48 protein-coding genes and 1 tRNA gene (3 of these 49 running past the window's edge) are annotated in these 57,348 nt (G+C 71.7%); 28 read left to right on the forward strand and 21 right to left on the reverse strand.

Translation table 11 applies throughout. The features are described from left to right. Positions 1-474 carry the 3' portion of a c-type cytochrome biogenesis protein CcsB gene (ccsB, locus tag AC069X_RS10470; RefSeq protein WP_478727123.1) on the forward strand. Its footprint begins 618 nt before the window's first position, so the window shows 474 of its 1,092 coding nt (coding positions 619-1,092); the start codon falls outside the window, past its left edge; its stop codon occupies positions 472-474. A gap of 25 nt (positions 475-499) precedes the next feature. Then, positions 500-1,003 carry an SRPBCC domain-containing protein gene (locus tag AC069X_RS10475; RefSeq protein ID WP_478727125.1) on the forward strand — a complete coding sequence of 168 codons (504 nt, stop codon included), beginning with the start codon at positions 500-502 and terminating at the stop codon, positions 1,001-1,003. Here AC069X_RS10475 and AC069X_RS10480 read toward each other — a convergent pair. Then, complete coding sequence (locus AC069X_RS10480) at positions 979-1,512, reverse strand: hypothetical protein (protein WP_478727127.1); 534 nt, start codon at positions 1,510-1,512, stop codon at positions 979-981. The two genes, AC069X_RS10475 and AC069X_RS10480, sit on opposite strands and share 25 nt — an antisense overlap. A gap of 89 nt (positions 1,513-1,601) precedes the next feature. Beyond that, positions 1,602-1,976 carry a PLD nuclease N-terminal domain-containing protein gene (locus AC069X_RS10485; protein ID WP_478727129.1) on the reverse strand — a complete coding sequence of 125 codons (375 nt, stop codon included), beginning with the start codon at positions 1,974-1,976 and terminating at the stop codon, positions 1,602-1,604. 90 nt (positions 1,977-2,066) lie between these two features. Here AC069X_RS10485 and AC069X_RS10490 point away from each other — a divergent pair, with 90 nt between their 5' ends. The 3 genes from AC069X_RS10490 to mqnP are packed head-to-tail and all read left to right on the forward strand — an operon-like array spanning position 2,067 to position 4,917. Further along, on the forward strand, positions 2,067-3,524 hold the full coding sequence (locus AC069X_RS10490; RefSeq protein WP_478727131.1) for a menaquinone biosynthesis decarboxylase: 1,458 nt from the start codon (positions 2,067-2,069) through the stop codon (positions 3,522-3,524). Then, positions 3,521-3,997: a hypothetical protein gene (locus AC069X_RS10495; RefSeq protein ID WP_478727133.1), complete on the forward strand. Its 477-nt coding sequence runs from the start codon at positions 3,521-3,523 to the stop codon at positions 3,995-3,997. Before AC069X_RS10490 ends, AC069X_RS10495 begins: the two co-directional genes overlap by 4 nt. Continuing rightward, positions 3,997-4,917, forward strand: a complete 921-nt coding sequence (gene mqnP, locus AC069X_RS10500) for a menaquinone biosynthesis prenyltransferase MqnP (protein WP_478727135.1) — start codon at positions 3,997-3,999, stop codon at positions 4,915-4,917. Before AC069X_RS10495 ends, mqnP begins: the two co-directional genes overlap by 1 nt. Positions 4,918-5,224: 307 nt before the next feature. Here the strand turns inward: mqnP and AC069X_RS10505 are convergent, their stop codons facing one another. Beyond that, on the reverse strand, positions 5,225-5,830 hold the full coding sequence (locus AC069X_RS10505; RefSeq protein ID WP_478727576.1) for a rhomboid family intramembrane serine protease: 606 nt from the start codon (positions 5,828-5,830) through the stop codon (positions 5,225-5,227). A gap of 96 nt (positions 5,831-5,926) precedes the next feature. On the opposite strand from AC069X_RS10505, the gene AC069X_RS10510 reads away from it, so the two are divergent. Next, a complete protein-coding gene (locus AC069X_RS10510; protein ID WP_478727137.1) occupies positions 5,927-6,598 on the forward strand; it encodes a UbiX family flavin prenyltransferase in 672 nt (223 codons plus the stop codon). Here the strand turns inward: AC069X_RS10510 and AC069X_RS10515 are convergent. Continuing rightward, positions 6,595-6,729: a hypothetical protein gene (locus AC069X_RS10515; RefSeq protein ID WP_478727139.1), complete on the reverse strand. Its 135-nt coding sequence runs from the start codon at positions 6,727-6,729 to the stop codon at positions 6,595-6,597. The two genes, AC069X_RS10510 and AC069X_RS10515, sit on opposite strands and share 4 nt — an antisense overlap. A 121-nt stretch (positions 6,730-6,850) precedes the next feature. On the opposite strand from AC069X_RS10515, the gene AC069X_RS10520 reads away from it, so the two are divergent. The 5 genes from AC069X_RS10520 (at position 6,851) to AC069X_RS10540 (ending at position 11,310) form a co-directional block, all read left to right on the forward strand. After that, complete coding sequence (locus AC069X_RS10520) at positions 6,851-7,306, forward strand: Lrp/AsnC family transcriptional regulator (protein ID WP_125595371.1); 456 nt, start codon at positions 6,851-6,853, stop codon at positions 7,304-7,306. A gap of 61 nt (positions 7,307-7,367) precedes the next feature. After that, positions 7,368-8,531, forward strand: a complete 1,164-nt coding sequence (mqnE, locus tag AC069X_RS10525; protein WP_478727141.1) for an aminofutalosine synthase MqnE — start codon at positions 7,368-7,370, stop codon at positions 8,529-8,531. A gap of 97 nt (positions 8,532-8,628) precedes the next feature. Then, positions 8,629-9,153 carry an N-acetyltransferase family protein gene (locus tag AC069X_RS10530; RefSeq protein ID WP_478727142.1) on the forward strand — a complete coding sequence of 175 codons (525 nt, stop codon included), beginning with the start codon at positions 8,629-8,631 and terminating at the stop codon, positions 9,151-9,153. 28 nt (positions 9,154-9,181) lie between these two features. After that, on the forward strand, positions 9,182-9,538 hold the full coding sequence (locus AC069X_RS10535; protein WP_478727143.1) for a DUF4229 domain-containing protein: 357 nt from the start codon (positions 9,182-9,184) through the stop codon (positions 9,536-9,538). A 440-nt stretch (positions 9,539-9,978) separates the two neighbouring features. Beyond that, positions 9,979-11,310, forward strand: a complete 1,332-nt coding sequence (locus tag AC069X_RS10540) for a dicarboxylate/amino acid:cation symporter (protein ID WP_478727145.1) — start codon at positions 9,979-9,981, stop codon at positions 11,308-11,310. Between the two features lie 77 nt (positions 11,311-11,387). On the opposite strand, the gene AC069X_RS10545 is transcribed toward AC069X_RS10540, so the two are convergent. Then, positions 11,388-11,822: a VOC family protein gene (locus AC069X_RS10545; protein ID WP_478727147.1), complete on the reverse strand. Its 435-nt coding sequence runs from the start codon at positions 11,820-11,822 to the stop codon at positions 11,388-11,390. 532 nt (positions 11,823-12,354) lie between these two features. Here AC069X_RS10545 and AC069X_RS10550 point away from each other — a divergent pair. Further along, a complete protein-coding gene (locus tag AC069X_RS10550) occupies positions 12,355-13,284 on the forward strand; it encodes a WD40 repeat domain-containing protein (protein ID WP_478727149.1) in 930 nt (309 codons plus the stop codon). A gap of 29 nt (positions 13,285-13,313) precedes the next feature. Here AC069X_RS10550 and AC069X_RS10555 read toward each other — a convergent pair whose 3' ends face one another. The 3 genes from AC069X_RS10555 to AC069X_RS10565 all read right to left on the reverse strand — a co-directional run bounded on the left by AC069X_RS10555 (position 13,314) and on the right by AC069X_RS10565 (position 15,982). Beyond that, positions 13,314-13,616 (reverse strand): hypothetical protein, encoded by a 303-nt coding sequence (locus tag AC069X_RS10555; RefSeq protein ID WP_478727151.1) that lies wholly within the window; start codon positions 13,614-13,616, stop codon positions 13,314-13,316. Positions 13,617-13,635: 19 nt separating this feature from the next. Beyond that, positions 13,636-15,594 carry a WD40 repeat domain-containing serine/threonine protein kinase gene (locus AC069X_RS10560; protein ID WP_478727153.1) on the reverse strand — a complete coding sequence of 653 codons (1,959 nt, stop codon included), beginning with the start codon at positions 15,592-15,594 and terminating at the stop codon, positions 13,636-13,638. An 88-nt stretch (positions 15,595-15,682) separates the two neighbouring features. Further along, on the reverse strand, positions 15,683-15,982 hold the full coding sequence (locus AC069X_RS10565) for a hypothetical protein (protein ID WP_478727155.1): 300 nt from the start codon (positions 15,980-15,982) through the stop codon (positions 15,683-15,685). Between the two features lie 35 nt (positions 15,983-16,017). On the opposite strand from AC069X_RS10565, the gene AC069X_RS10570 reads away from it, so the two are divergent. From AC069X_RS10570 to AC069X_RS10580, 3 genes are read left to right on the forward strand one after another with little or no spacing between them, the layout of a single operon-like run. Then, a complete protein-coding gene (locus AC069X_RS10570; RefSeq protein ID WP_478727156.1) occupies positions 16,018-16,467 on the forward strand; it encodes a hypothetical protein in 450 nt (149 codons plus the stop codon). Between the two features lie 52 nt (positions 16,468-16,519). Next, positions 16,520-17,473 carry a helix-turn-helix domain-containing protein gene (locus AC069X_RS10575; protein ID WP_478727157.1) on the forward strand — a complete coding sequence of 318 codons (954 nt, stop codon included), beginning with the start codon at positions 16,520-16,522 and terminating at the stop codon, positions 17,471-17,473. After that, positions 17,470-17,802 (forward strand): hypothetical protein, encoded by a 333-nt coding sequence (locus AC069X_RS10580; protein WP_478727159.1) that lies wholly within the window; start codon positions 17,470-17,472, stop codon positions 17,800-17,802. The genes AC069X_RS10575 and AC069X_RS10580 overlap by 4 nt, the downstream gene beginning before the upstream one ends. Positions 17,803-18,005: 203 nt before the next feature. Here the strand turns inward: AC069X_RS10580 and AC069X_RS10585 are convergent, their stop codons facing one another. Then, a complete protein-coding gene (locus AC069X_RS10585) occupies positions 18,006-18,911 on the reverse strand; it encodes a DUF2199 domain-containing protein (protein WP_478727161.1) in 906 nt (301 codons plus the stop codon). Between the two features lie 454 nt (positions 18,912-19,365). Here AC069X_RS10585 and AC069X_RS10590 point away from each other — a divergent pair, with 454 nt between their 5' ends. After that, positions 19,366-20,910 carry a DUF4153 domain-containing protein gene (locus AC069X_RS10590; RefSeq protein WP_478727163.1) on the forward strand — a complete coding sequence of 515 codons (1,545 nt, stop codon included), beginning with the start codon at positions 19,366-19,368 and terminating at the stop codon, positions 20,908-20,910. Between the two features lie 398 nt (positions 20,911-21,308). On the opposite strand, the gene AC069X_RS10595 is transcribed toward AC069X_RS10590, so the two are convergent. Beyond that, on the reverse strand, positions 21,309-22,055 hold the full coding sequence (locus AC069X_RS10595) for an LppU/SCO3897 family protein (RefSeq protein ID WP_478727165.1): 747 nt from the start codon (positions 22,053-22,055) through the stop codon (positions 21,309-21,311). A 130-nt stretch (positions 22,056-22,185) separates the two neighbouring features. On the opposite strand from AC069X_RS10595, the gene AC069X_RS10600 reads away from it, so the two are divergent. Together AC069X_RS10600 and AC069X_RS10605 are read left to right on the forward strand one after the other, a co-directional pair. Further along, entirely contained in the window at positions 22,186-24,132 is a 1,947-nt protein-coding gene (locus AC069X_RS10600; RefSeq protein ID WP_478727166.1) for an AMP-dependent synthetase/ligase, read from the forward strand. 113 nt (positions 24,133-24,245) lie between these two features. Continuing rightward, a complete protein-coding gene (locus AC069X_RS10605; protein ID WP_478727168.1) occupies positions 24,246-25,814 on the forward strand; it encodes an alpha/beta hydrolase in 1,569 nt (522 codons plus the stop codon). Between the two features lie 32 nt (positions 25,815-25,846). Here AC069X_RS10605 and AC069X_RS10610 read toward each other — a convergent pair whose 3' ends face one another. Continuing rightward, a complete protein-coding gene (locus tag AC069X_RS10610; RefSeq protein WP_478727170.1) occupies positions 25,847-27,037 on the reverse strand; it encodes a lipase family protein in 1,191 nt (396 codons plus the stop codon). Positions 27,038-27,254: 217 nt separating this feature from the next. Continuing rightward, positions 27,255-28,265 carry an AraC family transcriptional regulator gene (locus AC069X_RS10615; protein ID WP_478727172.1) on the reverse strand — a complete coding sequence of 337 codons (1,011 nt, stop codon included), beginning with the start codon at positions 28,263-28,265 and terminating at the stop codon, positions 27,255-27,257. A gap of 117 nt (positions 28,266-28,382) precedes the next feature. On the opposite strand from AC069X_RS10615, the gene AC069X_RS10620 reads away from it, so the two are divergent. Further along, positions 28,383-30,203, forward strand: a complete 1,821-nt coding sequence (locus tag AC069X_RS10620; protein WP_478727174.1) for an AMP-dependent synthetase/ligase — start codon at positions 28,383-28,385, stop codon at positions 30,201-30,203. 7 nt (positions 30,204-30,210) lie between these two features. Here AC069X_RS10620 and AC069X_RS10625 read toward each other — a convergent pair whose 3' ends face one another. Continuing rightward, positions 30,211-31,410 carry an aminotransferase-like domain-containing protein gene (locus AC069X_RS10625; RefSeq protein ID WP_478727176.1) on the reverse strand — a complete coding sequence of 400 codons (1,200 nt, stop codon included), beginning with the start codon at positions 31,408-31,410 and terminating at the stop codon, positions 30,211-30,213. Between the two features lie 137 nt (positions 31,411-31,547). Here AC069X_RS10625 and AC069X_RS10630 point away from each other — a divergent pair, with 137 nt between their 5' ends. Beyond that, entirely contained in the window at positions 31,548-32,423 is an 876-nt protein-coding gene (locus AC069X_RS10630) for a hypothetical protein (protein ID WP_478727178.1), read from the forward strand. 120 nt (positions 32,424-32,543) lie between these two features. Here AC069X_RS10630 and AC069X_RS10635 read toward each other — a convergent pair whose 3' ends face one another. From AC069X_RS10635 to AC069X_RS10645, 3 genes are all read right to left on the reverse strand, one after another. Then, a complete protein-coding gene (locus tag AC069X_RS10635) occupies positions 32,544-32,756 on the reverse strand; it encodes a DUF397 domain-containing protein (RefSeq protein WP_478727180.1) in 213 nt (70 codons plus the stop codon). Between the two features lie 262 nt (positions 32,757-33,018). Next, complete coding sequence (locus AC069X_RS10640) at positions 33,019-33,903, reverse strand: helix-turn-helix domain-containing protein (RefSeq protein ID WP_478727182.1); 885 nt, start codon at positions 33,901-33,903, stop codon at positions 33,019-33,021. Positions 33,904-34,280: 377 nt separating this feature from the next. Next, the gene (locus AC069X_RS10645; RefSeq protein ID WP_478727184.1) at positions 34,281-35,024 is read right to left on the reverse strand and encodes a GOLPH3/VPS74 family protein; all 744 of its coding nucleotides are present in this window, start codon (positions 35,022-35,024) and stop codon (positions 34,281-34,283) included. Positions 35,025-35,209: 185 nt separating this feature from the next. Here AC069X_RS10645 and AC069X_RS10650 point away from each other — a divergent pair, with 185 nt between their 5' ends. The 3 genes from AC069X_RS10650 to AC069X_RS10660 all read left to right on the forward strand — a co-directional run bounded on the left by AC069X_RS10650 (position 35,210) and on the right by AC069X_RS10660 (position 40,411). Beyond that, positions 35,210-38,170, forward strand: a complete 2,961-nt coding sequence (locus AC069X_RS10650) for a D-alanyl-D-alanine carboxypeptidase family protein (RefSeq protein WP_478727186.1) — start codon at positions 35,210-35,212, stop codon at positions 38,168-38,170. Positions 38,171-38,256: 86 nt separating this feature from the next. Beyond that, a complete protein-coding gene (locus AC069X_RS10655) occupies positions 38,257-40,095 on the forward strand; it encodes an MFS transporter (protein WP_478727187.1) in 1,839 nt (612 codons plus the stop codon). A 112-nt stretch (positions 40,096-40,207) separates the two neighbouring features. Continuing rightward, positions 40,208-40,411, forward strand: coding sequence for a hypothetical protein (locus tag AC069X_RS10660; protein WP_478727189.1), 204 nt, complete (start codon positions 40,208-40,210; stop codon positions 40,409-40,411). A 118-nt stretch (positions 40,412-40,529) separates the two neighbouring features. On the opposite strand, the gene AC069X_RS10665 is transcribed toward AC069X_RS10660, so the two are convergent. The 4 genes from AC069X_RS10665 to AC069X_RS10680 all read right to left on the reverse strand — a co-directional run bounded on the left by AC069X_RS10665 (position 40,530) and on the right by AC069X_RS10680 (position 46,708). Beyond that, positions 40,530-40,946, reverse strand: a complete 417-nt coding sequence (locus AC069X_RS10665; protein WP_478727191.1) for a hypothetical protein — start codon at positions 40,944-40,946, stop codon at positions 40,530-40,532. Positions 40,947-41,090: 144 nt separating this feature from the next. Further along, a tRNA-Arg gene (locus AC069X_RS10670) sits at positions 41,091-41,163 on the reverse strand. Between the two features lie 123 nt (positions 41,164-41,286). Continuing rightward, on the reverse strand, positions 41,287-41,829 hold the full coding sequence (locus AC069X_RS10675; RefSeq protein ID WP_478727193.1) for a hypothetical protein: 543 nt from the start codon (positions 41,827-41,829) through the stop codon (positions 41,287-41,289). A gap of 1,012 nt (positions 41,830-42,841) precedes the next feature. Then, complete coding sequence (locus AC069X_RS10680) at positions 42,842-46,708, reverse strand: ricin-type beta-trefoil lectin domain protein (protein ID WP_478727195.1); 3,867 nt, start codon at positions 46,706-46,708, stop codon at positions 42,842-42,844. Between the two features lie 643 nt (positions 46,709-47,351). Here AC069X_RS10680 and AC069X_RS10685 point away from each other — a divergent pair. From AC069X_RS10685 to AC069X_RS10705, 5 genes are all read left to right on the forward strand, one after another. Then, positions 47,352-53,816, forward strand: a complete 6,465-nt coding sequence (locus tag AC069X_RS10685; RefSeq protein ID WP_478727196.1) for an RHS repeat domain-containing protein — start codon at positions 47,352-47,354, stop codon at positions 53,814-53,816. Between the two features lie 41 nt (positions 53,817-53,857). Further along, positions 53,858-54,307: a hypothetical protein gene (locus AC069X_RS10690; protein WP_478727198.1), complete on the forward strand. Its 450-nt coding sequence runs from the start codon at positions 53,858-53,860 to the stop codon at positions 54,305-54,307. A gap of 250 nt (positions 54,308-54,557) precedes the next feature. Further along, positions 54,558-54,947 carry a hypothetical protein gene (locus AC069X_RS10695; protein ID WP_478727200.1) on the forward strand — a complete coding sequence of 130 codons (390 nt, stop codon included), beginning with the start codon at positions 54,558-54,560 and terminating at the stop codon, positions 54,945-54,947. A 407-nt stretch (positions 54,948-55,354) separates the two neighbouring features. Then, a complete protein-coding gene (locus AC069X_RS10700; protein ID WP_478727202.1) occupies positions 55,355-55,552 on the forward strand; it encodes a hypothetical protein in 198 nt (65 codons plus the stop codon). Between the two features lie 597 nt (positions 55,553-56,149). Beyond that, positions 56,150-57,348, forward strand: partial view of a cytochrome P450 family protein gene (locus AC069X_RS10705; protein ID WP_478727204.1) — the 5' portion only. The gene runs 10 nt beyond the window's last position; the window shows 1,199 of its 1,209 coding nt (coding positions 1-1,199); its start codon is at positions 56,150-56,152; its stop codon lies off the right edge, out of view. Continuing rightward, position 57,348 carries a 1-nt sliver of an endonuclease/exonuclease/phosphatase family protein gene (locus AC069X_RS10710; RefSeq protein ID WP_478727206.1) on the reverse strand. 971 nt of this gene lie beyond the right edge of the window, so only 1 of the gene's 972 nt is visible here; its start codon lies beyond the right edge, outside the window — the gene reads right to left on this strand; its stop codon straddles the right edge of the window (only 1 of its three bases is visible, at position 57,348). The genes AC069X_RS10705 and AC069X_RS10710 overlap by 11 nt on opposite strands.

Raw genomic sequence — 57,348 nt, forward strand, 5'->3', positions numbered from 1 at the left:
TGGCTGTGGATCCACGTCTCCACCGCCATCTTCTGCGGCGCGGTGTTCTACATCGGCGCGGCCGGCGCGGTGCTCTACCTGTTCCGCGACAGCTACGAGAGCCACCTGGAGGCCGGCCGTACGCCGGGCAGGTTCCGCTCCTCGGTGCTGGAGCGGCTGCCCTCGGCGGCCTCGCTCGACAAGTTCTCGTACCGGATCAACGCGGCCGTCTTCCCGCTGTGGACGTTCACCATCGTCGCGGGCGCCATCTGGGCGGGCGACGCCTGGGGCCGCTACTGGGGCTGGGACCCGAAGGAGGTCTGGTCCTTCGTCACCTGGGTGGCGTACGCCTGCTACCTGCACGCGCGGGCCACCGCCGGCTGGAAGGGCCGCAAGGCCGCCTACCTGGCGCTCTTCGCCTTCGCCTGCTGGATCTGGAACTACTACGGCGTGAACATCCTGCTCAACGGCAAGCACTCGTACGCGGGCGTCTGACCCGGCGGAGTGGGACGCTGGTGGTATGTCTCCCGTGAGCCATGCCACCAGCGAGCCGCGCGGCCCCGGCCGCTGGATCATCCGCTTCGAGGCGCACCTGCCGTACGCGTACGAGGCCCTGTGGCCCGCCCTGACCACGGCGGAGGGGCTGCGCGGCTGGCTGGCGGCGGCGGCCGTGCTGGAACGCCGGCTCGGCGGGGCCGTGACCCTGCGCTGGCTGAACACCGGAACCACCGTGTCCGGGCAGGTCACGGCCTGGGACACCGAGCGGGTCGCCGAGTACACGGTTTCCGAGCACGGCCGGATCCGCTTCCACCTGGAGGCGGTGGGCACGGACTCGACGGTGATCCGTTTCCTGAACGAGCGCGGCGGCTCCGAGGAGGAGCGGCTGGACTGCCTGGCCGGCTGGCACGACCACTTCGAGCGCCTGGAGGCCGCGATGGCCGGGCACCCGACCGACTGGGCGGCCTGGACCGACGCCCGCTGGGCGGAGCTGCGGGCCTCCTACGCGTCCTTCTCCAGGACGTAGGCGCCGCGCGCCGGGCCGGCCCCGAGGAAGAAGTACAGCTCCAGGGCCCCGCGCTCGTCGCGGCGCAGCTCGAAGGTCCAGGCGTACCGCTGGGGCGCCCGTGCCGGGGTGCCGGTGCCGCCACGCGCGGCGGTGGCGGTCGGGGCGGGCAGCCGCAGCCGCAGGTGCTGGCCGAGGGTGCGGCCTGCGGGCTGGTCGGCGGTGAGCCGCCAGGAGCCGGGGCCGGAGAGGCGCCAGCCGGCGGCGTAGTCGTGGTCCTGGCCGTCGAGGAGGGTGACGGCGGCGGTGCCGTCGGCGCGGAAGACCACCTCGGTGCCGTCGACGCAGCGCCAGGTGCCGACGATCTCGGAGATGTCGGCGTCGTGCACGGCGGGGACGGGGACCGCCTGGTGGCGCTGCGGGTCCCAGCCGCCCGTCATGGCGAGCAGGGCGCAGGTGAGCACCCCGTACGCGAGCAGGTTGCGCAGGATCGTGTCGATGATCCGCGGCCGGGCATGCGGCGGTGGCATGGGCTGATTCTGCCAGCCGTCTTGAACGCGTTCAATGATCTTTTTGGCCGTGTTCCGTCACGTCCGCGGCCCGGGTCGCCGGACACCCGCTAGTCCTTGCCGGGCTCGCCGCCCTTGCCCTGGTCGTCCTTGTCCCCGTCCCCGTCCTTCTCCTTCTCCTTCTCCTTCTTGCGCTCCTGCTCCTCGCGCAGGGACTTCAGGAACTCCGGGTTGTCGTCGGGCGCCACCCACTGCGCCCGGCGCCCCCGGCCGCCGCCCCCGCCGCCCCCGCCGCCGCCGACCGCGGCGCGCTTGCGGCCCGCGAAGAGCCACACCACCGGCCCGACGATCGAGAACAGCAGGATGATCAGCACCCAGACCGTCTTCGGCAGGTGCTTGACCTCCTCCTCGGGCGTGTTCAGGCAGTCGATGAAGGCGTAGATGGTCAGCGCCAGGATCAGCAGGAACGGCAGATAGCGCAGCACGGTGTGGGACCGACTCCCGGGAAGTGACGACGGGCCCGCGCGGGGCCCCGGTGACGGTTCCAGGGTATGGGGTGACGGATACTGGGCTCCATGGCTTACGACGATCTCCGCTCGCTGCTCCGGGCTCTGGAGCGGGAGGGCGACCTCAAGCGCATCAAGGCCGAAGTCGACCCGTACCTGGAGGTCGGGGAGATCGTCGACAGAGTGAACAAGGCCGGCGGTCCGGCCCTGCTCTTCGAGAACGTCAAGGGCTCGGCCATGCCGCTCGCCATGAACGTCTTCGGGACCGACCGCCGCCTGCTCAAGGCCCTCGGCCTCACGTCGTACGGCGAGATCAGCGAGAAGATCGGCGGCCTCCTCAAGCCCGAGCTGCCCCAGGGCTTCATCGGCGTCCGCGAGGCCTTCGGCAAGCTCGGCTCGATGGTCCACGTACCGCCGAAGAAGGTGAAGGGCGAGTCCGCGCCCGTCCAGGAGGTCGTCCTCACCGGCGACGACGTCGACCTGGACCAGCTGCCGGCCCTCTTCACCTGGCCCAAGGACGGCGGCTCCTTCTTCAACCTGGGCCTCACGCACACCAAGCACCCCGAGACCGGCGTCCGCAACCTCGGCCTCTACCGCCTCCAGCGCCACGACAAGCGCACCATCGGCATGCACTGGCAGATCCACAAGGACAGCCGCAACCACTACGCCGTCGCCGCCGCGCGCGGCGAGCGGCTGCCCGTCGCGATCGCCTTCGGCTGCCCGCCCGCCGTCACCTACGCCTCCACCGCGCCGCTGCCGGGCGACATCGACGAGTACCTCTTCGCCGGGTTCGTCGCGGGCAAGCGGATCGAGATGGTCGACTGCAAGACGGTCCCGCTCCAGGTCCCGGCGAACGCCGAGGTCGTGATCGAGGGCTGGCTGGAGCCCGGCGAGATGCTTCCCGAGGGCCCCTTCGGCGACCACACCGGCTTCTACACCCCGCAGGAGCCCTTCCCCGCGCTGAAGATCGACTGCGTGACGATGCGCAGGCGCCCGCTGCTCCAGTCGATCGTGGTCGGCCGGCCGCCGACCGAGGACGGCCCGCTGGGCCGCGCCACGGAGCGGTTCTTCCTCCCGCTGCTGAAGATCATCGTCCCGGACATCGTGGACTACCACCTCCCCGAGTCGGGCGGCTTCCACAACTGCGCGATCGTCTCGATCGACAAGAAGTACCCCAAGCACGCCCAGAAGGTCATGCACGCCATCTGGGGCGCGCACATGATGTCGCTGACCAAGCTGATCATCGTGGTCGACAAGGACTGCGACGTCCACGACCTGCACGAGGTCTCCTGGCGGGCCCTCGGAAACACCGACTACTCCCGCGACCTCACCGTGGTCGAGGGGCCGGTGGACCACCTGGACCACGCCTCGTACCAGCAGTTCTGGGGCGGCAAGGCGGGCATCGACGCGACGAAGAAGCTGCCGGAGGAGGGCTACACCCGCGACGGCGGCTGGCCCGACATGGTCGAGTCCGACCCGGCGACGGCGGCCCTCGTGGACCGCCGCTGGAAGGAGTACGGACTGTGAGTCCCAACATCGCCATGGGCGGCCCGGCGCTCTTCATCGGTGACGACACCACGTACGTGGCCCTCGTGCGCCCCGAACTCGACCCGGCCGACCCGGAGGTCCGCGAGGCCGCCGCGGAGGCGGGCGTCAGCCCCGAGGAGTTCGTCGGCCCCGGCGGCGTCTGGGCGCTGATGTGGGACGAGGAGGACGGCGGCGGCGGCTTCGAGCTGCCCGGGCTGCGCGACGCGGACGCCGACGACTTCGCCGAACGCCTCCTCGCGGAGCTGTCCTTCGCCGAAGCCGAGCCGTTCACCGTCGAGGCCGGCCCCGTGCTGAGCCTGGAGGGCCGCCCGGACGGTGGTGACTGCGCCTTCCTGGCCCGGATCACCCCGCCGGAGGGCGAGGAAGTCCCGCCGCTCACCCTGGAGATCACCCCGGAGGCCGTGGACACCCTCCGCGCCGACCTCGAAGAATTCCGTGGGAGCCTCGCCTGATGACCACCGCCGACGAGGTCCTCGGCTCCGGACCCACCCCGCAAGCACCCGGCAGGGTCAAGGCCTTCCTGCGGCTCGTGATGATCGAGCACTCGGTCTTCGCGCTGCCCTTCGCGTACATCGCCGCGCTGACGGCCATGTTCCGGCTCGACGGGCGCATGCACTGGACCGAGCTGCTGCTCGTCACCGTCTGCATGGTGGGCCTGCGGACCTTCGCGATGGCCGCCAACCGGATCATCGACCGGGAGATCGACGCCCGCAACCCGCGTACCGCCGGGCGCGAGCTCGTCACGGGCGCCGTCTCGGTGCGGTCCGCCTGGACCGGCGCGGGGATCGCCCTGGTGGTCTTCCTCGGTGCCGCGGCCCTGCTGAACCCGCTGTGCCTGGCGCTGGCGCCGGTCGCCGTCATCCCGATGGTGGTCTACCCGTACGGCAAGCGCTTCACGGACTACCCGCACGCCATCCTGGGCCTGGCCCAGGCGATGGGCCCGGTCGGGGCCTGGCTGGCGATCACGGGCGAGTGGTCCTGGGAGGCGGTCATCCTGGGCCTGGCCGTCGGCGTGTGGATCGGCGGCTTCGACCTGATCTTCGCCTGCCAGGACGTGGCCGCCGACCGGGCGGAGGGCGTCCGCTCGGTCCCGGCCCGCTTCGGCGTCCCGGCGGCCCTGTGGGGCGCCCGCGGCGCGCACGTCGTCACCACCGGCCTGCTGGCCTGGTACGGCGTGGCGACGGAGGCGGGGGTGCTGTTCTGGCTCGGCCTGCTGGTCGTCGTGGCGGCGTTCCTCTACGAGCACACGATCGTCAAGCCGCACGACCTGTCCCGCCTGAACCGGGCGTTCTTCACGGTCAACGGTTTCATCGGCATCGCTCTTTTCGTGTGTGCTCTGGCCGATCTGGTGGTGCGGGGTCTGACGGTCTGACTAGCGTGCGGCCTGCCATCGAGTGCATGGACAGGGAGGCCGACGTGACCGTCTCGGAGAGCGACCGCCCGCACTCACAGCTCAGCCGGTTCGAGGACATGTTCCCGGGCTAACGCCCGGCGCGGGATCCCGCACTACCTGATCTTCGACCCCTACAAGGCGCACTGCGTCACCCTCTGGAACCCCGGCCCCGACGGCTACCGCGGCCGGGACGTGATCCCGTACGGCGACGCGGTCGTGGTGGAGACCGGCATCGGCAAGCTGGCCGTCGACACCTCAGGCCTCCCCGTGGACCCCGGGTCGGCCGTCAGCTGAGCAGGGCCGCCCGGCGGGGTGCCGGGCGGCGGAAGCAGAGGGCCGTCAGGACGCCGCCCACCAGCCCGCACAGGTGGCCCTGCCAGCTGATGGCCGGGTCCAGCGGCAGCAGGCCGAGGAAGAACCCGCCGCCCCAGTACGCGGCGACGGCCACGCCCACCAGGACGCCGAGCACCTTCCGCTCGACGAACCCGCGCACCACCACGTAGCCGAAGAGTCCGTAGACCACGCCCGAGGCGCCCAGGGTCATGCTGTCCGACGGGGAGATCAGCCAGGTGCCGACGCCGTCCGCCAGGATGATCAGCCCGCACACCGCCAGGAAGCGCCGGATCCCGGACAGGGCGGTGATGAAGCCGAGGACCAGCAGGGGGACGCTGTTGGAGGCCACGTGGCCGAAGCCGAAGTGCAGGAACGACCCGGTGAGGACGCCGGTGAGGCTGTCCGGGTCGCGGCCCACGATCCCGTACGCGTCCAGCGCGTGCCCCGTGGCGTAGTCGACGGCCTCCAGCGCCCACAGCAGCGCCACCCAGCCCAGCATCAGCATCGCGGCGGCCTTGGCGCGCTCCGTGCGGGTCCAGGCCGGCCCGGCCGGCGTCATCGTGCTCATGGTGTCCCCCTCGTGCCGTCCCACCCCCTGGGACGTGCGGACACCTTACCGAGTGCCCTCGCGCCGTGGCCGGATAGTCTCGGAGGTATGACTGACGGCAAGCGCACCCCGTGGGTGGTCGGGGTTTCCGGGGCGTCCGGGACGCCGTACGCGGCGGCGGTGGTCCGAGGACTGCTGGCGGCGGGCGAGTCGGTGGACCTGGTGGTCAGCCGGGCCTCGCGGCTCACCCTCCTGGACGAGACCGGGATCGCCTTCCGGGACGCGCACTGGCGCGCGGACCTGGAGGAGTGGCTGGGCCGCGGCGCGGACGGCAAGCCGGGGACCTTCACGGGGTTCGACCTCGACGGGGTGCGGTACTGGGGTGCCGGGGACCTGGCGGCCGGTCCGAGCTCGGGCTCGTACCCCGTGAAGGGGATGCTGATCGTCCCGGCCTCCACCGCCTGTGTGGCGGGTGTGGCGCTCGGGCTGTCGAAGGACCTGCTCCAGCGCGTCGCGAGCGTGACGCTCAAGGAGCGGCGCCGGCTGGTGGTCGCGGTGCGGGAGACCCCGCTGAACGGACAGACGCTGAGGCATCTGGTGGCGCTGGACGAGGCGGGCGCGGTCGTGCTGCCCGCCTCTCCGGCGTTCTACGCGGGCGCGACGCACATCCAGGATCTGGTGGATTTCGTCGCGGGGCGGGTGCTCGACGCGGCAGGTGTGCCGCACGCGCTGTACCGCCGTTGGGAGGGGGAGCTTGGCAGCGCCCGCCCCCGTGACTAGCGCTTCTTGTGGGTGCGCGGCTTGCGGGTCTTGTCCACGCGGTGGGCGGCGGCGGGCTGGTCGGTGCGGGATCGGTTGGCCAGCTCCTGGAGCTGTCGCATGTGCGCGTAGGCCATCTCGATCGTGTACACGGTGAACCACTCCTGAAGATCGTCATTGATCTGTTGAAAGATTCACAGGGTGTTGACCCTGTGTGCCTTTGATTCTATACCTAAACTTGCAGGATCGCCGAATAATGGAAGGCTCCACGTAATGGACACGGTGGACAGGCAGCTCATCCAGGCGCTTCGGGAGAACGGCCGCGCCTCGTACGCGGAGCTGGGCCGTCTCGTGGGCCTCTCCGGCCCGAGCGTCACCGACCGGATCAACCGTCTGGAGACGGCCGGCGTCATCACCGGCTACCGCGCGACGGTGGCCGCCGCCGAGCTCGGTCTCGGCGTCACCGCCCTGATCGGGATCTCCCTCTCCGACGCGGCCGACCACGAGGACGTGGCGCGCCGGCTGCGCGACTTCCAGGAGATCGAGGACTGCTGGTTCATCGCCGGCGACGACTCGTACATGCTCAAGGTGCGCGCCGGCGACGTCGACGGCCTGGAGCGGATCATCCGCAAGCTCTCCGGCACCAAGGGCGTCTCCCGCACCCGCACCACGATCGTGCTCTCCACCAAGTGGGAGAACCGGGTCGGCGACCTGCCCGAGGACGCCTGAGAGTACGGTGGGTGGCGGTTGCACACAGGTCTGGACAGGGACAGGTAGAGGAGACACCGGCATGGACGCGGGGCTCAAGCGTGAGCTGGAGGAGAAGGTCCGCTCCGGCGAGCGGCTGACGCGTGAGGACGGCATCGCCCTCTACGAGTCGGACGACCTGGCCTGGCTGGGCGGCCTCGCCCACGAGGTGCGCACGCGCAAGAACGGCGACGTGGTCCACTTCAACGTCAACCGCCACCTCAACATGACGAACGTGTGCACCGCGTCCTGCGCGTACTGCTCGTTCCAGCGCAAGCCGGGCGAGAAGGACGCGTACACGATGCGCATCGAGGAAGCCGTCCGCCTGGCCAAGGCCATGGAGAACGAGAACCTCACCGAGCTGCACATCGTCAACGGGCTGCACCCCACCCTCCCGTGGCGGTACTACCCGCGCTCCCTGTCCGCCCTCAAGGAGGCCCTGCCGAACGTCTCGCTGAAGGCGTTCACGGCCACCGAGATCCACCACTTCGAGACGATCTCCGGCCTCAGCGCCTCCGAGATCCTCGACGAGCTGATCGAGGCGGGCCTCGAATCGCTCACCGGCGGCGGCGCGGAGATCTTCGACTGGGAGGTCCGCCGGCACATCGTCGACCACAACACCCACTGGGAGGACTGGTCGCGCATCCACCGCCTGGCGCACGAGAAGGGCCTCAAGACCCCGAGCACCATGCTCTACGGGCACATCGAGGAGCCGCGCCACCGGGTGGACCACGTGCTGCGGCTGCGCGAGCTCCAGGACGAGACCGGCGGCTTCCAGGTCTTCATCCCGCTGCGCTACCAGCACGACTTCGTGGACATGCAGGACGGCAAGGTCCGCAACAAGCTCCAGGCGCGCACGACGATGGCCACGGGCGCCGAAGCCCTCAAGACCTTCGCGGTCTCGCGCCTGCTGTTCGACAACGTCCCGCACGTGAAGGTCTTCTGGGTCATGCACGGCGTGCAGACCGCCCAGCTGGCCCTCCAGCACGGTGCCGACGACATGGACGGCTCGGTCGTCGAGTACAAGATCACGCACGACGCGGACAACTACGGCACCCCGAACAAGCTGGGCCGCGACGACCTCCTGGAGCTCATCCGCGAGGCCGGCTTCCGCCCGGTCGAGCGCAACACGCGCTACGAGGTCATCCGCGAGTACCCCGGCCCGGACGCCTCGCTGCGCGAGACCCCGCAGGCGATGCGCGTCTGACCCGCCCGAGGGAGCCCCGGTCCGGCCTCGCCCGGCCCGGGGCTCTTGTGTGCCCGGGCCCGTTGCCCACGTCTGCTGTAATAGATACTATTCGGTAATGACCCTTACCTTCACCTTCGATCCGGTCGTCGGCCCCGCCCTGCGCGACGGCATCGCGCGGCTGTGGACCGAGGTCACCAACGCCGGCGGCGCGGTGGGGTTCGTCCCGCCCGTCACCGTCGACGACATCCGGCCCGCGCTGGTCAGGCACCTCGTCGCGATGGCCGAGGGGCGCCACCGGCTGCTCGTCGGACGGGACGCCGAGGGGGCCGTCGTCGCCGCCGCCTTCCTCGCTTTCGAGCAGCACCCGTTGCGGAAGCACTGGGTCTGGGCGTACACGGTGATGGTCGACCCCGCCCTCCAGGGCCGCGGCGCCGGGCGGCGGCTGATGGCCGCCCTCGCCGACGCGGCGCGCTCGCTGGAGGGCATCGAGGCCATCCGCCTGGAGTGCCGCGGCGGCGCCGGACTGGAGCACTTCTACGCGGCGTGCGGCTACAAGGAAGTCGGCCGGGTGCCCGGTGCCATCCGCGTCGCCCCCGGCGACGACCGCGACGACATCGTGATGCTGCTGCCGTTGCACTGACCCCACCGGGCCGAAGCGGGGGCCCGGCGTGCTTCACTGGACGGGCACGTGCCGACGTAGAAGAGAGGGAGGGGTCACCGTGGCCCTCAAGCCGAGCGCGACGATCCGCTACACCGCGATGCGCCTGGGCATCTTCGTCGGTTGCCTGGTGCTCGTCGCCGTCCTGGTCAACCTGGGCTGGGTGCCCGCGGGTCTGGGCGACGCCAACTTCGCCTGGGTCGTGCTGCTCGCGCTGGTGCTCTCCGCCCCGCTGTCCTTCGTCCTGCTGCGCAAGCAGCGTGACGAGATGTCCGAGCAGATCGCCGGGCGCGTCGCGGGTGCGAAGCAGAAGCTCGCCGCGAACCGCAGCCAGGAGGACGCCGCCGACGACGTCGCGCGCGCCTGATCCGAGGCGCGGCCGGTCCGGGGGACCCCCCTGCCGGTTAGCTTCCTCACAGCCGCACCGCGGCACCCTCGCCCATCGAACGAGCCCCAGCGCCGGGAACACCCCCCGCCACGCTGGGGCTTCGGCGTTCCCGGGGTGCCGCAGACCCGGAATGCCGACCTCCATGCGATCGATGCTCAAAGCATCCCTTTGAGTTTCTCAAAGCAGAGGTGTTAGCGTGTTCAACATGTTGACCGCAGCCGCGCACCCGATGAGCCAGAGCGTCCCGCTCGTGGCGCGCCTGCACGTCGACTTCTGCCGCCGCGTGTCCGCGGCCTGTTGCTGTTGCCGCTGAGCCAGCAGCGGTCCCCGGCCGGCCCGGCCTCCTTTCCGGCTGCCGCCGTACCGCACCCCTCGCAGAAACCTTCCGCCGTACGTCCGTGCGTCCCCCGGAGAATGCCGTGTCCGCATCCCCCCAGGCCCAGGCTCCCGCCAAGGCCTCCTTCTCGTTCCCGTTCTGGGCGCAGATCGTCACCGGTCTCGCGCTCGGCGTCCTCTTCGGCTGGCTCGCCCGCAGCCAGGACATCAGCTGGCTGAAGACCACGCTGGAGCAGGTCGGCGACATCTTCGTCCAGCTCCTCAAGCTGGCCGTCGCCCCGCTCGTCTTCTTCGCCATCCTGGTGTCCATCACCAACCTCCGGAAGGTGAACAACGCCGCGCGGCTCGCCACCCGCACCCTGCTCTGGTTCATGATCACCTCGCTGATCGCGGTGGGCATAGGACTCGCGATCGGCCTGCTGACCGACCCGGGCGCCGGCACCGGCCTCACCCCGGCCGACGGCAAGGAGCCCAAGCGGCACGGCTCCTGGATCGACTTCCTGACCGGCATCGTGCCGAAGGACATCGTCACGCCCTTCACCGAGCTGAACGTCCTCCAGATCGTCTTCCTCGCCGCCGTCGCCGGCATCGCCGCCCTCCAGCTCGGCGCCAAGGCCCAGCCCGTCCTGAACCTCGCCGAGTCCGTCCTGGAGCTCCTCCAGAAGGCCCTGTGGTGGGTCATCCGCCTCGCCCCGATCGGCACCGTCGGCCTCATCGGCACCGCCATCGCGAGCTACGGCTGGGACCTGATCGGCAAGTACGCCACCTTCACCGCCGACGTCTACATCGGCTCGGCGCTCGTCATGTTCGGCGTCTACCCGCTGCTGCTGTGGGCCGTCGCCAAGGTCAACCCGGTCCAGTTCTTCAAGGGCGCCTGGCCGGCCATCCAGCTGGCCTTCGTCTCCCGCTCCTCGGTCGGCACCATGCCCGTCACCCAGAAGGTCACCGAGCGCCTCGGCGTCCCGAAGGAGTACGCCTCCTTCGCCGTCCCGTTCGGCGCCACCACCAAGATGGACGGCTGCGCCGCGATCTACCCGGCACTCGCCGCGATCTTCATCGCGAACATCTTCGACGTGCAGCTGGGCATCAAGGAGTACCTGCTCATCGCGTTCGTCTCGGTGGTCGGCTCCGCCGCCACGGCCGGCCTGACCGGCGCGACCGTGATGCTCACCCTGACCCTCTCCACGCTGGGCCTCCCGCTGGCGGGCGTCGGCCTGCTGATGGCGATCGACCCGATCCTGGACATGATGCGCACCGCCACCAACGTCGCCGGCCAGGCGGTCGTCCCGGTGATCGTCTCCGCCCGTGAGGGGATCCTCGACAAGGAGGCCTACGCCGCCGCCTCGTCCTCCCCGCTGGACGAGCCGGCCGCCGCCACCCCCGGCACCGCCGCCCCGGTGCCCGCCGCCGCCTGACCCCCGTCACGGCACGCGCCGCAGCCCCCGCCCCGGATCCGGGGCGGGGGCTGCGGCGTCCACGGCTCCGGGACGCGTCAGTCCAGGCAGAACTCGTTGCCCTCGGGGTCCGCCATCGCGATGATCCCCTCGTCGATGCCGTCCGGTTCGAGGCGGTACAGGCGCTCGGCGCCCAGCGCCTCCAGCCGGGCGGCCTCCACCTCCAGCGCGTCCATCCGCTCGGCGCCCTTCAGGCCCGGGGCCGCGCGTACGTCCAGGTGCAGACGGTTCTTCACCGCCTTGCCCTCCGGGACCCGCTGGAAGAACACCCGCGGCCCCCTGCCGTCCGGGTCCGAGATGGCCGACCGGCTGTTGTGCCGCTCCGGCGGCACGCCCCAGGCCGTCAGCGCGGCCGGCCAGTCGGCGAAGCCCTCCGGCGGCGGCTGGACGCGGTAGCCCAGCGCCTCTGCCCAGAAGGCGGCGAGCGCGGCCGGGTCCGCGCAGTCGTAGGTCACCTGGAATTCCTTGGCCATGCCGATGCCTCCGCACGATCGGGACCTGTCCCCGCGGGATCGCCGACGGGTGACAGGGGGGAAGGGAAAGGGGGCCGGGCCCGCGCCTCTCCGGGCTCAACATATAGCGCACCAGGGGCCCGCCACAAGATCACCGGCCGGGTGCCCGCTCTCCAACCCGGGCCCGCGCAAAGGGGATTGGGGTTGTGCGCGCCGACGCCGGAGCGGCGGAGGCGGGCATGGCTCGGTCATAGGCGGAACTCCTAACGTCACGGGACACGTTCACGCCGTCAGACGGGGGAATTCGCATGACATCGACCGCCAGGCGCGGGGGGAAAGGCCCGGCCCCTGACGCCCCCCCCCCCCCCCCACCCCCACCCCCCCCCCCCCCCCCCCCCCCCCCCCCCCCGCCGCCCTGCTCGCCGGGACCGCCACCGCCGCGACCGCCGCCGGCCCGGCCGCCGGGACCGTCACCCCGCTCGGCCCGCCGCTCGCCAACGGCGACTCCGCCGGCGACGCGGCGATCAGCGCCGACGGCCGCTACGCGGCCTACGTGGAGGGCAACGCCTTCTTCTCGGACATGTGGTGGATCCGCCTCGTCGACGCGGCGACCGGCCAGAGCCTGGGAGCCCTCCCCGGGAGCGGCTACAGCGTCGGCAACACGGCCTTCAGCGCGGACGGCCGCCACGTCGGCTACAGCACGAGCGGCGACGCGACCGCGCGGATCTACGACCAGGTGACCAAGCAGAGCACCGTCCTCACCCCGCCCGGCTCCACCACCTACGCGTGGGGCCGCTTCGAGGCCCTCACCCAGGACGGCCGGTTCATCGCCTACTCCGTCGGCGCCACCGGCCCCAGCCAGTACCGGGTCCGCGACCAGGTGACGGGTACCGACCAGCCGGTCACGCCGAAGGCCGCCGCCGGCCGCACCGGCGGATCCGTCCGGTCCGTGGGCCTCTCCCGCGACGGCGGCACGGTCGCCTACGGCCTCGACTACACGGGCACGGCGGCGGACAAGGGCGACGTCCACGTCCTGGACCGGGTGACGGGCGCCGTCCGCCAGCTGGACGTCACCCACAACGGCGCCGCCGCCAACGGCAGTTCCCAGATCGTCCGGCTCACCGAGGACGGGAACACCGTCTACTTCAACTCGACGGCCACGAACCTCCTCGCGACCCCGGTCCCCGCGGGCTCCCAGGCCTACCGGTACGACCTGACGGCGAACCGCCTGACGCACCTGGGGCCCGCGCTCCGGAGCATCACCGACGACGGCCGGTACGCCGTGATCCAGGAGAACGGGGTGCTGTACCGCCAGGACCGCACCGCCGGCACCCGGGTCCAGATCGGCACCGCCGGCAACCACGGCTACGGCCACCGCGCGATCTCCGCCGACGGCAGGTCCTACGCCTTCACCACGAGCGACCAGGCGGTCACCGGCGTGTCCGGCTGGTACGCGCGGCCGTACCTGCGCCGCTTCGAGTGATCCGGCCCCTCCCCCCTCCCCTCTCCCCCTCAGACCGTCTGCCACCTCCCGTACGCCACCGCCGCCAGCACGAACGGCACGGCGTACCACCAGCGTCCGAGGCTGCGGTGGAAGACGGGGACGGTGGTCAGGAGCAGCCCGAGGAACCACATCCCGACCGAGAGGGTGGCGTAGAAGCGTGCGTCGTCGCGCATCGGGTCGTACGGGGAGTCCGGCTGCAGCACCAGCGAGCCGTAGAGGAAGAAGGCGGCGGGCACGTAGAAGAGGGCCAGGGGCAGGGCGAGCACCCAGCGCAGGCACCCCTGGTCCTCGGGCAGGTCGATGGACGTCATCCGGCCATCTTCGCCGCCGTCAGGACCACTTCCACACCCGGATGGTGGAGTCGTCGCTGCCGCTGGCGAGGGTGTCACCCTTCGGACTGAACGCGACCGAGGTCACGGTGCTGATGTGGCCGTTCAGGGTTCCCCGGGGGGAGTGGTCGCCCATGTCCCACAGCCGGACGGTGCGGCCGCCGCCGCTGGCGAGGATCGCGCTGTCGTGGCTGAACGCCAGCGACCGGACAGTGCTGTTGTGGCCCGTGAGGCCGCCGGTGGTGGTGGCGATGCCGGCCTCCGGGTCCCACAGCCGGATGGTGTTGTCGGCGCTGCCGCTGACCAGCAACGAGCCGGTCGAGTGGAACGCCAGCGAGGCGACGGCCTTGGTGTGCCCGGTGAGGGTGGCCCTGGTGGAGCGCCTGCCGATGTCCCAGAGGCGGATGGTGCCGTCGGCACTGCCGCTGGCGAGGGTGGTGTCGTCGAAACCGAACGCCACTGACAGCACCGGCTTGGTGTGGCCGCTGAGGGTGGCGACGGCGACCGGATTCCGGTTCACCACGTCCCAGAGGCGGACGGTGCCGTCGTCGGCCCCGCTGGCCAGGGTCTTGCCGTCCGGGCTGAACGCCACCGCGCGCACGTGCCCCGCGTGTCCCGCCAGGACGCCGACGCGCTCCAGGCTGTGGACGTCGTACAGGCACAGGGTCGTGTCGCTGCCCCCGACGAGGACCGAGCCGTTGGGGCTGTAGGCCACGCAGGTCAGGGCCGCGTCGTGGCCGGGGGAGAAGCTGAGGCCGGCCTTGCCGAGGAAGTTCCACAACCGGAGCCTGCGGTCGTTGCCGCCGCTGGCGAGGTACCTGCTGTCCGGGCTGAACGCCACCGACTCCACCGAGCCGGCGTGCGTCCTGATCTCGTGGTCGAAGCGCATCCCGCCCGTGCCGAGCGGCCCGTCGCTCGCGGCGCCGGAACCCCCGCCGCTCTTGTCGGCGGCGCCGGTGCCGCCGTCCTTCCTGTCTCCGGTCAGCCGCACCACGGCGTACGCTCCGCCCGAGATCCCCGCCAGCGCGCCGAGCGTGCCGAGCAGGACGTTCCGGCGGCTCGGGCCCCGGTCGGCCGACGCCGCCGGGGCGGACGCCCGCAGGTCCATGGTGGGGACGTCGCGCACGACCGCCGCCTCCCGCAGCAGTGCGCGCAGCCGGTCGGCGACGGACGGGGCGTCGGGCCGGCCGGACGGCTCCTTGGCCAGCATCGACGCCACCAGCTCCACCAGCGCGGGCGGCAGGTCCGCCCGTACGGAGCTCAGGGAGCGAGGTTCCTCGTCCAGGTGCATCCGCATCAGCACCCACGGCTGCGTGATCCCGGCGAAGGGGGTCGCGCCGGTCAGCAGTACGTACATCACGCAGCCGAGGGCGTACACGTCGCAGCGGCCGTCCACGGACTCGCCCCGCCACTGCTCGGGGGCCATGTAGGGCGGGGTCCCGAAGGGCCTGCTGGTGGCGGTCAGGCCGGTCGTGGAGTCGGCGGCGCGGGCGATGCCGAAGTCGCAGATCTTGAGGCGGCCGTCGGTGAGGAGGAAGAGGTTCCCGGGCTTCAGGTCCCGGTGCACCACCTTCTGCGCGTGCGCGGCGGCCAGCGCCTCCGCCGCCTGGAGGGCCAGATCGAGCGCCCGGGGCAGGGGGAGGCCGTCGCCGGGCGAGTCGGCCAGGACGTCCGAGAGGTCCCGGCCCTCCAGCAGCTCCATCACGATGAAGAGCCGGTCTTCGTGGTGGCCGATGTCGTGGACGACGGTGATGCCGGGGTGCTGGAGCCGGGCCCCGATGGCCGCCTCGCGGCGGAAGCGGCCGAGCTGCTCCTCCGTCGCGTCGAAATCCAGCAGCACCTTCACGGCCACGGCCCGGCCCAGTTCGGCGTCGTGGGCCCGCCACACCTCGCCCATGCCGCCGTGCCCGAGCCGCACGTCCAGCCGGTACCGTCCGGCCAGCTGTTCCCCCGGCTCCATCCCGCCCCCTGGCCGACCCTGTCAACTCCTGCGCGTGCAAGGGGTCATTGTGCCGCAAGGAAGCCCGTCCGGGCGGAGGCCGGCCTTCCTACAACCGGCACGCCAGAAGGACGGTGACCGGAGGCGGGACCACCGCGATCCAGCCCGCCCAGCGTCCCGCCGTGGCCAGGGCGGGACGCTGCCGGAGCAGCAGGCAGGTCACGGCGAGCACCGGGGTGACGGTCCAGGAGGCGAGCCAGAACACCATGACGGCCGCCACGGTCCTGGGGTGGACCGCCTCGGCCATTCCCGACAGGGCCCCGAAGGTGAAGGCCACCGGGATCAGGGCCACGGCCAGGACCGTGCACCAGGTCAGGGCGGTGTCGGATGCGGGGGTCGTCTCGCTCATGGGTCCAGCCAAGCGGCCGCGGGGGCGGTGCGCCTGTGGGCGCGTACTCAGGACGGCCGGTCTTCGTACTCATCCGTGACGCGGCCGGCCGGGACCCGGTGACCCTCGGCACAACCCCCGAGGGCCGGCTCGTGACGCGGACGGTGTCCTACAACCGGCCGCGCGGCAGCGTCCCGCCGCCGGACGACGACCCGCCGCCCCCGCCCCCGGCCGACCGGGCCCCCGTACCGGAGCCGCAGCCGGAGCCCGCCCCGGTGGCGGCCCCCGTGCCGGTGGTGGCCCAGCCCGTACAGGAGCCCGCCCCGGTGGCGGCGCCACCCGCCCCCGTCACGGCCGTTCCCGCCAAGGCCGCGCCCGCGACCCGGCAGGCCGTCGCCCGGCGGCCCGACCCGATGCAGAACTGCGACGGCTGCGACCGCGCCTTCCGGGCCCCCGAACCGGGCCGCTGCGGCGGCTGCCCGCCCGAGGAACCCCTCGCCGCGTAGGGCGGCGGGCCCCGCTGGAGTCTCCCCTGGGGGGAGACGGCAGGGTGGGGGCATGGACAGCGAAACGCTCTATTCCATCGGGGACTTGGCCCGCCGGACCGGGCTGACGGTGAAGACGATCCGGTTCTGGTCCGACCAGGGCCTCGTCCCGCCGACCGGCCGCACCCCGGCGGGCTACCGGCTCTACGGCCCCGACGCCCGCGCCCGCCTCGACCTGGCCCGCACCCTGCGGGAGCTCGGGATCGACCTGGCGACCGTACGCAGGGTGCTGGACCGGGAGGAGTCCCTGGCGGAGGTCACCCGAGCCCACGCCGACGCCCTGGACCTGCAGATCCGGACCCTCCGGCTGCGCCGCGCGCTGCTCCGCGCGGTCGCCGGACGGGGCCGCCCGACCACCCTGGAGATGGACCTCGTGCACCAGCTCGCCACGCTCTCCCGGAGCGAACGCCACCGGCTCGTCGCCGACTTCCTCGACGACACGTTCCGGGACTTCGACGCGAATCCCGAGTTCGTGCGCCTGATGCGGTCCGCCCTGCCCGAACTGCCCGAGGACCCCACCTCCGAGCAGGTCGACGGCTGGGTGGAACTCGCCGGTCTCTGCCGGACTTCCGGCTTCCGCGCCGCCGTCCGGCGGGCGGCCGAGGAGCAGGCGCAGCAGCTCGCGGGGCTCTCCGGGGCGGGGGCCGTCGCGTTGCAGGAGGCCCTGGGCCGGGAGGTGCGCGAGCGGATCGACGAGGCGCGGTCCGCCGGCCTGCTGCCGGCCGCCGACGCGGACGCGGACTCGGGGGCGGACTCGGGGGCGGCCGATCCCCTCGTCGACCTGTACGCCCGTGCCTACGAGCGTGCCGAGGAGGGCGACCTCCGGCGCTGGCTCCTCGCCCGGCTGCGGACGGGCGGGGACCCGCTGGTGGAGCGCTACTGGCGGCTCCTGGCCACGGTCAACGGCTGGCCCCCGTCGTCCACGCTCGCGCCCGTCCACTCCTGGTTCACGGGGGTGGCGGCATGAGGACGCGCGAGCTGGCGTTCGGCCTGTACGCCGACGGGGAGGGGCTGTCCTGGGTCAGGGCGCTCGTCGAGGACGCCGTGGGGGCCCGCAGCGCCCGGATCGCCCGGATGACCGCGACGCCCAGCGGCGACGCCGACGACTTCCTGGCGCGGCAGTGGGCGGTGGAACACCCCGGCCTCGGCCCCGGCGGCCGGCGGCCGGTCGTCCTGCGGGTGCGCGTGGTCTGTTCGCTGCGGACCCGCAGGACCCTCCGGAAGGCGGTGATCGCCGCCCTGTGCCCGGAGGGGGAGGCCCCGCACGCGTGCCGCGTCCCGTGGTCGGCGTACTAGGGCCTGTCGTCAAACTGCCGTCGTCGCCCGGAGGGCGGCCCCGCGGCGTCTGGTGCGTGCTCTCGGCGTGCCGGGCGGCAGCCCTCGTACTGGACGTACTCGGGCTTCCGCCCGGTGCGGCGAGAGCGCGTGCCAGGCGTCGCGGGGCAGACGGAAGTTTGACGACAGGCCCTAGGCGGCGTGGGCGGCGGAGGCGGCGCCGGTCAGGACGTACGGCCGAGCGAGCGCCAGATCCCCTGGGCCCACGCCAGGTCGGCGGGGTCCTCGTGGGCGCAGAACACCCCGACGGCGCTCCCGGAGGGGTGGACGGCGAACCCGTGGAACTCGTGGCGCGGGCGGCCGGTGTCCTGCGGGGTCAGCCAGAACGCGTACCGCACTCCGCCGTCGGGCGTCGCCTCGCGGGCGCGCTGGGCGGGGCGGGTGTCGGGGGCGCCCGACAGGATGGCGGTGAGGAAGTCGGCCGGGGCCCGGCCCGGGACGTCGTCCTGCATCAGGTTGACGGCCGCGCTGCGGTGCGGGCTGGTGTAGTGGTCGGTGCCGTCGGAGAAGGAGGCGGTGAGCCCGGCGGTGCGCAGCACCGACCAGCCGTCGCCGAGGTCGGTGCGCACGTCGACCGGGAGCGGGTACGGGAAGCGGCTGAGGACCTCGTCCCGGTCCCATACCTCCGTCAGGATGCGGGCGGTGGCGGGGTGGTGTGCGCCGACGAGGACGGGCAGTTCGTCCGGGTCGGCGACCTCGGCGGTGACGTCGGCGCCCAGCAGGTCGTCGCCCCAGGGCTGGATGTGGTTGGCGAACGTGCCGCGGAAGGTGAACTCCGCGTAGGCGGGCTCCTCCCACAGTTCGTGGGCCTCCCGGAGGACGGCGTCGTCCACCCGCACCCAGATCCCGAGCACCAGCTCGGTGTCGTGCGTCAGCCGGACGGGCAGCAGGCAGCGGATGAACGAGCCGACGCCGTCCGCGCGGAGCAGGGCGCGCACGCCGTCGAGCCGGTGGAGTGCCTCGCCGGGCAGGCCGAAGGCGGCGTCGGGGAGGTGGTAGCCGAAGTCGATGCGGCGCTCGTCGGAGAGCGCGTCACCGCAGCAGGAGCAGGTGGGGAGGTGCGTGTTCACCCGCGCAGCCTAGGGGTGGGATTGTCACGGTCCTGCCACAAGGGCGAGTTGAATGTGTTCAAAACCTGGGGGTGCGGGCCTACGCTGGCCGCTCCGCAACAGGGGGAGGGACTCGATGTCCGAGACCGCCGACAACGCCGCGAACGCCGGACAGCCGAAACCGGACGCCGCCGCCGGACCGGCCCAGGGCGGCCCGCCGGAGGCAACGGCGCCGCAAGGCGCGCCTGGGCAGGGCGCGCCCCCGCAGGTTCAGCCTCCGCAGGGTGCGACGGCGCAGGGCGGGACGGCGCAGGGTCCGCAGCCGCAGGGCGCGCAGCCCGCAGGTCCGGCGCCGCAGCCGCAGGGCGCGACTGGGCAGGGGTCGACGCCCCCGGGGGTGGTCCCCCCGCCTCCGGCTCCGCCGTTCGCGCCCGGGTTTCCCGGGCATGACCCGGCCGCGTGGCACGCCTGGCAGATGCAGCAGTTTCAGCTGCGCCGGCAGCAGGCCCAGCAGGAGGCCGCCGCGCGCGCGGCGAACTCGATGTGGCGGCGGATCAAGCCCGCCGAAGCCGCCCCGATCCAGACCGCCACCCTGGTGGCCGTACTCGCCGCCGGGCTCACCACCTCCGTCGTCCTCGGCGACGGCATGGGCCCCGGGCTGCTGCTCGCCGCGCTGCCCGCCATGGCGGCCGCGTACGTCGCCGCCCGCGCGGCCGGGCGCAAGGCCCGCCCCTGGAGCCTGGTCTGGGTCCTCGGCTGCGTGGCGCTGCTCGCCGTACCGGCGCTGCGGGACTCCGCCTGGCCGTCCACCCTGGCGATCCTCGCCGCCCTGCTGCTGGCCGCGCTGGCCCTGCACGGAACCCGCCGCTGGCCCGGCGTACTGCTCGGCCCGCTCGGCTTCCTCGACAGCGCCGTCACCGGAGTCGGCTGGGCCTGGGCGGGCGTCCGGGCGCGCGGCGGCGGAGCGGGCCGGGAGCGGTGGCTGCCGGTCGTCAAGGCCGGCGTGGTGGCGGTGCTGCTGCTCCTGGTCTTCGGGGCACTGTTCGCCTCCGCCGACGCGGCCTTCGCCGACCTCCTCGGCGGCCTCGTCCCCGACGTCTCGGTGGGGGACGGCCCGCTGCGGTTCCTGCTCTTCCTGCTCGGCGCCGTCCTGGCGCTGGCCGCCGCCCGCACCGCCGCGGCCCCGCATCGCTGGGACCGGGTGAAGACCCGGCAGTGGAAGGCGCGTTCGCGGGTGGAGTGGAGCCTGCCGCTGATCGTGCTGAACCTGCTCTTCGCCGGGTTCAACGCGGTGCAGCTGGCCGTGCTGTTCGGCGGCTACGACAAGGTGCTGGAGAGCACGGGCCTCTCGTACGCCGCCTACGCGCGCCAGGGCTTCTGGCAGCTGCTCTGGGCCACCCTCTTCGTCCTCGTGGTCATCGCGTTCGCCCTGCGCTGGGCGCCTCGCGGCGGGGCCGGCGACCGGCGGCTGGTCCGCTCGGTGCTGGGGACGCTGTGCCTGCTGACCCTGGTGGTCGTCGCGTCGGCGGTGCGCCGGATGGACCTGTACGTGGACGCGTACGGGCTGACGAGGCTGCGGCTGTCGGTGGTGACCATGGAACTGTGGCTGGGCCTGGTCATCGTGCTGCTGATGGCGGCCGGCGTGGCGGGCGGCCGCTGGCTGGCCCGGGCGGTGGTCGGCAGCGCGGCGGCGGCCGTACTGGCCTTCGGGCTGGCGTCGCCGGACGGGATCATCGCGGAGTACAACGTCGCCCGCTACGAGCAGGACGGCAAGCTGGACCTCGCGTACCTCCGCGACCTCTCGGCGGACGCCGTCCCGTACCTGGACCGCCTCCCCGAACCCCGCCGCTCCTGCGCCCTGATGCCGATCGAAGCCGACCTGCGCCGCGCGGCCGGCGCCCCCTGGTACGCGACGAGCCTGGGCGAACACCGCGCTCGCCGGATCCTCCAGGACCGCCCGGTGACGGCGACGGCCCTGGAATGCGGGCGCCTGGGGGCGTACGGCAGCCGGGTGGAGTAGGAGGCCGACGGGGCACCCGCTACGGCTCGGCCCCCTCGGCCCCCTCGGCCCCCTCGGCCGCCACGGGGCGGGGCCACGCGCCGAGCGCGTGACCGCGGACTCACGGACACCGGCGACAGCGCAGGGCGTAGCGCAGACGGGTCTCGGCGGCGGCCTTGGCGTGGTCGCGCTGGGCGAGGGCGCACCGCTGCCAGGCCTCCGTGTCGGAGCGCATCTCCCCCCTGGTCGTCCCGGGGACGGATCGGGGGGTCCCCGGCGGGCGGGCATCCGGCCCGGTCGGCGTGGGTGTCCGTCCCGGGGCGTCCCGGTCCGGGACCCCCCGAGGCGGTCGGGGGCGTGGTCGCCGCCGTCGTCGTCGGAGTGGCCGTCCGGGTCTGGCGGCGGGCTTCGCGGAAGGGTCAGGCGCGGGAGTAGGAGCCGATGCCGACCAGGCAGTAGACGTACTCGTTGATGACGCTGCCGTTGATCGTGTACTGGTACGAGAAGCCGTACTCGGTGCGCGGGTTCTCGTCGCAGCGGCTCATGTCGTGGGTGCCGGGGAAGCGCTGGATGACCCGGTAGTGGGCGTCGTCCGCCGAGCAGGGGACCTCCTTGACGCCGTGGACCGTCTGCGCGGTGGTGGAGTCCGGGAGCCGGCCGTTGAGGCACGTGCCCGTGTCGAAGGGGCGCGGGGGCTCCTCCGTGGTCGGGGTGGGGGCCGGGTCGTAGGTCGGCGGGTCGTAGGTCGGCGGGCTGTACGTCGGGGGGTCGTACGTCGGCGGGGTGTACGGGGTGTACGTCGACTCCGGGGTGGGGGAGGACGAGGACGAGGACGCCGTGGCCGGGTCCGGGTCGGAGTCGGCCGTGGCCAGGGCGAAGCCGATGATCAGCGCTGCCGCCACCCCGAACGCCACCACGCACCCGACGGCCCCCTTCCGCCCGGCCGGGGCCGGCTGCGGCGGTGCCGGGGGCGGGGCCGGCGGGCCGGACACCCGTATGCGGATCAGGACTTCGGTCTCGCCGACGCGGGCCCGCACGAGGTCGCCGTTGCGGGCCGGGGGTATGCGCAGGCGCTGGGGGCCGGTCGCCAGGGGGACGGTGACGAGGGCCCCTTGGGCGGCCTGCGCGGGGGTGAGCGTTAAGTCGAGTTCCTGTGACGGCGACACCGGCTGCTCCTCGGGGGGTGGGGACGGGCCCGTGCGGAATTCTGCCCGGTGGGCGCCGGCCGACGCAGGCGTTCCGGGATGCGGGGCCGGCGTGTGCGTGCCGTCGACGGGGTGTGGAGCCGGCGGGGAGATGGCGTACGAGGGGTGGTCGGGGGCGTGGGGGCGTGCGTACATTACCGCCGGTAACACCGCGACGACCGAGGAGAACGCCGTGGACGCAGCCGCGCCGAAGCCTGCCGAGCCCGTCAAGACGATCGTGGGCGGGGTGGTGCGCGAGGTGTCCGTGCCGGCGCTCGCGGGGCCGGCGACGAGCGGGTCCCTCGGGGACATACCGTTCCAGAACGCCCGCGAGGCACCCCGGGAGCCGGTGCTCGCCCGCAAGGACCGCGACGGCGTCTGGCAGGACGTCACCGCCGCCGAGTTCGCCCGCGAGGTCCTCGCCGTCGCCAAGGGCCTGATCGCCGAGGGGCTCGCCGAGGGCGACCGGCTCGCCATCATGGCCCGGACCACCTACGAGTGGACCCTGCTCGACTTCGCCGGATGGGCCGCGGGCCTGGTCACCGTACCGATCTACCCGACCTCCTCCGCCCTCCAGGCCCGCTGGATCATCCAGGACTCCGGGGCCGTCGCCTGCGCCGTCGAGGACACCGTCCAGGCCCGCCTCATCAGCGCCGAACGCCCGAACCTCCCCGGGCTCGCGCACCTGTGGGAGTTCGACACGGGCGCGCTGGCCCGGCTCGTCAAGGCCGGGGAGCACCTGCCCGACGCCCTCGTGCACGCGCGCAGGGCCGCCCGTACCCCCGACTCCGTCGCCACCCTCGTCTACACCTCCGGCACCACCGGCCGCCCCAAGGGCTGCGTGCTGACCCACGGCAACTTCTTCGCCGAGGTCGACAACGCCGTGGAGCTCCTGCACCCCGTCTTCCGGTCCGTCAGCAAGGACCCCGCCTCCACCCTGCTCTTCCTCCCGCTCTCGCACGTGTTCGGGCGGATGGTCGCCGTCGGCTGCCTGCGCGCGCGGGTCAAGCTCGGACACGCGCCGAGCATCGCCACCGAGGAGCTGCTCGCCGACCTCGCCGGCTTCCGGCCGACCTTCCTGCTCGCCATCCCCTACGTGCTGGAGAAGGTCTACAACACCGCCCGCGCCACCGCCGAGAAGATGGGCCGCGCCTCCTCCTTCGACCGGGCCGCGCGCATCGCGCAGCGGTTCGGGGAGACCGCCGAGGGCGAGACGCCCGGGATGGGCCTGCGGGCCGCCCGCGCCCTCTACGACCCGCTCGTCTACCGCCGCATCCGGGCCGCCCTCGGGGGCCGGGTGCGCTACGTCCTCAGCGGCGGCTCCCCCCTCGGGCGGCGGCTCGCCGCCTTCTACACGGGCGCCGGCGTCGACGTCTTCGAGGGCTACGGGCTGACGGAGACGACGGCGGCCTCGACCGTCACCCCGCCCCGGCGCCCCCGCCTCGGCACCGTCGGCTGGCCCCTGCCGGGGACGGCGGTGCGCATCGCCGACGACGGGGAGGTGCTGCTGCGCGGCCGGCACGTCTTCGCCGGGTACTGGAACGTGGCCGCCCACCAGCCGGGCCAGTGGCTGGCCACCGGGGACATCGGCGAGCTCGACGCCGACGGGTACCTGACCATCACCGGCCGCAAGAAGGACCTGATCATCACCTCCGGCGGCAAGAACGTCGCCCCCGCGCCCCTGGAGGACTGGCTGCGCGCCCACCCCCTGGTCGGCCAGTGCCTGGTCATCGGCGACAACCGCCCCTACATCGCCGCCCTCGTCACCCTGGAGCCGGACGGGCTGGCCCACTGGCGGCAGATGCACAAGAAGCAGGGCGTGCCGATCCGCGAACTCGTCACCGACCCGGAGCTGCTGGCGGAGCTCCAGCGGGCGGTCGACGAGGCGAACAAGCTGGTCTCACGGGCCGAGTCCATCCGCCGGTTCACCGTGCTGCCCGGGGAGTTCTCCGAGGCGCGCGGGCACCTGACCCCCTCGCTGAAGCTCAGGCGCGGCGCCATCGCCCGGGACCACGCGGAGCAGATCGACGCGCTGTACCGGACACCCCGCACGGCATGACGGCCCGCGCCGTACGGGGGACCGCACGCCCGGCCGCCCGAGGGGCGGGGGCGGCGGGGCCCGCTTATGGTGGGCTGGGCCGACCGGCCCGGGGGGTGACCCGAGGAGGGCGCATGCCCCGTCGCCGCCACCGTCCCCGCCCCCGTACGGCCGCCGGCGCGGCCTGCGCGCTGGTCCTGGCCGCCTCCCTGGCGGCCGCCCCCGCCCCCGCCCCCGAGGGAGATCCGGACCGGGCACGCGCCCCCGAACCACCGGCCGCGGCGGCGACACCGGCCGCCCCGGGCCTACGGTGGGGCGACTGCCCCCTGGAGCGGGTGCCCGACGCCATGCGGTGCGCCGAGGTGACCGTCCCCCTCGACTACGCGGACCCCGCCAAGGGCACCACCCGAATAGCCGTGGCCCGCATCCCCGCCACCGCCCCCGGCCGCAGGCCCCTCGGCTCCCTGCTGCTGAACTACGGCGGCCCCGGCGGCCCCGGGATCGCCTCCCTGGCCGCCGACCCCAAGGTCTTCGCGAAGCTCGGCGAACGCTACGACCTCGTCGCCTTCGACCCCCGCGGCGTCGGCCTCAGCTCCCCCGTCTCCTGCGGCGGCTCCCAGGAGACCGGAGACGACGTGCCCGGCGACGCCGCCTCGCAGCTGGCCGCCCTGCGGGCCGTGGCCGAGCGGTGCGCGCTGCACTCCGGGCCCGTCCTCCCGTACATCGGCACCGTCAACGTCTCCCGGGACATGGACCGCATCCGCGCGGCCCTCGGCGACGAGAAGCTCAACTACCTCGGCTTCTCCTACGGCACCCGGCTCGGCGCCGTCTACGCCGCGCAGTTCCCGAAGAAGACCGGCCGGATGGTCCTCGACGGGGTCGACACCCTCACCGAACCCATCGCCGAGCAGGCCCTGGTCTCCGCGCGCGGGCAGCAGCGGGCCCTGGAGAACTTCCTCGCCTGGTGCGCCCACCAGCACGACTGCGTCTACGGCACCAACACCCGTACCGCCCGGGAGAAGGTCGAGGCCCTGGTCGAACGCCTCGACCGGCAGCCGCTGACCGGGGCCGACGGCACGCACTTCACCGGCCAGGACGCCGTCGCCGGCATCGGGGCCGCCCTGTACTCCAGGAGCCTGTGGCCGGACCTCGCCGAGGCCCTCGCCCGCGTCGAGCGCGACGGCGACCCCGCCCCGCTGGCCGCACTGGCCGGCCCGCCCGAGGCGCCGCCCGAGGAGGGCCCCGCCAAGATCCCCGAGGACAATGCCGCGGCCGCCCTCACCGCCGTGAACTGCGCCGACGACCCCGACCGGAGCAACGACAAGGCCACCCCGGAGGCGGTCGAGCAGGAGATCCGCGACCTCCAGGCCGAGTTCCACCACGCCTCGCCGGTCTTCGGGCCGGGCCAGCTGATGACCGTACTGTCCTGCTACGGACGCCCCGCCGGCACCGACTTCATCCGCCGGATCGACCGCCCGGGCGCGCCCCGGATGCTGCTCGTCGGCACGCGCGGGGACCCGGCGACCCCGTACGAGTGGACGGAGGAGACCGCCCGCCGGCTCGGGTCGGCGGTGGTGATCGACTACAAGGGCGACGGGCACACCGGCTACGCCGCCTCCGCCTGCGTACGCGGCTACGCCGACGACTTCCTGACCGGCGGGAAGCTGCCGGGCGGCACGCGCTCCTGCCCCGCCGGGGAGTGACCCGGCGGGGCGGTGGCCCGGGGAACGGAGGCTCAGCAGTCGGGACGCGTGGCCCGGTCCGCGAAACGGTCCGCCAGCCAGTTCCCGACCGTCAGGGAGTGCGTGATGACCCCGCTGACGTGCTCGCCGAGCACGATCGTGTCGAACTGCACGTCCGCGCCCCGCGCGCACCACTCCGCGCGCAGCTGCCGCCCCACCGCGTACGGGATCAGCTCGTCGCCGAGCGCGTGGTACTGGAGCACGGGCGCCGCCGGGGCGGTCCGGCCCAGCCGGCTCTGGTTCAGGCGGGCCTGCCAGTCGGGCTGCGCGAGCGGGTCGCGGGTGGTCAGGTCGGAGATCCGCTTGAAGGAGCCGGCGATGGCGTCGACCGCCACGCAGTTCTCCTTCATCCCGGCCACCAGGGCCCGGCCCGCGGGATTCAGGTACGAGTCGAGCTTCAGCTCGGGGAAGGCGGCGTCCTGGCCGGCCGCCGCCATGAAGATCAGACCGGAGCCGTAGGAGCCGTTGTTGAAGGCGGCCACCTTCATCAGGTCGGCGGGGACCCCGCCCGTCGCCGTCCCCTTCACCTTCAGCTCGGGAGCGTACGAGCCGTGCAGCTCGGCGGCCCAGCCGCCGGCCTGCCCGCCCTGGGAGTAGCCCACGATCCCGACCGGCGCGTCCGGGGACAGCCCGGCCTCGGGCAGCCGGATGGCGGCCCGGGCGGCGTCGAGCATCGCGTGGCCGGCCGAGGGGCCGACGGTGTACGTGTGGACGCCGGGGGTGCCGAGGCCCTCGTAGTCGGTGACGACGACGGCCCAGCCGCGCTGGGTGTACTGCTGGATGAGGTTGGCCTCCATGGAAGTGCCGTGCGGGAGGTTGTTGCCGGGCGCGCAGGAGTCGCCGAGGCCCACGGTCCCGACGGCGTACGTGATCAGCGGGCGCGGGCCGGTGCGGCCGTCCTGCGGGACGATGACGGTGCCCGAGACCACGTTCGGGGCGCCGTCGGCGGTGGTCGACCGGTAGTGCACCTTCCAGGCCCTGGTGCCGGTGGGCTGGCCGGGCAGCGGGTGGAAGGCGGACGGGACGCTGCTGACGACGTCGCCGGGGCGGCCGACGGCCCCCTCCCCGGCGACGGCGGCCGCATCGGCGGGGGCGGGGGCGGAGGCGGAGGCGGGCACCTGGACGAAGACGCTCAGGGCGGCCACGGAGGCGGCGGCCAGGGCGGTGCTGCTGCGCAGACGCATGGGTGGGTCTCCCAACGTGCGTAAGTGTGGGGGCAGGTGAGGCGAAGGTAGTGACCGACCGGTCGGCATGTCGCTGACCGCGCAGCTCACCTTTCCTGACCCGCCCACCCACCCCCCCTCACGCCGCGCCGCGACCGGCCTGCGGGCCTGTCGTCACCCTTCCGTCCGCCCCGCGCGCGACGACGGCAGTTCGACGACAGCCGTTCGACGACACGGCCTAGCCGCCCGAGGCGAGGCGGTAGGCGCCCGGTGTGGTGCCGGTCCAGCGGCGGAAGGCGCGGTGGAAGGCGGTGTCCTCCGAGAAGCCCAGGCGGGCGGCGAGTTCCGCGATCGGCTCGCCGCCCTCGGCCAGCCCCGCGATCGCCGCGTCCCGCCGCACCTGGTCCTTCAGCTGCTGGAACGACGTCCCCTCCCGCCCCAGCCGGCGCCGCAGCGTCGCCGGTGAGACCGCCAGGAGCGCGGCCACCTCCCCGAGTCCGGGCAGCCGGGGCGAGCCGCGCAGCCGGCGCGTCAGGGTGCGGCGTACCTGCTCGGCGACCGTGGTCCCGTACTCGGGGCGCGAGAGCAGGTCGAAGGGGGCCCGGCGGAGCATCGCGTCGAGCGCGTCCTCGTCCCGCACGAGCGGCGCCGTCAGCCAGCGCGCGTCGAAGACGGCCTCCGTCCGCTCGGCCCCGAACCGCACCGGGCAGTCGAAGAGCGTGCCGTACTCGTCCCGGTGCGGCGGCGGCGGATAGGCGAAGGCGGCGTGGACCAGCGGGACCGGCCGCCCGACGAGCCAGCTCGCGAGCCGGTGCCAGATCGCGAGGACGCACTCGGTCAGGAAGCGCTCCTCGTCCCCGTCGAAGTCGTTCCGCACGGTGAACCGGGCCTGCCCGCCCCCGGTCTCCAGCGCCAGTTCCGGCCCGCCCGGGAACAGCCCGTAGAACGCGGCGGCCCGCTCCACGGCCGCGCCCAGGTCCCGGCAGCCCAGGCAGGCGTGGCACATCATCGCGAAGGTACCCGGGCGGCTCGGGACGGCCGACAGCCCGAGGAACTCGTCCTGCGTGGTCCGGTACAGGGCCCGGAACAGCCGGGCGAACTGCGCCGGAGTGACCCGCGCCCGGTCGTCGCCGAGCAGCAGCGGCGGGATCTGCGCCTCCTGGAGCAGCGGCACCAGGTCGAAGCCCCCGCGCCGCGCCCCCGCGAGCACGGCACGCACGTGGTGCACGGTGACCGTCCGCCTCCCCATGCTCCGACGGTAGCCCCAATGAGCGCTGCGGTCAGCGGGGGTGACGCTTCCGGTCATGCCGGGCGGGCGCCGGGCGCGCCCACCATCGGGGGGTCACCAATCCGGGGAGGGCATGCGATGGACGGTCGGCCGAGCACGCTGGCGGTGTTCACCCAGTGGACCGAGGAGAGGTACGGGGACGGGACGGCGCTGCGCTTCCGCACGCCGGACGGCACCGGCTGGCAGACCCGGACGTACGCCGAACTCGGCGCGGCCGTACGCGAGACCGGGCGCGCGCTGCTCGCCCTGGGCGTCGGGGCCGGGGAACGGGTCGCGGTGCTCGCCGAGACCCGCCCCGAGTGGACGTACGCCCACCTCGGGATCCTGGCGGCGGGCGCGGTCCTGGTGCCGGTGTACCCGACGGCGGGGGAGGAGGAACTGGCCTGGGTGCTCTCCGACTCCGGGGCGGTGGCGGCCGTCTGCGAGGACGCCGCCCAGGCGGCCCGGGTGGAGGCGCTGCGGCCGAAACTGCCCGCGCTGCGGGCGGTCGTACGCATGGACGCGGACTTCCCGGCGGCTCCGGCGGCCGCCCAGGCGGCTCCGGCGTCTGCGGCGGCCCAGGCGGCTCCGGCGGTGGCCCCGGCGTCCCCGGCTCCCCCGGCGTCTCCGGCGGCCCAGGCCTGCGAACTCGCCGCACGGGCCGCCTCCGTGACCCCCGACGCGGACGCCGCGATCGTCTACACCTCCGGCACCACGGGCCCGCCCAAGGGGTGCCGGCTCACCCACGGGAACCTCGGGGCCGTCCAGGACGCCACCCTCCCGCTGGTCCAGGGCGGGCCCGGCGACTCCACGTACCTGTACCTGCCGCTGGCGCACCTGCTGGCGCAGCTGATCCAGTTCACCACCCTGCTGGAGGGCGGGGAGCTGTGCTACTTCGGGGGCCGGGTCGAGGACGTGCTCGCCGAGCTCACCGAGGCCCGGCCGACCCACCTGCCGTCCGTACCCCGGCTGTTCGAGAAGGTCCACACGGTGGTGCGGGGCCTCGCCGAGGGCCGCGAGGGCGGCCGGGAACGCTTCGAGGAGGCCGTCCGGCTGGGCGTGCTCGCGGCGGACGGCGCCCTGCCGGCGGAGCTGCGCCCGGCGTGGGAGGCGGCGGAGGAGTCCCTCTACGCCCCGGTCAGGGCCGCCTTCGGGGGCCGGCTGAAGTGGGCCCTGACCGGCGGCGCCCCCATCGCCCCCGCCACCCTGGACTTCCTGCGCGCCTGCGGGATACGGGTGTTCGAGGGCTACGGCATGACCGAGTCCGCCGGGGTGATCAGCCTCAACCACCCCGACGCCGTCCGGTACGGCACCGTCGGCCGGCCCGTCGCGGGCTGCGAGGTGCGCATCGCCCCGGACGGGGAGGTGCTCGCCCGGGGGCCGATGGTCTTCCCCGGCTACCACGCCGACCCGGCGGCGACGGCCGGCACCCTGGACGCGGACGGCTGGCTGCACACCGGGGACCTGGGCGCACTGGACGCAGACGGCTTCCTGACCATCACCGGCCGCAAGAAGGAGCTGATCATCACCTCCGGCGGCAAGAACATCACCCCGACCGAGGTGGAGTTCGCCGTCCAGGCCGCCTCCCGCTTCGTCTCGCGCGCCGTCCTGATCGGCGACCGGCGGCCCCACCCGGTGGCCCTGATCACCCTCGACACGGAGGAGGTCACCGCCTGGGCGGCCCGCGAAGCCCTCGACCTCGGCCCCGCCCCGGCCGCGCACCCGGCGGTACGGGCCCTGGTGGCCGAGGCCGTCGCCGCGGCCAACGCCACCGTCTCCCGCCCGGCCCGCATCCGTGCCTTCCGGGTCCTGGACGAGGAACTCTCGGTCGGCGCCGGGACCCTCACCCCGACGCTGAAACCGCGCCGCGCGGAGGTGGCCCGGCGCTACGCGGCCGAGATCGAGGAACTGTACGGCTGAGCCCGGCCTAGGAGAGCGCCTTCCGGAGCCGGTCCAGGCCCTCCGCGATCTCCCGCGGGGTGTGCGTGGTGAACGACAGCCGCAGCGTGCGCGGGTCCGGGGGGCCCGAGTGGAAGGGCGCCCCGGGCACGTACGCCACCTCGTGGGCGACGGCGGACTTCAGCAGGAGCCCCGCGTCGTGCCCGGCGGGGAGGCGCGCCCAGACGAACATGCCGCCCTCGGGACGGTTCCACTCCGAGCCGGCCGGGAGCGCCGCGCCGAGTCCCGCCAGCAGGGCGTCGCGCCGGGTGCGGTAGGCGTCCCGGACCCGGGCGACGTGGGCGTCGAGGTCGTGGGCGCCGAGGTAGTGGGCGGCGGCCAGCTGGTCCACCGTCGAGGTGTGCAGGTCCGCCGCCTGCTTGGCGACCACCGCCGCGCGGCGCAGGGCGGCGGGGGCGCGCAGCCAGCCCAGGCGCAGCCCCGGCGCCATGACCTTGGAGAAGCTGCCGAGCAGGGCGGTGCGGTCCTCGGCGCCCGGGTGCGCGGCGATCCACGGCTGGTGGGCGCCCTCGTAGCGGAGGTCCCCGTACGGGTCGTCCTCCACCACCCACAGCCCGAGCCGCGCCGCGACGCGGGCCACCTCCGCCCGGCGCTCGCCGGGCAGGGTGCGCCCGGTCGGGTTCTGGAAGGTGGGGATGGTGTAGAGCAGCTTCGGCCGCTCCCGGGCGGTGATCTCGGCGAGGGCGTCGGGGAGCAGGCCCTGCCCGTCGCAGGGCACGGGTATGACGCGGGCTCCGGCCAGGCCGAAGCACTGGAGGGCCGCCAGGTAGGTGGGGTCCTCGACGAGCACCGTGTCGCCGGGTTCCAGCAGGGTGGAGGCGAGGAGGGTGAGCCCCTGCTGGGAGCCGGTGGTGACGAGGACGTCCTCGGCGGAGGTGTCCAGGCCCCGCGCGGCGGCCCGGGCGGCGACGGCCGCGCGCAGCTCGGGGACGCCCTCGGTGGTGGAGTACTGGAGGGCGCGGGCGGCAGCGGCGCCGGTCAGGGCGGTGTCGTAGGCCGCGCGCAGGCCCTCGGTGTCGAAGAGTTCCGGGGCGGGCAGGCCGCCGGCGAAGGAGATCACCCCGGGGCGTTCGGTGAGCGCGAGGATCTCGCGTACGGGGGAGCCGCCCACGGCGGCGGCGCGCGCGGCGAAGGCGGGCAGAGCGGCGGCGGCGGTGCTCGGGCGCATGGGGGCGCCTCCTTCGGTGGCGGGGTGGCGGGTGGCGGCAGCCTAACGGGGAAAGGTGCAGAGAGCACCTACCCGTCCGAGGGGTGAACGACGCCCGACCCCTCCACAACTGACGCAGCATCAGATACACCGGTGTCATGACGAGAGACGAGCGGGAACGAGAAGGGGCCGGGGCCGGGGCCGAGGACACCCGGGCCGGGGACTACGCGCGGCTCGCGGCCGTCGGCCCGTACGGTGTCCGGCCCGGCCACGCCCTGATCACCATGGTGGAACCGCACCCGGGCCACGAGTACGCGTACAACCGCTGGTACGAGGACGACCACTACTACGCCGGCGCCATGGCCATGCCCTGGATGTACGCCGGCCGCCGCTGGGTGGCCACCCGGGACCTCCAGGAGCTGCGCTACCCGGAGAAGTCGGCGGTCGCCCAGCCCGTCACCGCCGGCTGCTACCTCTCCACGTACTGGGTCACCGAGGGCCGCTACGACGAGCACATGAAGTGGACCGTCGGCATCAACAAGCGGCTGAACCGCGACGGGCGCGTCTACCAGGACCGCACCCACGTCTTCACGGCCTTCCAGGACCACGAGGCCACGGTCTACCGCGACGGCGCCGCCGGCCCCCGGGACTTCCACGCCCTCGACCACCCGTACCAGGGGCTGGTCCTCCAGGTCGTCGACGCCGACGGCCCCGGGCGGCGGGCGGAACTGCTGGAGTGGCTCCGCGCGAAGGCCCTGCCGCGTCGGCTGCACGGCTCACCCGCGGCGATGGTCACGGTCTTCCGGCCGACCCCGCTGCCCGGCGACCGGATGACCTACGTCAAGCAGGTCGAGGGGGTCGGCACCCGGCTCACGCTGCTGTGGTTCCTGGAGGCCGACCCGCGCACCTGCTGGGACCGCTTCGAGGGGCTGGACGCGGAGGTCGCGGAATCGGGGCTGGGACGGGTGGAGCTGGTGGCGCCGTTCGTTCCCACGGTGCCGGGCACCGACCGGTACGTCGACCGGCTGCGCTGAGAGCGGGACGGGTACGCCCCGGGCTTCCGGGGGCGGGCATGGCCGAGCCCTCTCGGCCAGGACGGCGGGCCGGTCGAGAGGGCTCCGTACGGGGTGCTGCGGTGTGGGGGGTGGAGACGTTCAGGCGAGGCGTCCCAGTCCGCCCTCGGTCACACCGGTGACGAAGGAGGTCCAGGAACCGGGCGCGAAGGTGAGGGACGGACCGTCCTGCACCTTCGAGTCGCGGACGGCGATGGCGGAGGTGACGGGGGACTTGACCTCTACGCAGGCCCCGTTTCCACCGGAGTAGGAGGACTTGGTCCAGTTTTCCGTGCCGCCCTGACGAATAGCCATGTTCTTCTCCGGTTCAGCGAGTAGTTCCGGTTGCGTGCCGCCCGGGGATTTCCCCGGGCCGACGTGATCGACGCTACCGGCACCTCTCGATGGCCGAAGGAGGCATTCACTCGACCGGGTGGCATATTCCATTCAGGCCTTCTGTGGCCGGGGACCGACGGTGTACCGTGCGGGCCCCCTCCCCACTTCCGTCCGCTTCCTGCCGCTCTGCGGAGTTCGCGGCCGCCGCGGCCGTCGCCGTCGGCGCGGGCCCCGTTCGCGGTCAGAGCGCCTTGCCCGCGTGCTCCTCGATGATGTCGGAGATGAACTGCCTGGTCTGGTCGACGTTGAGGGCCTGCGCCCGCAGGTGCTCGTACATCACGCTGTATTTCTGAACGTCGTTGGCCTTCTCCAGGTACAAATCGCTCGTGACGCCCTCGATGTAGACCACGGTCGAGTCCGAGGCGTCCGGGAATTCCAGAATTGCGTACTGCCCGTTCATTCCCGGGTGGGCACCCATCGTGAACGGCATCACCTGCACCGTGATGTACGGCTGCTGCGACTGCTCTATCAAGTACTCCAGCTGCCGGACCATCAACTGGGGATCGCCCACGTGCCGGCGCAGTGCCGCTTCGTCGATGACCGCCCACAGGCGCAGCGGGCCCACGTCCGGATTGTTGTTTTCCGTCTCGGACAACCGTTTCTGGCGGTGCATGCGCACCTGGACCCGCTTCTCGACGTCGGCGGGCGCCGTCTCGGGCAGCGCGCCGCGGATCAGCGCCTGGGCGTACTCCGGGGTCTGGAGCAGGCCGGGGACCATCTGCGGCTCGTAGGTGCGCAGGCTCGCCGCGTCGGTCTCCAGACCGATGTAGACGCTGTACGGGATCTCGCCGAAGGCGTGCCACCAGCCCTGCTGCCGGGAGTCCTTGGCCATCTGCATCAGGGAGTCCACGAGCCTCGGGTCCTCGACCTCGTAGACCTCGCACAGGTCGCGGACGTCGCGCTGGCTGATGGACCGGCGGCCGTTCTCCAGCCGGCTGATCTTGGACTGGGAGACGAGGAGGCGCTCGGCGACCTGCTCGGCCGTCATGCCCTTGTCCTCGCGGAGCTTGCGCAACTCCATGCCCAGTCGGCGGCGTCGGACGGTGGGATTGACATTGGACGCCACGTGAACGGCACCTCCGCCTTCTTCTGTCGCTGTCTCGCTGAGTGTCTGGTGTTCAGCAGACTGCCACCGAAGGGTGCGACGGCGCTGGGGAACGCGGGAAAGCGGCACGCGGGGTGGCGAAGCCGTCTCGTCGGCCTCGCCACCCCGCGCGCGGGCGGCTCCGGGGCCGGGTCTTGGGGGACCTCCGGCCGCGGTGTCGGTGGATCGGTGGAACGGTGGAACGGTGGAACGGTGGATCGGTGGAACGGTGTGGATCGGTGTGGATCGGTGTACCGGGTGGATCGGTCGAACGTGCCCCGCTGGTGGATCAAGGGGTGTCGCGGGTCATGCGGTGGTCGTGCGGTGGTCGTACGGTGTCCTGCCGGGCGGACGCGTGCTCAGTGCGCGGCCGCGCGGGCCATCGCACCCGTCCGGCGCGGCTGGAGCGGAACACCGCCGGCCGCCGTGGCCCGGACGGCCGGCTGCGGCTGGGCGGCGCGGTCCCGGCGCGGCTGTGCGGCCACGCCGTTCTGGACGTCCATCACCGCGTGCGCGACGAGACCGCCCATCGGGTCGTGCCTGATCAGGTCCCGCAGCCGGGACCTGGACGAACGACCCTCGTTGCCGGGGTACAGGTGCTTGCCGAGTCCGACCGCGTGGGCCAGCGCGGCGAGCGCCGCGGTCCGCGGGTCCGGCGGTACGCCGGTGCGGATCGCACTGTCGAGCCGGGCACGGATCTCCCGGCTGATCGCCGTGTCGGTCGCCTGGTAGCGAGTCGTCGGCAGCACCCCGCACATCTGGCCCGCGACGGCATGCACCATGCCGCAGCGCTCCAGGTGGGCGAGGTAAATCTGGCGGAGCCCCAGCCGGGGTCCGCCGATCCAGTGGACGGCCCGTACCGGGCTGCCGCGCCTGCGCAGCAGTTCCAGTGCGGAGTCCAAAGTCGGATCTCCTGTCGGCCGTGGCATCACCACGGCGATACGATCCCCGTCAGGGGCTATCCGTCCTGCCAGAGCCAGCTCCACTAGCTGTGCCCCGGCCAGGCCGAGGTCGAGCGACTGCGGCTGCGCCGTGGTACCCGTGGCCGGGTCCAAAGCGAGCAGCAGAAGCTCCTCCGGAATTGTTCTGCGGCTCCTGCCCATCCATGCCTCCCCGCGTGGATGAGTGACAGGGTGACGCCTCTCACATTCATCTGTCGAGAGCGCCTGGACGCTTTGTGGGGGAACCAGTAGCTATGTCGTTCTCGTCTAGCGGTTGGGCGATGCCCCCTAGACGGGACACTGTTAGACGGTTCGGACAGTGACCGGACAGCGATCGAGGAGGAACGGTGGCGGGCGAGTCCCCCGACAAGTCGGTAGATGAAGGAGCGTCCGGGGAGCAGGACCCGAGGCTGTCGGTCTTCCAGCCGCGAGACCCGCTGAAGGAGGCCGTCGCGGCGTGGGTCGCCACGGCCGGCACGGACGAGCAGGCGGAGGACGCGGGCGCGGAGACCGAGGCCGCCGAGGCCGTCACCGCCCCGTCGCGCCCGTCCCCCGGGCGGGTGGACCCGAAGACCCCGGTGGCGGGCGTGGTACGCCAGTCCGCGCCGCGGGACGCGGAGAAGCCGGGTTCCGCTTCGGCGGAGGCCGACGCGCGGGCGGAGGAGCCGTCCGGGGACGCGGAGAAGTCCGGGGAGCCCGCCGGCAAGCCGGCCGGCAAGCCGTCGGGGGAAGCCCGTACGACGGCCTTCGGCGTGGTGACGCGCGACCCGGCCCCGGAGGCGGACAAGCCGTCGGGGGAGTCCCGGAAGCCGGGTTCCGCTTCGTCGGAGAAGCCGTCCGGGGACGCGGAGAAGTCCGAGGAGCCCGCCGGCAAGCCGGCCGGCAAGCCGTCGGGGGATGTCCGTACGACGGCCTTTGGCGTGGTGACGCGCGACCCGGCCCCGGAGGCGGACAAGCCGTCCCGGGACCCGCGTACGGCGGCCGCCGACACCGAGCGCACCGCCGTCTTCCGTGCCGTGAAGCCCGGTTCCGCTTCACCCGACGCGGAGAGGCCGTCGGGCGGGGCCGGTTCGGCGTCCGACGAGCCGTCCGCGGCGTCCGAGAAGCCGTCGGACAAGCCGTCGGACAAGCCGTCGGACAAGCCGTCGGACAAGCCCGCCGCCGACAGTGAGCGCACCGCCGTCTTCCGTACCGTCAAGCCCGGTTCCGCCCCGGCGAAGCCGGCCGCCGACAGCGAGCGCACGGCCGTCTTCCGCACGGTGAAGCCGGGTTCCGCTTCGCCGGATGCCGAGAAGAAGCCGACGGGTGACGAGCCGTCCTCCGACGAGCCCGCCGCGAAGCCGTCGGCGGACGTGCGGACCACCGCGTTCGGTGTCGTGAAGCCCGACGCGGACGCGAAGGAGCCGAAGGGCGCCAAGGACGCCAAGGACGCCAAGGACGCCAAGGAGGAGTCCGACAGCGAGCGCACGGCCGTCTTCCGTGCCGTGAAGCCCGGTTCCGCCGCGCCGGACGCGAAGAAGCCGTCCGGCGATGAGCCGTCGGCCGACGCGAAGGACGCGAAGGACGCGAAGGGCGCCAAGGACGCCAAGGAGGAGTCCGACAGCGAGCGCACGGCCGTCTTCCGGGCCGTGAAGCCCGGTTCCGCTTCGCCCGCCGCGGGCAGCAAGGATTCCAAGGACCCCAAGGGTGCCACCGGCCCCAAGGACACCAAGGACACCAAGGGCACCAAGGACGCCCAGGACGGCAAGAAGCCCGCCCAGGACCCCCGCGCCGCGCAGGCCGGTGCCGGCGCCCCCAAGCCGGCCGCCGCCAAGCCCGGCACGGCACGGCCCGGCACGGCACGGCCCGGCACGGCACGGCCCGGCACGGCACGGCCCGGCACCGAGAGCGACCGCCGCGTCAGCACCTTCGTACCGCTGCGCGGCGAGGACGAGGACGCCCCGGGGCCGAAGCCGCCCGCCCGGCCCACTCCGCCGCCCCCGCGCCTGGACCCCAGTGAGCGGACCACCCAGCAGCCGCTGCCGCCCCGGCCGCCGCTCGACATGCTGGCGGACCTCACCAACAACCCGCCCCCGCCGCCCACTCCCATGCGGAACGTGATCCGGCGGGTCAAGATCTACGCACCGCTCGTGGTGCTCCTGATCATCGTGATCTCCGTCGTGCAGCTGGTGCGCCCGCTGCCCGCGCCGAAGCTCAAGCTGACCGCGAAGGCGACGTACACCTTCCCCGGCGGCGCGCCCAACCTGCCCTGGCCGACCGAGGGCCAGGCCTCCATGGCCGCCGCCGGCCTCGGCACGATCGGCAGCTCCGGTGAGCAGAAGCCGGTGCCGATCGCGAGCGTCACGAAGTCGATGACGGCGTACATCATCATGCGCGACCACCCCTTCAAGAAGGGGGAGAAGGGCGCGATGATCGACGTCGACAAGACCGCCGAGACCGAGGGCCAGAAGGACAAGTCGGACAACGAGTCCACCCTCAACACGGTCAAGGAGGGCGACAAGATCTCGGAGTACGACGCGATCGCCGCCCTGATGATCCCGTCGGCCAACAACATCGCGCGGCTGCTCGCGCGCTGGGACTCCGGTTCCCAGGAGGCGTTCGTCAAGAAGATGAACGACACCGCCAAGGAACTCGGCATGACCAACACCACCTACACCGACCCCTCGGGCCTGGACGCCACCACGGTCAGCACCGCCGAGGACCAGGTGAAGCTCGGTCTGAAGATCGTCGAGATCCCGGCCCTGGTCGACATCACCCGCATGCCCAGCTGGACCGACCAGACCGGCAAGACCTGGCCGAACTGGAACCGCCTGGTGCCGTTCAACGACTCCCTCGGCATCAAGACCGGTACGACGACCAAGGCCGGCGGAAACCTCCTCTTCGCCGCCCAGAAGAAGGTCGGCGACACCAACCAGCTGCTCGTCGGCGCCGTCCTCGGCCAGCACAAGCCGCCGATCATCGACAGCGTCATCGCCGCCAGCCGCTCGCTGCTGATCGGCACCCAGAAGGAGATCCAGGGCGCGCCCGTCGTGAAGAAGGGCCAGGTCGTGGGCTACGTGGACGACGGCCTCGGCGGGCACACGCCGGTCGTCGCCACCGCCGACGTCCAGGCCGTCGGCTGGTCCTCGCTGACCGTGGACATCAAGCTCGGCGACGGCGGCACCGCGATCCCCGAGTCGGCCAAGGCCGGGACCCAGGTCGGGGTGCTGACCGTCGGCGACGGCGCCAGCCAGGTCAAGGTGCCGGTGGCGCTCCAGCGCGAGCTGGAGACCCCCGGCTTCGGCAGCAAGCTGACCCGTATCGGCTGAGGCCGGCATCCGGCGGGTGCGGCGCCCCGGGCGACCCCGGGGCGCCGTGCCGCGTCCGGCAGGCAGTACCGGAGAGGGCGTCGTCCATGACCACAGCCGAGCAGGAGCACAGGCCGACCGGGCAGCCGGAGCCCCCGCGGGGGCCCGCGGCGCCCGGCGGCCCGGCCGCCCGCGCCCTGGACCGGCTCCCGGCCCGCGTCCCGGCCCGGCTCCCCGCCCGCGTCCCGGCCCGCCTCCTGGCCCGGGCGCACCGGCACCCGGTGCTCGTGGCCACCGCCGTGGCGGCGGTGCTGCACGTCGTCTGGATCTTCTTCGTCGCCAACAGCGGCGGGGACCTCGCCGCGCAGGACGCCTGGGCGGAGTTCGTCGGCCGCCACCCCGACACGGCGTACAACCTCGCCTGGTACGGGGGGATGCACCCGGTCTCGTACAGCGTCGTGTCCCCGTACGTGATGCACGTGCTCGGCGTCCGGACCACGATGGTGATCGCCGGCACCGCCTCGGCGGGGCTCCTCGCGCTGATCCTGACCCGCTGCCGCGGCGCCGTCCGGCAGCCCCTGTGGCCGGCCCTGGCCGGGGTGTACGGGCTGCTGTGCAACGCGCTGTCCGGCCGGGTCACCTTCGGGCTCGGCACGCTCTTCGCCCTCGGGGCCGTCGCCGCCGTCTTCTGCTGGCCGCGCCGGTGGGCCCGGCGGCGCTGGGCGAAGGCCGCCGTCGCCGCGCCGCTGGCCGGGCTGGCGACCGCCGCGAGCCCGGTGGCGGGGCTCTTCCTCGGGGTGGTCGCGGCCGCGCTGTTCCTGGGCGGGCGGCGGCCGGGCGCGTACGCGCTGGGGCTGGCCCCGGTCGCGGTCGTGGGGCTCTCGGCGTGGCTGTTCCCCTTCTCGGGGACGCAGCCGATGAAGATCGGTTCGGCCGGGCTGCCGTTCCTCTTCGGGCTGGCCGTCGCCCTCCTCGTGCCCAAGGCGTGGCGGACGGTGCGGACCGCCGCCGCCGTGTACGCCCTGGGGGTGTTCCTGACCTGGGCGGTCGACTCCCAGGTCGGCTCGAACGTCACCCGGCTGGTCATGCTGTTCGGCGGCGCGGCGCTCCTCGCCGCCCTCCCGTACGAGGCCCCGCGGACCCGGCGCCGGTACGCGCTGCTGCTGGCCTTCGCCGGGCTGACCGTCTGGATCACCACCAACAGCGTCACGGACATCGTCCGGACCACCCCGGTGGCCGCCTGGAACCGCGAGCTGGCCCCGCTGGTCGACCAGCTCCGGAAGGCGGGCGCGGACCGGGGCCGGGTCGAGGTGGTGCCCGCCAGCAGCCACCGCGAGTCCTCCGCGTTCCCGTCGTACGTGAACCTCGCGCGCGGCTGGAACCGGCAGGCCGACCTGGAGCGCAACCCGCTCTTCTACGACGGCACCCTCACCGCCGCGAGCTACCGGGGCTGGCTGGACCGCTGGGCCGTGCACTACGTGGTGCTGCCCGCCGACAAGCCCGACTCGGGCGGGGCGGCGGAGGCGGAGCTCGTGCGGGCGGGGCTCCCGTACCTGCGCGAGGTGTGGGGCGACGGGAACTGGCGGCTGTTCCGGGTGGACGCCCCCGCGGAGCTGGTCTCGGGCCCCGCGAAGGCGGTCCGGGCGGGCGCGGACCGGCTGGTCGTCGAGGTCTCGGCGCCGGGCCGGGTGCTGGTGCGGATCCCGCACTCGCCGTGGCTGGGGCTGGTGGACGGCGCGGGCGGGCCGGTGCCGTCCCCCCGGGACGCGAACACGTCCGGGTGCCTCTTCAGGGCGGCGCCCGACGCCGTCGGGGACGTCTGGACGGAGCTGCTGGCCCCGGCGCCGGGCGAGTACCGGATCTCGGCGAAGTACCAGCTCCCGCGCGGTACGCCCTGCCCGGAGGAGCTGGTCCGGCAGGCCACGGGCCTCCCGGAGCGCCCCTGAGCCCGTATCCGGGCGCCGGATTCTTTACGTCCGCCCCGGGTGCATTCGCCCTCATATCTGCATACGATCCGAGTAATCCGATTGGGTGCTTCCCGAGGGAGTTGACGACGGGATGAGCAAAGAGCAGAAGCAGGACGTCCAGGCGGCGGTCGCGAAGGCGACGGAACGGCTCCGGACCCCGCGCGCGCAAGGCCACGGCTTCGAGGGCCCGGTCCGCAGCAAGGTGAAGGGCGGGGCCCACACCAAGGCCGCCCTCAAGCGCGCCGGCACCCCGCAGGGCGACCGGATCGGCGAACGGAGCCCCGGCCTCAGCTGACGGGCGTCCACCGTCCCCAGTCACGACACGAAGCGGCCCTCCCGGCGAGCCCGGGAGGGCTCCACACGTTCCGCGCGAGGAGCGTCATCCTCTCCGCGGACCTGGCCGCCTGGCGCGGTCAGCCGTCCTCCCGCTTGTACTCCTCCGTACACCCCGCCTGCACGTCCTCGGTGAAGCAGGCGATGTAGTGCTCCGGCGAGCCGTAGAAGGCGAACATCATGCCGTCGCAGTCCACGCCGTCGAAGGTGACCTCGGCGGACGTGCGGGAGAGGGACCAGGTCCCGCGCTGCCGGGCGGAGAGCCCGGGGCAGTCCGCGGCGAGCCGTGAGGTGTCCAAGTCCTTGGCCGTGAACGTCCCGTCGTCCCGGAACACCACCGCGGCCTCGCTCCCGTACGACGACCACAGGCCCGTCACCCCGACGGCGTCGACCTGGACGGGGTAGACGGAGCAGGAGGCCGTCAGCAGCACCGCCGCACACCCCGCCACGGCACCCACGCACCCACGCCGCACCCGCTGTTTCCGATCGGCAGCCATACGGCCCTGCTCTCGCGTCTCGCACGTGCCGGGTAAGGACGGACATCATCTTGAACGCGTTCAAGTCCCACTGTCAACGCCACCGCCGACGCGCCCGCACATGACGAAGACCCCCAGCCGTGACCGGCTGGGGGTCTTCCACTGTGCCCCCGGCAGGATTCGAACCTGCGACACCCGCTTTAGGAGAGCGGTGCTCTATCCCCTGAGCTACGAAGGCGGGGCCTTGCGTTAAACGTGGCTGAATACTCTGTGCGAGATTCCGTCCGCGTTCGGCAAGGTCCTGGGCTGCCGCGAGGGCAGCCCAGGGACAGCGTAGCGGATCAGCGTGGGGCGTTGCGGCTCAGTTCTTTGGGGAGCGGGTGCTGCTTTCTGTGGTCTCGGCGTCCGCGCCGGTGTAGGCAGGGTCTTCCCGGTAGCGGGCCGCGCTGGTGGCGTTTTGGGCGAGGAGGAAGCCGAGGATGACCAGGCTCTGGGCGTCGGCGCCGAAGGCGATCATGCGGCGGTTCCAGAGGGAGCGGTCGAGTTGGGAGAAGCCGGCTTCGGTGTCTTCGCGGCCGCCGTAGAGCTGCTGGTGGGTGGCGGTGGCGTCGGGGATCTGGAGGAGGTGCTCGGCGCGGTGGAAGCCGGTTTCGGTGTCGCTCTCTCCGTCGTCGCGTTCGCCGGGGGTGGTGGTGATGCCGACGGGTTCGCGGTGTTCGTGGGCGCCGCGTACGCACGGGACGGCGATGAGGTGGTACCAGCGGTGGGTGTCTTCTGCGGCGTCGAGGATGGCGCAGGCGAGCTGGAGGGCGACTGCGGCTTCGCCGCCCTCTTGGTCGTGCGGGACGTGGCTGTAGCGGAGGAAGACGCGCCGGAAGTAGCGGCGGTGTCGGGTGGAGAACACCAGGACTTCTCCCTCCCGATGCTGGCCGCTCCTGGACGACGAACTTGCTGCCCAGCAGCATCCTTTCGGCGCCCTTGGTGGTTGCTGGCCCCTTGGCGTCAGCGCCTATGGCGCACTCCGTTCTCGTCGGCTCTGAAAGGGACGGTGGAGAGGGTGGGGGACTTGGCGACCGTGCCGTCACCGGCGATGAGCTGGTGGCGTCCCGGATCACGGTCTCGGGCAGTGAGCGGGCCTCGTCCTTGCCGAGGTGGTGGGCGATTCCATTGCGGATCTCGTCCCAGACGTCCTGATCGCGCAGCTCGGCGGCGCAGTAGCGGGCGGAGCCGTGGATGCCGCGCAGAGCGAGGAAGAGGAGGTAGACGGAAGGCGGGTAGGCGGCGGGGCGACCCACTCGACGGCCACCAACGCCGTCGAGGGCGCTGGTGAGCCGGTATATGTCCTCGAAGCAGGCAATGTCCTTGACCGGCGGGAGACGGTGCGGATCTCGGATTCCAGGACCCGGCGCGCGGCCTTCTTGCGGACGGTGCGCGGGAAGGGTTCGCCGAAGAGGTCATCGGGCATCGCGGCGGTCCGGGTGCCCAGTACGCGCAGGCTCCACGGCCGAGGGCCGCCTGGCGCCTCGCGACTGCGCTCGCGCCGCCCGGTTCGATTCGATTGGGGTCTGTGACCGGCAGAGTCGAAGCTGGCCCGCCCATCCGGGCCACCGATCACCGCCGAGGGACGACTCGGGTCTTCACCGCGCATGTGGGCTCGGCCTCCGTCATGTATCCCGGAGCCGGAGGGGAGAGGGTGTGCTGGGTCGAGCACGCCCAAGCCGCTAGATCCGTAGGGCATTCAGGCATCCCAGACCTGTATGTATTCCTCGATGGGTATGTGAGCGGCTGGATCCCGGACGGTTGGATCACACTGTGCTGACAGCGGTCCAGACGCAGCGAGTGGTGAGGGTGGCGTGCAAGGGCCCGCCTCCCCCCGGGGTTCCGGGGAGAGGCGGGCTGTTGGAGCAGGGCTGGGGTCAGGCGGTGGCGCCCAGGGGTGAGGCCAGTCCGGCGGCGGGCCAGCGCTGGGCGTTGGTGCCGTTGCACTGCCACAGCTGGAGCTGGATGCCGTTGTCCGTGCGGCCCTGGGGCAGGTCCATGCAGCGGTTGTTCATAGGGTTGTAGAGGCTGCCGTCGGCCTGGGGCAGCCACTGCTGGGGACCGGTGCCATTGCAGTTCCACAGCTGGACAAGGGTGCCGTTGTTGGCGGCGTCCACGCACTTGCCGAGGACGCGGAGCTCGCCGTTCTCGCGGATCTCGAACTGCTGGGGGTTGCTGCCGTTGCAGTCCCAGATCTGGATGCGGGTTCCGTCGGCCGTGCCGCCGGCGCTGTCGTCCGCGCACTTGGCGTCGCTGACGCCGGAGACCAGGGAGGTGCGGGGGGCGGACGGGACGGTGGAGTGGTTGTAGACGGTGACGCCGCTGATGCGGCCGTCGAGGAAGGCGTCCGGGTTGCCCTGGTTCTTGTATCGGCCGAGGATCAGGGGGCCGGTGGCCTTCCAGGCGTTGGCTTTGGCGTGGTGGCCGGTGGCGGCGAGGGTGCCGTTGACGTACAAGGCGATCAGACCGGTGGTGTCGTCGTAGGTGGCGGTGAGCTGGGTCCAGACCCCGACCTGCACCTTGGCGGCGTCGTTGCGGATGTTCGTCTGGTCGTAGCTCGCGCCGTCGGCGTCGGTGCGGGCGAGGGCGAAGCGCCAGGTGCCATCGGGGTCGGACGACAGGCTGAACCCGCTGGAGCGCTGCCCGTCCTGGCTGACGATCGCCCCGCCCAGCTTGTCCGTCTTGGCCCAGGTGGAGACGGTGAAGCTGCGGCTGGTGTCGATGCCGGGCCCCGCGGCGGTGACGGTGGAGCCTGTGCCGTCGAGGTCGACGACCTTGGTGGCGTTGCCGGCGACGGTGTCGTCGGCCCAGGTGGCGCCGGCGCCGGTGAGGGTGGCGTTGTTGCGGCCGCGCAGGTCGGCCGCCGTGGTGCCGGAGCCTTCGTTCAGCTTCCAGGTGCTGGTGGAGATGCGGGAGTCGCCCATGGTCTGCGGGCTTCCGAAGCCGGTGACCTTGCCGCTGGTGGCGGTGCTGTTCCAGGTCAGGAGGCGGTGGCGGCTGTCGAGGGCCCACAGATCGGGGAGGCCGTCGGCGCTGGTGTCGCCGGACGAGCCGATGACCGGGTGGGTGGCGGCGCTGACGCCGCCGCCGATCCGGGTGCGCTTGCTGTGGTCTCCGAGGGCGGCCGGGTTTCCGGCGACGTTGGCGTACTGGTAGACCTCGCCGGTGGTGTTGTCGCGGGCCCACAGGTCGGGCAGGCCGTCGCCGGTGGTGTCGCCGGGGGCGATGAGGGTGAGGTTGTCCCACCCGGCGGGGCTGAGGACGAGCACGACCGGGTCGCGCAGTTCGCCGGTCGCGCCGGTGCCCTGCAACAGCACCAGTGAGCTGCTCGTACCGTTGTTCTCGACCGTGAGCAGGTCGTTGCGGGGCTCGATGCCCTGCTCGGGCAGGGCGTCGCCGACGGCGAGGATCTGCTTGACGCGGGTCCAGTCCTCAACGTACGCGGTGCCGCAGGGCTGGCCGGTGGCCGCGACGGTGCAGTCCTCCCTGTAGGGGCGCTGCACGGTTACGGCCTTGGCGGCGGTGTAGTACAAGCCCCCGTTCGCGGCGAGACCGCCTTGGGTGAGGGAGTTGCGGTAGAGCTTCAGCTGTCCGTCGCGGTAGGCCCACAGGTCGTCGATGCGGATGCCGTTGCCGCCGCGGTGGGTAGTGAGGGTGCCGTTGCCCCAGCCCTTGCCGCCAGGGCTGTTGGCTGTGTTGGAGGCGAGGACACCGCCAGCTGCCGGGTCGACCGCGGTGGGGTAGACGACGAGGTCGCCTGCGGCTGTGGGTGCGAGGAAGTCAACGCGTTCGTCGCCGGTGATGTCGCCGAGCGTCGTCTTCGCGTTGGGGTCGTCGGGCACGTAGAAGGTGTACGTCTGCTGCTGCGAGCGGTTGCCCGCCCGGTCGACGGCCTGGACACGCAGGATGTTGGTGCCCCAGGTCGTGGGTGTCAGTGGGATGGACGCGCTGCCGTCCGTAGCCGGGTCGAGGCGGTTGGCTCCACTCACAGGGATGGCCGAGTTGAAGGCCCACTCGTAGTAGAGGACCCCGCTCGTGGAGTCGGTCGACCCGATGCTGAAGGTGCCGGGCTGACCGATGTGCTTGGTGGAGCCGGGATGGCTACCCGACGGCGGGTATTCCGCCGACGCGACGACTGGGATGGACGGCGGCTGCGTGTCCACCGTGAACGTGCAGCCACTCAGCCATTTGGAGTCCATGTCACCGTCGTGGGCGGCGACCCGCCAGCTGTAGGTGCGGCCGTCGGAGAGGTTCGTCGGACGGACCGAGGCCCAATGGGTCCCTGTGGCTTCGCCGACGCGGCCGCTGTCGTAGACGAGGGCCCCAGTGGCGGTGTCATTGACGTAGAAGAGCGCCGAGACAGGCTGGTTGTCCACATCGCCGATCCATGCACCGATGCTCAGACCGGAATAGGCAGTGGCGCCTACCCAGCCGCAACCGTTGCCGTTCGGGTTCTGTGGAGCGGGACTCATGCCGAGTGCCCACGGGTCGTACGGCGCACGGTTGTACTCGATGTAGAGGAACGGCAGGTTGCTCTTGTTGCGGGTGAACCGCTTGAAGGAGTTGTTGCTGCTGCTCCTGGACTCGTTGGAGGCGAAGAGGCCGTAGGTGAGGCTGCCGCGCCACTCGTTCGCGATGAGATGGTCACGCACGTCCCACTCGCCGCGGGTGGTCGACCCCGGGCAGCCGGGCCCGCCCGCGCTGTTGATCGCCGTGGTGCGCAGGACCTCCCAGTCGCGGGGCTGGGTGTTCCAGGTGATGTTGGACAGCAGCGGCTCGGTGGAGTGCAGGTCCACGTTGTACGTCTGGCTGCAGGTGGCGTCAGCGGCGTAGGACTGGGTAGCGAAGAAGGAGGCCTTCTTGATGCTCTTGTCCCGCAGATCGCTGGTGTCGACCTGGACGTAGTACCGCTCCAGGCCGATGCGCGTGCGCCAGCGCTGGTAGCCGACGCCGGGGTCGTAGGTGTCGCCGTAGTCGTCGTAGCTGGTCGTGGTGGGGTAGGCCTCCTGGACCCAGGCCCAGTGCTGAGTACCGCGGTTGGTGGGCTGCCAGGCCGGGTCGATGAAGACCGGGTAAGTGGTGGCAGGGTCGGCCAGGAAGGCCTTGTCCGGGGTCAGGGCGACCACGTCCTTGCCGAGGTCGGCCTGGAGCCGCGCGACCTTCGCGCTGTCGCCGGGTCCTTCGCTGTCGGAGACCCTCTTGGCCGCATCAGGGGCGGGCGGTGTGTCCGGAGCGGATGCGACGCTGCCCTTGCCGGCTTGGGGGGCCTTGGAGGAGAGGGAAGCCCCGGCCGCTGCGGGAGCAGTCGAGGAGCTCGAGTCCCACATGGTCGGAGTCGGAGCCTGGAAGACCGTACGGCCGGAGGCGTCAGCTGCCTTCAGGTTGCCGGCCGCGTCGGCGGAGACGGTGACGCCCTCTCCCTTGAGACCCATGGTCAGCTTGGCAAGCTTCGGGTGGCGAGCCGCCTCGGCGGATTTCACCACGAGGATCTGGGAGATTCCGCCCCCCTCCTCGGCCGTCACCTTGAGGTCTGTGCCGGGTGCCACCTCGCGGTAGACGGCGCTGCTTCCTGCTAACTCGGGCTCCGGGAGCGGATCCGGCCAGCTCAGTACCAGCTGCTTGCCGTCCTGTTCCAGAGTGGCGAGCGGCTTGGTGCCGCCCCCGGAGAGGGTCAGGCCGCTCACTGTGGCTTTCGGACGAAGAGTGCCGTCCGCTGCCTTGATGAGGGTGGCGTCCAGGTCCATCCACTGACCATCGCGCTTCGTGCGGAGCGGGATCACACTGCGGGTCAGCCCCAGGGTGCCGTCCGGGTTGGCGACCTCGGAGTCCGTCTCGGTGGTTGCCGCCGGAACGGGAACGGGCTTCCCGGTGCGTCTTGCCTCGGCCAGGGCTGCCTCCTCAGCCCGCTCCCGGTCGCTGACAGGCCGTTCAGGCGGCGTCTGAGTACTCGGTTTGCTCGCTTCTCCTGTTGCCGCCGCAACGGGTGCGACGCCTATCGATGTGACGGACAGAGCCAGTGTGACCAGCCCTGCGAGCGCGATCGGCCGTCCTGCCGACCTCCGCTTTCTGAGTGTGCCCCCCACTGTAAAACTCCCCAATCTGATGATGTCGAGCGACTGGGCGTGAACGCTAACAGCCCCACAAGCCGATCGTTTTTGATCATGGAATTCGGAACTGGGAATTCCTCTGGAGGTATTCGGAGATTCGTGATCAAACGGTCGCCAGGATTAGGCCACCGCGAGAGCGGGTGGTTCAATTTCGGGCAACCTTCGGGACCTTGCGGGCGATAACTGGGCTTATCGTCCGTATTTGTGTGCATTTTTCGAAGGGTCGACAGGATAAGCTCCCACGCCAATTGATCAAATCGGCGACCGTGGGGGGCGTGCCGTGACGGCACCAACTGAACATCGCAAGATCAAAAGACGCTCGATCGTCAAGCGCCGGATAGGGGTACCGCCCTTAGTCGTGCTGTCGCTCCTTTTAGGTGCGGGGGCGGCCCAGGGGGCGGAGTCGAAGCCGAATGATCAGCGCCGCTGGTCGCTGGGCGCTTTGAAGAAGACTGAATCGGTTTCCGGCCGGAACGCGCCGAAAGCGGCGCGGAAAACGCAGAAGAGTGATGGGGCCGCTGCCTGGCGGCCAGTAGATGTGCATTGGCCAATCGCAACGCGGGCCGAGGTGGATCTGAACGCCGCACCACTGGCTCTCGAGCGCGGATTGCTCTTCGCCTCGCCGTCGCGCACCGCTGCGGTCCCTCTGGTTCCGGTCCTGGATCCAAGCAGGGCGGGCGCCGCACCGGTCTGGGTCACAGCTTCCTCGGGGAAGGGCGGCGCACTGCAGACTGGAAAGGCCGCGGTGCAGCTCGTGGACCGGGCAGCTGCGGAGAAGGCAGGGGTGCAGGGCCTGGTGCTCGGGGTGCGACCGCTCGGGGGCTCCCAGGGAGAACTCCCGGTGAAGGTCTCCGTGGACGTGTCCCCCATCGCTGGGGCCTTCGGCGGCGACTGGCTTTCCCGGGCCCACCTGGTGGCCCTTCCCGAGTGTGCGCTGACGACTCCCGAACGCGCGGAGTGCCGAACACAGACGCCGGTGGCGACCGCCAGGGGCGGTGACAGGGCTGGACTGCTCAGCGCCGACGTGAGCCTGAAGGCGAACGCACCCACAGCGGAAGGAAATCGCCCCGCCTCCTCGTCCGGTGCCAGGGATGCCTCAAACTCCTCGGCCGGGGCTATGGTGCTCGCGGCCGTGGCGGCTCCCGCCGGCAGCGCCGGCGACTACAAGGCCACCAGCCTGGCCCCTTCCGGCACGTGGAGCAGCGGCGGTAGCGCCGGCGGTTTCTCTTGGACCTACCCGATTGCGGTGCCGGAGGGGCTGGGCGGCGTCAAGCCTGACATCTCCCTCTCCTACAGCTCTCAGTCGGTGGACGGCCGTACCGCAGCCACAAACAACCAGGCGTCGTGGATCGGTGAGGGCTGGGACTACTCTCCGGGCTTCGTCGAGCGCCGTTTCAAGCCGTGTTCGAAGGACGGTCAGACCGGCTCCAGTGAACAGTGCGTGGCTGGCGACAATGCCACGATTTCCCTGAACGGGAAGTCGTCGGCCCTCGTGCGCGACGACGCCTCCGGCCTCTGGCGGCTGGAGGGCGACGACGCCTCGAAGGTCGAGCGGTTGACGGGCGCGACCAACGGCGACAACAACGGAGAGTACTGGAAGGTCACCACGGCTGACGGTACCCAGTACTACTTCGGAGTCGGTCACAAGCCGGGTAGCGCAACAGCCTCGGCCACCAACTCCGCATGGACGACGCCGGTCTACGGCAACAACGCGGGCGAGGAGTGCCACCAGTCGACCTTTGCCGCGTCCTGGTGTCAGCAGGCCTGGCGCTGGAACCTCGACTTCATCGTTGACCCTCGTGGCGGTTTGACTACCCACTGGTACGACACCGAGACCAACTACTACAAGCGGGGCAGCACTGCCGCGACCCCTGAGGGCACGCTCACCTCGTACGTCCGGGGCGGCAACCTCGCCAGGATCACCTACGGCTCGAAGCTCACGGACGCGGACACCGTCAAGCCGACCGCTCAGATCCTTTTCAACACTGCTCAGCGCTGCCTGCCCGATGCCAGCTTCGACTGTGCCCCGTCCAAGCTGACCAAGGCAAACGCTGCCAAATGGCCGGAGGTGCCCTTCGACCTGGTCTGCGCCGCGAGTGGTACGTGTGAGAACTATTCCGCCACATTCTGGACCACCAAGCGTCTGACCAAGATCACCACGCAGGTGCTCAACGGCAGCGGCGGCTATGACAACGTCGACTCCTACGAGCTGAAGCACGAGTTCCCCAACCCGCAGGACGGAACGGCACCCGCACTGTGGCTCGCCTCGCTCACCCACACCGGCCATGACGGCAGTTCCTCCATGGTCACCCCGCCGGTCACCTTCACCGGTCGACTGATGAACAACAGGGTCGACTCCAGCAGTGACAACAAGCCTGCGCTCAACCGTCACCGCATCGTCGGCATCACGTCTGAGACCGGCCAGGTAACCGATGTCGCCTACGCCGACACGGACTGCGCGCCTGGGGCCGGCCTGCCGTCGAGCCAGGACTCCAACTCCAAGCGCTGCTACCCCGTCTACTGGACCCCGGACGAGAAGAGTCCGCTCGAACCGACCCTGGACTGGTTCCACAAGTACGTGGTCAGCCGCGTCACCGAGCTCGACCCCTTCGGAGGCTCCCGCCCCCAGGAGGTCCGCTACGAGTACGTCGGAGGCGCGGCCTGGCACCGCGACGACGAGGAAATGACCGAAGACAAGCGCCGCACATGGAACCAGTTCCGCGGCTACGAGCAGGTCATCACCCGGTCTGGTACCGCCCCTGACGTCGTCTCCCAAACGGCGGTCTTCTACCTGCGCGGCATGGACGGGGACATCAAGGCCGACGGCAGCAAGCGCACCGCCACCTTCACAGGCGTCTCTGGAAGCACGCTCAAGGACTCCAACCCGCTGGCGGGAGCCGTCCGCGAAACCCACACCTTCGCCTCCGACGGTGGAGAACTCGTGACCGTGTCGCAGGAAGAGCCCTGGCTCTCCCCGGTCACCGCCACCCACAGCCGCGGCAGCAAGCTTCCCGCCCTCACCGCTCAGATGCACCGCGAGGGATCCACGAAGAAGAAGTCGCTCCGTGTCGACAAGACCTGGCAGACCACGTCGAAGGCCACCGCCTACGACTCGACCTATGGCATGCCGGTCAGCGTCCTGGACCGGGCCGACGGACAGCCCGACACCTGCACCACGACCTCCTACGTTCGCAACACGGCGGCATGGATGGTCGACCGGATCTCCGAGACGGTCCAGACGCAAGGCGACTGTTCCACCACCGCCAACGAGGGGAACACCCTCAGCCGCGCCCGCACCTACTATGACGGTCAGGCGCACGGCACCCTCACCGGCCCCGGCCAGGTCACCAGCACTGAGGAACTGGACCGCTTCGAAGGCGGCCAGCCCAAATACACGATGAATTCCGCGTCCGTCTACGACGCCTACGGCCGAGTCGTCAGCGTCACCGACGGGGTCGGCGCGAAGACCACGACGACGTACGAGCCCGCTGCACCCGCCCGCGCCACCACCGTCAAGACCACCAATCCCAAGGGCTGGATGAGCACATCCGCTCTGCATGCCCTGCGCGGAGGCCCGGTCAAGGCAGTGGACGAGAACGGCCGGACCACCGAAATGGCCTACGACGCGCTCGGCCGAGTCACGGGCGTCTGGCTGCCCGGCCGAGCACGCGACCTGAGCGCGAGCAAGACGTTCGCATACGACCTTTCCAACGCCGGCACCAGCTCGATCACGACTCAGTCACTTCGGGCCGACCAGTCGTACACGACGTCCATCAGCATCCTCGACGCGTTCGGGGAGCAGGTCCAGCTGCAGTCGGTTCCGCAGAACGGAGCGTCCGGCGCCCGTCTGATCACCGACACGGCCTACGACAGCCACGGCCGCGTCTTCAAGTCGAACGAGGCGTACTTCAACACCGCCTCCGACCCCATCAAGACCCGCTTCATCGCGAACGACAACGCGATCCCCGCGCAGAACACCACCGTTTATGACGGTCTTGGTCGTTCGGTTGCCACCATTTTCTCTTCCAAGGCGACCGAACAGTGGCGTACCACCACCACCTACCCCGGCGTTGACCGCGCGGATGTCACCCCGCCGCAAGGGGACACTGCGGTGAGTACGATCACAGACGTTCGTGGCCGAAAGATCGAGCAGCGCCGCTTCAAGAGCGACAAGCCGGAAGGCGACTACGACGCCACACGGTATGCCTACAACGTCGACGGCGACCTGACTCGCATCACCGATCCTGTCGGCAACACTTGGACCTACGACTACGACCTTCACGGTCGCCAGGTCCGCGCCGTCGACCCGGACAAGGGCACCGGGACGATCACCTATGACGCCGCCGACCGCCCGGTCTCGACTACGGACGGCCGTGGAGTCACCGTCTTCACCAGCTACGACATCCTCGGACGTCCTACCTCACGAAACCTGAACGCTGTCGACGGCCCGAAGCTGGCCACGTACGAGTACGACACCGTGGCCCTCGGTCGGCCCACGGCTTCCACCCGTTGGGTCGACGGCAAGCCCTGGCGCCAGGAGACAACCGCCTACGACATCGGCTACCGGGCGACGGACACCAAGCTGACCGTGCCTGTCGGCGAAGGGGCTCTGACCGGCACCTACACCGCCTCGACCTCGTACGACCCGATCACCGGCCTCGAGCGTCGCTCGACCCTGCCCGCCGTGGGCGGCCTGCCGACCGAGAGGCTCAGTGCCGGCCGCAACGTCAACGGTCTGCCCGTTTCCTACGGTTCCGACAATGTCAACTACGTCAACTTCACCGACTACGACCCCTTCGGAACCGTCCTGCGCACCACTCTCGGTGACGATCCGAGGCAGGTCAGCGTCACGAGTGTCCAGGACCCGGCCACAGGTCGTCTTCTGAGCCGCCGACTCGACAAACAGGACACCGCGACCCCGGTGGACATCACCGACTACACCTACACCGCGGCCGGCGATGTCACGTCGGTCACCAGCATCCAGGGCACAACGCGCGACACCCAATGCTTCACCTACGACCACCGCCGCCGCCTCACCGAAGCCTGGAGCGACACCGGGACCACCACGACCCGGTCCGGGCCGTCCGTCCCCGGTATCGGCGGTTGTGCCAACACCTCCCCGCAACCCGGCAAGATCGGCGGCCCCAACCCCTACCACCAGTCCTTCACCTACGACGCGACCGGCAACCGCACTTCATCCACCGACCACGATCCAGCCGGTGATTCGGCCAAGACGGTCACCACCAAGCACACCTTCCCGGCCGCGGGCACTGCGCGTCCGCACGCACCGGTCTCCACCAGCATCCAGACCGGCACCGGTGTGTCCGCCCCCAAGCCCACCACCTACGACGAGACCGGAAACACTCTGACCCGCCCCGACGCCTCCAGCGGCACCCAGACGCTGACCTGGACACCCGAAGGGCAACTGGCCTCCGCCACATCCAGCGCGGGGACGTCCACCTACGTCTACGACGCGGACCGCAAGCGCCTGCTGCGCCGCGACCCGGGCAAGACCACCCTCTACATCGGCAGGACCGAGCTGACTCTGGACATCGCCACGAACAAGGTCACCGGCACCCGCTACTACTCGGCGCCCGATGGCACCACCATCGTCCGTACTTCTGAGGGTGCTCTTTCCTACGTCACCGGAGACCACCACAACACAGGGGTAACCGCCGTTGACGCCGCGACCCTCCAGGTTCAGCGTCGTGCGTCGAAGCCGTTCGGCGAGGAGCGAGGCACACAGCCGGCTACATGGCCGGGCGAGCGCGGATTTGTCGGAGGCGTCGAGGACAAGACCACCGGCCTCACTCACCTCGGAGCACGCGAGTACGACCCGAAACTGGGTCGCTTCCTCTCTGTGGACCCGATGATGGCGGTGGACGACCCTCGACAGCACAACGGATACCAGTACGGGAACAACAGCCCCCTGACCGAGTGGGACCCGACCGGCGAAGCCCTCGAAGAGTGCCGCAGCGGCATGTACACCTGCACCAATGGCGGAACCAGGCCCACGGGATACGGGAACAATTACGAACGGGAGGTGTCCAGCAACCGCGGGACCCTTGCACCCGAATACGTGAGGCAGAAGAGCCGCAACAGGAACGCCTGCCGACACGACCCGGACTGCGGACGCCGCACGTACAGCGCACCCAAGAGCACCCCGAAGCTGCAGCAGAGGAAGGGCAAGAGCCTGGGAAGCCAGGCGCTGTCCGGTTTGAAGAACGGGCTGCTGGGACCAGGCGGACGGTGGATCGTCGGCAACACCGACAGCATCAAGCGGGGCTGGAATGCAGTAAAGGACTGGACTAAAGAGCATCGGGGGCTCCTCGCGACCATCGGGGCCACAGCCACGTGCCTCATCCCAGCGGTCGGATGGGGACTGTGCGCGGTGGCGACGGTTGGGGCGCTGGGAGTGCGCATGGAGCAACGGGCAGCGGAAGGGGGAGGGTGGAATGCGACTTGGAAGGACAACGCCTTCGACGCGGCCTTCACCGCTGGCACCTTCGGATTGGGCTCCGCCGTAAGGTACGCGAAGTTCGGGAGTCTTTCCGGCCTGAAGGAACCGCTTCGGGCGCCCAATCCGTTGCAGGGAAGTGCCTGGACCGGAGCGGCCCCACAGGCGTGGGAGCGCGCGGCTGAGCAAGCCGGCCCGGTGTACAACCTGGTCCATGCCTACCATCCGCTCTATACCCTGGGGGGAGCCATCCCCTCGGTGGCCGGAGCGTTCCGTAAGAACAACTAGGTCATGTTCGGAAGCCAACCGAACAATGAAGGGATCCGGGGATGAAAGGGAAGACGACGTTCCGAAGCGGTTGGAACGTCCTTGTGTGCGGTATCGGGCTCCTCTTCCTCTTCGTTGGCTATGCCGCTGCCTCAGGAGGAGGCTGGAGGGAATCCCCCTTCACAGCCTTCACCTTCCTGGCGGTTGGCTTGTGGGTGTCCGTCAGGGCGGCGTTGTGCGCCGCATGGGTCAACAGCTCAGGGGTCAATTACCTGGGAGTCCTCGTCTGGAAGAGGATCCCATGGGCGGCGATAGATGAGGTCACCTGTGAGCTCCGAGGCGGGAGCCTCATGACGTCTGCCATCCCGGCTCTCAAGCTGAAGAGCGGCGAATCCATCTCCCTGGACGGACTGGCCGGCTACACCGCCCGCAACGACGAGAACGCCCGAGTGGCCATGCAGGTTCACGAAATGAACGTCGCCCGCAAGCGATACCAGGGCGCCAATCGCTAGCACTGCAATGACAGGTGGTGAGGAAGTGACGGGCCGCAGTCCATGGACTGCGGCCCCGTCCGTTGTGTCTCCCGGGGAAATGGTGTCAATGAAGATTCGAATCGATCCACATCTTCTTGTATCGCGTGTCCGCTGGGCCGGACCGATCCATGACGGGACGGAGTGTATGGCGGCTGACACCGGCCTCGGTCGGCTCGCCCTGTACAGGTGTCGATCGAGCGTCCCATCTGCCGGTTCTGCAGTAGGTGGAGTGCTTGAGGACTGGAAGATCCTGCTCGATGGGGGTGAGCTTGCCGAAGTGTGGGGGGTTGCGCCGCCCGGCTATGCCATGAGGGCCCAGATTGAGCGTGGGGTCCAGGGAAAAGTGGTGGGTGACCCTGTTTCTGTGCTCGGGGCGACTTCGCTATTCAGCGGGAAGAGGAATGTCAGGTTCTCCATCTCGGGAGGTCGCACTGTTGAATTCCGTGGAAGGTGGGGGAGTGTCCTAGCCCAGGGCGGGCAGGGAGAGTTGCTGGCGCTGAAGAAATCCTCGACCTGGGAGGCGCCTGAACGAGGCATGGGTATTATTGGGATAATTGCAGTCGTGGAGATGGCTGGGCTGGAATATATGCTGAGAAATCCGATTCTTGCTGCATTCTGAGGAAGCAGGCTTGTCGGCGCTGGCCGGCAAGCCTGCTGAGGCTGATCTGAGGAATCCGGCCAGCGCGTGGAAGTCATCACCTCCGGGACCCTGTCCGCCTTTTCGGTGAGCCGCTAAGGGGCCTCCTGCGTTCCCGAAACGGGGAAGAAGCGCGCCCAAGGACTTTTAAGCCCCCTGTGAACGGCTGGTTCCTTCGCGGGGGCAATCCCATCGCTCACACGGCCTCGCGCGATCTGGCGCTCCTACGCATCACAGGTGAGGCCCTGACAAACCGATTTTGAATGACGGACGTGGTCATGGACTGGAATTTCTGCGGAACGCCCGAGCACATCAGGCTCGAGAGTCCTCCGGCCGGCGAGCCGGGCTGCACCCGGGTCTCCTTGCTTGCTGTGCTGAGGTCTGAGTGGTTGCCCCTCGCGGTCTGGGTGGCCGTTGCAGGCTTCGTCTTCCTCCTCTGGCACGGAGTAGGGGCGGTGCTCGTCGCGGGTGTCTTCGTCGCACTGCTGGCCACCGGCTTCTTCTGGAACCTGTCCAAGGGGCATAGTCCGGGGTGCTGCTTCCTCAGCTCCCTCGCCTCGGTCATGCGGGTGACCGAGGGGTTCTAACCAGAGCTGTTGCATCGCCGAATAGGTCCGCCAGCCAGACTGACGGACCTATTCGGCCCGTGTAGGTGGGGCGGCCAGTTCATCCATGGACGAAGTTGCGTGGACCTGACAGTCGCGGTCCCGGCCTGGGCAGGTGCAAGATGGCAGACGCTCGACGGCTCACGGGGGTGGCTGCTCCCTCCCCAAACCGGCTTCGGCGCCTACCTCACGCCATCGGTGGCGCTGGATTTGAACCCGCACGGTCTTCGGGCGGTGGGGCTTGAGCTTGCGTTGCTGCCCCTACGAGGGGTGGTGACTGCAGCTTCGTTCGTGGGAGGGAGAGCAACGCCCCCACCTGACCTGCGAAGAGACCCCATCGGTTCCCGGAATACAAGAAGGGCGTTCCCAGAGGTTCTGGAGGCAGGCTTTTGAGCTGCGGTTTTGGAGTTTTCCGCAAGGCCCACGAAGGCGGGGTTGCCTGGACGCGGCCCGTGTCGCGGCCCGGTCGTCGGCTGATCGCTGAACAGCCTAGCGGATGGCGGTGCTCGGATGCGGCCCCATAACCTTGTTCCATGATCCGGGGCGTGTGGAGGCCGCCGGAGAGGGGTGGGGGAGTCCATGGGAGACGGTGCCGGAGCGGACGGGCTGCCGCAGCCGTTCGGGGAGGGGTTCCGGGAGGACCCGTACGCCGTCTATGCGCGGTTGCGCGCGCAGGGCTCCGTGCACCGGGTCGCGCTGCCCGACGGGTCGCCGGTGTGGCTGGTGACGCACGAGGCCGATGTGCGGCGGGGGCTGGCCGACCCGCGGCTGTCCGTGGACAAGAAGCACGCCGGGAGCGGGTTCAAGGGCTTCTCGCTGCCCCCGGCGCTGGACGCCAACCTGCTGAACATGGACGGCGAGGACCACCTGCGCCTGCGCCGGCTCGTCGCGCAGGGGTTCACCCCCCGCCACGTCGAGGGGATGCGTACGTCGATCCGGGCCGCCGTGGACCTGTACGCCGGCCGGCTCGTGGCCCGCGTCGGGGCCGAGGGCGCGGCCGACGTCGTCGCCGAGTTCGCCCGGCCGCTGCCGCTGAAGGTCATCGGGGACCTCTTCGCCGTCCCCGAGGAGGACCGGGAGCGGTTCTCCGGGTGGGTCCTGCACATGCTCGCCCCCGGCAGCCGCGAGGAACTCGCCGCCGCGGTCGGGGAGATACACCGGTTCTTCACCCGCCTCGTCGCCGAACGCCGCGCCGCGCCCGGCGAGGACGTCCTCTCCGGGCTGATCGCCGCCCGCGACCGGGACGACCGGCTGAGCGAGGACGAACTGGTCTCCCTCGCGTTCCTGATCCTGATGGCCGGCAGCGAGAACGTCCAACACCTCATCGGCAACGGCCTGTTCACCCTGCTCGCCCATCCCGCGCAGCTCGCCGCGCTGCGCGAGCGGCCCCACCTCCTGCCCGACGCGGTCGAGGAGCTGCTGCGCCACTCCCTCGCCAACCACACCGCCATCCGCCGCTTCCCGACCGAGCCCGTCGAGATCGGCGGCGTACGGATCCCCGCCGGCGACACCGTCCTCCTCTCGCTCGCCTCCGCCCACCGCGACCCGGCGCGCCACCCCGAGCCGGACCGCTTCGACATCACCCGCGCCGACAAGGGGCACCTCGCCCTCGGGCACGGCCTCCACTACTGCCTGGGCGCCGCGCTGGCCCGCACGCAGCTCACCCTCGGACTCGGCGCCCTGCTGGAGCGGCTGCCGGGGATCCGGCTCGCGGTGCCGGCCGGCGAGCTCGCGTGGACCACCACCTTCAGGTTCCACGCGCTGCGCGCGCTGCCCGT

The organism is Streptomyces sp. NPDC043896 (genome assembly GCF_056435605.1).

Coding starts and splice junctions, on each gene's coding strand:
- AC069X_RS10475 (WP_478727125.1), top strand. CDS start 500: ATGTCTCCCGTGAGCCATGCCACCAGCGAGCCGCGCGGCCCCGGCCGC.
- AC069X_RS10480 (WP_478727127.1), bottom strand. CDS start 1,512: ATGCCACCGCCGCATGCCCGGCCGCGGATCATCGACACGATCCTGCGC.
- AC069X_RS10490 (WP_478727131.1), top strand. CDS start 2,067: ATGGCTTACGACGATCTCCGCTCGCTGCTCCGGGCTCTGGAGCGGGAG.
- mqnP (WP_478727135.1), top strand. CDS start 3,997: ATGACCACCGCCGACGAGGTCCTCGGCTCCGGACCCACCCCGCAAGCA.
- AC069X_RS10505 (WP_478727576.1), bottom strand. CDS start 5,830: ATGACGCCGGCCGGGCCGGCCTGGACCCGCACGGAGCGCGCCAAGGCC.
- AC069X_RS10510 (WP_478727137.1), top strand. CDS start 5,927: ATGACTGACGGCAAGCGCACCCCGTGGGTGGTCGGGGTTTCCGGGGCG.
- AC069X_RS10520 (WP_125595371.1), top strand. CDS start 6,851: ATGGACACGGTGGACAGGCAGCTCATCCAGGCGCTTCGGGAGAACGGC.
- mqnE (WP_478727141.1), top strand. CDS start 7,368: ATGGACGCGGGGCTCAAGCGTGAGCTGGAGGAGAAGGTCCGCTCCGGC.
- AC069X_RS10530 (WP_478727142.1), top strand. CDS start 8,629: ATGACCCTTACCTTCACCTTCGATCCGGTCGTCGGCCCCGCCCTGCGC.
- AC069X_RS10545 (WP_478727147.1), bottom strand. CDS start 11,822: ATGGCCAAGGAATTCCAGGTGACCTACGACTGCGCGGACCCGGCCGCG.
- AC069X_RS10555 (WP_478727151.1), bottom strand. CDS start 13,616: ATGACGTCCATCGACCTGCCCGAGGACCAGGGGTGCCTGCGCTGGGTG.
- AC069X_RS10560 (WP_478727153.1), bottom strand. CDS start 15,594: ATGGAGCCGGGGGAACAGCTGGCCGGACGGTACCGGCTGGACGTGCGG.
- AC069X_RS10565 (WP_478727155.1), bottom strand. CDS start 15,982: ATGAGCGAGACGACCCCCGCATCCGACACCGCCCTGACCTGGTGCACG.
- AC069X_RS10575 (WP_478727157.1), top strand. CDS start 16,520: ATGGACAGCGAAACGCTCTATTCCATCGGGGACTTGGCCCGCCGGACC.
- AC069X_RS10580 (WP_478727159.1), top strand. CDS start 17,470: ATGAGGACGCGCGAGCTGGCGTTCGGCCTGTACGCCGACGGGGAGGGG.
- AC069X_RS10590 (WP_478727163.1), top strand. CDS start 19,366: ATGCAGCAGTTTCAGCTGCGCCGGCAGCAGGCCCAGCAGGAGGCCGCC.
- AC069X_RS10600 (WP_478727166.1), top strand. CDS start 22,186: ATGGCGTACGAGGGGTGGTCGGGGGCGTGGGGGCGTGCGTACATTACC.
- AC069X_RS10605 (WP_478727168.1), top strand. CDS start 24,246: ATGCCCCGTCGCCGCCACCGTCCCCGCCCCCGTACGGCCGCCGGCGCG.
- AC069X_RS10610 (WP_478727170.1), bottom strand. CDS start 27,037: ATGCGTCTGCGCAGCAGCACCGCCCTGGCCGCCGCCTCCGTGGCCGCC.
- AC069X_RS10615 (WP_478727172.1), bottom strand. CDS start 28,265: ATGGGGAGGCGGACGGTCACCGTGCACCACGTGCGTGCCGTGCTCGCG.
- AC069X_RS10620 (WP_478727174.1), top strand. CDS start 28,383: ATGGACGGTCGGCCGAGCACGCTGGCGGTGTTCACCCAGTGGACCGAG.
- AC069X_RS10625 (WP_478727176.1), bottom strand. CDS start 31,410: ATGCGCCCGAGCACCGCCGCCGCCGCTCTGCCCGCCTTCGCCGCGCGC.
- AC069X_RS10630 (WP_478727178.1), top strand. CDS start 31,548: ATGACGAGAGACGAGCGGGAACGAGAAGGGGCCGGGGCCGGGGCCGAG.
- AC069X_RS10635 (WP_478727180.1), bottom strand. CDS start 32,756: ATGGCTATTCGTCAGGGCGGCACGGAAAACTGGACCAAGTCCTCCTAC.
- AC069X_RS10645 (WP_478727184.1), bottom strand. CDS start 35,024: ATGGGCAGGAGCCGCAGAACAATTCCGGAGGAGCTTCTGCTGCTCGCT.
- AC069X_RS10655 (WP_478727187.1), top strand. CDS start 38,257: ATGACCACAGCCGAGCAGGAGCACAGGCCGACCGGGCAGCCGGAGCCC.
- AC069X_RS10660 (WP_478727189.1), top strand. CDS start 40,208: ATGAGCAAAGAGCAGAAGCAGGACGTCCAGGCGGCGGTCGCGAAGGCG.
- AC069X_RS10665 (WP_478727191.1), bottom strand. CDS start 40,946: ATGGCTGCCGATCGGAAACAGCGGGTGCGGCGTGGGTGCGTGGGTGCC.
- AC069X_RS10680 (WP_478727195.1), bottom strand. CDS start 46,708: ATGGACCTGGACGCCACCCTCATCAAGGCAGCGGACGGCACTCTTCGT.
- AC069X_RS10690 (WP_478727198.1), top strand. CDS start 53,858: ATGAAAGGGAAGACGACGTTCCGAAGCGGTTGGAACGTCCTTGTGTGC.